61 protein-coding genes and 4 tRNA genes (1 of these 65 only partly in view) are annotated in these 54,132 nt (G+C 70.7%); 18 read left to right on the top strand and 47 right to left on the bottom strand.

Translation table 11 applies throughout. The features are described 5' to 3' along the window. The 3 genes from mfd to KF737_RS18875 form a co-directional block, all read right to left on the bottom strand. A protein-coding gene (mfd, locus tag KF737_RS18885; RefSeq protein ID WP_296458674.1) for a transcription-repair coupling factor crosses the window boundary here: on the bottom strand, nt 1–570 show its beginning. Its footprint begins 2,907 nt before the window's first position; 570 of the gene's 3,477 nt are visible here — the first part of the coding sequence; it begins with the start codon at nt 568–570; the stop codon falls past the left edge of the window. Beyond that, the gene (locus tag KF737_RS18880; RefSeq protein ID WP_296458671.1) at nt 563–859 is read right to left on the bottom strand and encodes a succinate dehydrogenase assembly factor 2; all 297 of its coding nucleotides are present in this window, start codon (nt 857–859) and stop codon (nt 563–565) included. Before KF737_RS18880 ends, mfd begins: the two co-directional genes overlap by 8 nt. Before the next feature lie 106 nt (nt 860–965). Further along, entirely contained in the window at nt 966–1,787 is an 822-nt protein-coding gene (locus KF737_RS18875; protein ID WP_296458664.1) for a peptidyl-prolyl cis-trans isomerase, read from the bottom strand. A 102-nt stretch (nt 1,788–1,889) separates the two neighbouring features. Between KF737_RS18875 and recG the strand changes: the two genes are divergently transcribed. Further along, the gene (gene recG, locus KF737_RS18870) at nt 1,890–3,965 is read left to right on the top strand and encodes an ATP-dependent DNA helicase RecG (protein WP_296458661.1); all 2,076 of its coding nucleotides are present in this window, start codon (nt 1,890–1,892) and stop codon (nt 3,963–3,965) included. A gap of 69 nt (nt 3,966–4,034) precedes the next feature. After that, complete coding sequence (locus KF737_RS18865; RefSeq protein WP_296458658.1) at nt 4,035–4,382, top strand: YciI family protein; 348 nt, start codon at nt 4,035–4,037, stop codon at nt 4,380–4,382. Here KF737_RS18865 and KF737_RS18860 read toward each other — a convergent pair. The 6 genes from KF737_RS18860 to kdsA all read right to left on the bottom strand — a co-directional run bounded on the left by KF737_RS18860 (nt 4,379) and on the right by kdsA (nt 11,101). After that, on the bottom strand, nt 4,379–5,470 hold the full coding sequence (locus KF737_RS18860; RefSeq protein ID WP_296458655.1) for a M14 family metallopeptidase: 1,092 nt from the start codon (nt 5,468–5,470) through the stop codon (nt 4,379–4,381). The two genes, KF737_RS18865 and KF737_RS18860, sit on opposite strands and share 4 nt — an antisense overlap. After that, a complete protein-coding gene (locus KF737_RS18855) occupies nt 5,467–6,462 on the bottom strand; it encodes an NADP-dependent oxidoreductase (protein ID WP_296458652.1) in 996 nt (331 codons plus the stop codon). The genes KF737_RS18860 and KF737_RS18855 overlap by 4 nt, the downstream gene beginning before the upstream one ends. Before the next feature lie 33 nt (nt 6,463–6,495). After that, entirely contained in the window at nt 6,496–7,593 is a 1,098-nt protein-coding gene (locus KF737_RS18850; protein ID WP_296458649.1) for a DUF3089 domain-containing protein, read from the bottom strand. A 2-nt stretch (nt 7,594–7,595) separates the two neighbouring features. Beyond that, nucleotides 7,596–8,597 carry an ADP-glyceromanno-heptose 6-epimerase gene (rfaD, locus tag KF737_RS18845; protein ID WP_296458646.1) on the bottom strand — a complete coding sequence of 334 codons (1,002 nt, stop codon included), beginning with the start codon at nt 8,595–8,597 and terminating at the stop codon, nt 7,596–7,598. Beyond that, nucleotides 8,594–10,054 (bottom strand): D-glycero-beta-D-manno-heptose 1-phosphate adenylyltransferase, encoded by a 1,461-nt coding sequence (gene rfaE2 / locus KF737_RS18840; RefSeq protein WP_296458642.1) that lies wholly within the window; start codon nt 10,052–10,054, stop codon nt 8,594–8,596. The genes rfaD and rfaE2 overlap by 4 nt, the downstream gene beginning before the upstream one ends. 195 nt (nt 10,055–10,249) lie before the next feature. Next, a complete protein-coding gene (gene kdsA, locus KF737_RS18835) occupies nt 10,250–11,101 on the bottom strand; it encodes a 3-deoxy-8-phosphooctulonate synthase (protein WP_296458636.1) in 852 nt (283 codons plus the stop codon). A 162-nt stretch (nt 11,102–11,263) separates the two neighbouring features. Between kdsA and KF737_RS18830 the strand changes: the two genes are divergently transcribed. The 4 genes from KF737_RS18830 (at nt 11,264) to KF737_RS18815 (ending at nt 14,850) form a co-directional block, all read left to right on the top strand. Beyond that, on the top strand, nt 11,264–12,460 hold the full coding sequence (locus KF737_RS18830; RefSeq protein WP_296458634.1) for a cyclopropane-fatty-acyl-phospholipid synthase family protein: 1,197 nt from the start codon (nt 11,264–11,266) through the stop codon (nt 12,458–12,460). A 45-nt stretch (nt 12,461–12,505) separates the two neighbouring features. Beyond that, nucleotides 12,506–13,507: a cysteine synthase A gene (locus tag KF737_RS18825; RefSeq protein ID WP_296458630.1), complete on the top strand. Its 1,002-nt coding sequence runs from the start codon at nt 12,506–12,508 to the stop codon at nt 13,505–13,507. Next, nucleotides 13,495–14,349 carry a 3-mercaptopyruvate sulfurtransferase gene (gene sseA, locus KF737_RS18820; protein ID WP_296458628.1) on the top strand — a complete coding sequence of 285 codons (855 nt, stop codon included), beginning with the start codon at nt 13,495–13,497 and terminating at the stop codon, nt 14,347–14,349. Before KF737_RS18825 ends, sseA begins: the two co-directional genes overlap by 13 nt. Nucleotides 14,350–14,427: 78 nt before the next feature. Continuing rightward, complete coding sequence (locus KF737_RS18815) at nt 14,428–14,850, top strand: GNAT family N-acetyltransferase (RefSeq protein ID WP_296458625.1); 423 nt, start codon at nt 14,428–14,430, stop codon at nt 14,848–14,850. Here the strand turns inward: KF737_RS18815 and KF737_RS18810 are convergent. Continuing rightward, nucleotides 14,847–15,947 carry an amino acid ABC transporter substrate-binding protein gene (locus tag KF737_RS18810; protein ID WP_296458622.1) on the bottom strand — a complete coding sequence of 367 codons (1,101 nt, stop codon included), beginning with the start codon at nt 15,945–15,947 and terminating at the stop codon, nt 14,847–14,849. The two genes, KF737_RS18815 and KF737_RS18810, sit on opposite strands and share 4 nt — an antisense overlap. Before the next feature lie 85 nt (nt 15,948–16,032). On the opposite strand from KF737_RS18810, the gene metC reads away from it, so the two are divergent. Both metC and KF737_RS18800 read left to right on the top strand, forming a co-directional pair. Next, entirely contained in the window at nt 16,033–17,202 is a 1,170-nt protein-coding gene (gene metC, locus KF737_RS18805; protein WP_296458619.1) for a cystathionine beta-lyase, read from the top strand. Next, nucleotides 17,199–18,080: a kinase gene (locus KF737_RS18800; RefSeq protein ID WP_296458617.1), complete on the top strand. Its 882-nt coding sequence runs from the start codon at nt 17,199–17,201 to the stop codon at nt 18,078–18,080. The genes metC and KF737_RS18800 overlap by 4 nt, the downstream gene beginning before the upstream one ends. Here the strand turns inward: KF737_RS18800 and KF737_RS18795 are convergent. The 9 genes from KF737_RS18795 to recJ all read right to left on the bottom strand — a co-directional run bounded on the left by KF737_RS18795 (nt 18,028) and on the right by recJ (nt 23,155). Next, the gene (locus KF737_RS18795; RefSeq protein WP_296458611.1) at nt 18,028–18,819 is read right to left on the bottom strand and encodes a pseudouridine synthase; all 792 of its coding nucleotides are present in this window, start codon (nt 18,817–18,819) and stop codon (nt 18,028–18,030) included. The two genes, KF737_RS18800 and KF737_RS18795, sit on opposite strands and share 53 nt — an antisense overlap. 13 nt (nt 18,820–18,832) lie before the next feature. Next, nucleotides 18,833–18,909: transfer RNA gene (locus KF737_RS18790), tRNA-Arg, on the bottom strand. 154 nt (nt 18,910–19,063) lie between these two features. After that, nucleotides 19,064–19,372, bottom strand: a complete 309-nt coding sequence (locus tag KF737_RS18785; RefSeq protein ID WP_296458609.1) for an ETC complex I subunit — start codon at nt 19,370–19,372, stop codon at nt 19,064–19,066. Between the two features lie 36 nt (nt 19,373–19,408). Further along, a tRNA-Pro gene (locus tag KF737_RS18780) sits at nt 19,409–19,485 on the bottom strand. 48 nt (nt 19,486–19,533) lie between these two features. After that, nucleotides 19,534–19,956 (bottom strand): PaaI family thioesterase, encoded by a 423-nt coding sequence (locus KF737_RS18775; RefSeq protein ID WP_296458606.1) that lies wholly within the window; start codon nt 19,954–19,956, stop codon nt 19,534–19,536. Continuing rightward, the gene (locus KF737_RS18770; protein ID WP_296458601.1) at nt 19,949–20,479 is read right to left on the bottom strand and encodes a DUF192 domain-containing protein; all 531 of its coding nucleotides are present in this window, start codon (nt 20,477–20,479) and stop codon (nt 19,949–19,951) included. Before KF737_RS18770 ends, KF737_RS18775 begins: the two co-directional genes overlap by 8 nt. Before the next feature lie 25 nt (nt 20,480–20,504). Beyond that, on the bottom strand, nt 20,505–21,080 hold the full coding sequence (locus KF737_RS18765; RefSeq protein ID WP_296458598.1) for a cold-shock protein: 576 nt from the start codon (nt 21,078–21,080) through the stop codon (nt 20,505–20,507). Nucleotides 21,081–21,221: 141 nt separating this feature from the next. Further along, a tRNA-Glu gene (locus KF737_RS18760) sits at nt 21,222–21,296 on the bottom strand. Nucleotides 21,297–21,370: 74 nt separating this feature from the next. Next, nucleotides 21,371–23,155 carry a single-stranded-DNA-specific exonuclease RecJ gene (recJ, locus tag KF737_RS18755; RefSeq protein WP_296458595.1) on the bottom strand — a complete coding sequence of 595 codons (1,785 nt, stop codon included), beginning with the start codon at nt 23,153–23,155 and terminating at the stop codon, nt 21,371–21,373. Between the two features lie 323 nt (nt 23,156–23,478). Here recJ and KF737_RS18750 point away from each other — a divergent pair, with 323 nt between their 5' ends. After that, nucleotides 23,479–23,811 carry a hypothetical protein gene (locus KF737_RS18750; RefSeq protein WP_296458592.1) on the top strand — a complete coding sequence of 111 codons (333 nt, stop codon included), beginning with the start codon at nt 23,479–23,481 and terminating at the stop codon, nt 23,809–23,811. Nucleotide 23,812: 1 nt separating this feature from the next. Here KF737_RS18750 and glpX read toward each other — a convergent pair whose 3' ends face one another. The 4 genes from glpX to KF737_RS18730 form a co-directional block, all read right to left on the bottom strand. Then, nucleotides 23,813–24,766, bottom strand: coding sequence for a class II fructose-bisphosphatase (glpX, locus tag KF737_RS18745; protein WP_296458589.1), 954 nt, complete (start codon nt 24,764–24,766; stop codon nt 23,813–23,815). 58 nt (nt 24,767–24,824) lie between these two features. Next, complete coding sequence (locus tag KF737_RS18740) at nt 24,825–26,120, bottom strand: homoserine dehydrogenase (RefSeq protein ID WP_296458586.1); 1,296 nt, start codon at nt 26,118–26,120, stop codon at nt 24,825–24,827. A gap of 142 nt (nt 26,121–26,262) precedes the next feature. Continuing rightward, nucleotides 26,263–27,483, bottom strand: coding sequence for an LL-diaminopimelate aminotransferase (locus KF737_RS18735; protein ID WP_296458583.1), 1,221 nt, complete (start codon nt 27,481–27,483; stop codon nt 26,263–26,265). Nucleotides 27,484–27,639: 156 nt separating this feature from the next. Further along, nucleotides 27,640–28,083, bottom strand: a complete 444-nt coding sequence (locus KF737_RS18730) for a hypothetical protein (RefSeq protein ID WP_296458580.1) — start codon at nt 28,081–28,083, stop codon at nt 27,640–27,642. A gap of 81 nt (nt 28,084–28,164) precedes the next feature. On the opposite strand from KF737_RS18730, the gene phaC reads away from it, so the two are divergent. Next, nucleotides 28,165–30,138, top strand: a complete 1,974-nt coding sequence (phaC, locus tag KF737_RS18725; protein ID WP_296458577.1) for a class I poly(R)-hydroxyalkanoic acid synthase — start codon at nt 28,165–28,167, stop codon at nt 30,136–30,138. A gap of 132 nt (nt 30,139–30,270) precedes the next feature. Here phaC and KF737_RS18720 read toward each other — a convergent pair whose 3' ends face one another. Continuing rightward, nucleotides 30,271–30,945, bottom strand: coding sequence for an isoprenylcysteine carboxylmethyltransferase family protein (locus tag KF737_RS18720; RefSeq protein WP_296458574.1), 675 nt, complete (start codon nt 30,943–30,945; stop codon nt 30,271–30,273). Between the two features lie 140 nt (nt 30,946–31,085). Between KF737_RS18720 and KF737_RS18715 the strand changes: the two genes are divergently transcribed. From KF737_RS18715 to KF737_RS18700, 4 genes are all read left to right on the top strand, one after another. Continuing rightward, nucleotides 31,086–31,688, top strand: coding sequence for a hypothetical protein (locus KF737_RS18715; protein ID WP_296458571.1), 603 nt, complete (start codon nt 31,086–31,088; stop codon nt 31,686–31,688). Nucleotides 31,689–31,941: 253 nt separating this feature from the next. Continuing rightward, nucleotides 31,942–32,268: a PadR family transcriptional regulator gene (locus tag KF737_RS18710; protein WP_296458569.1), complete on the top strand. Its 327-nt coding sequence runs from the start codon at nt 31,942–31,944 to the stop codon at nt 32,266–32,268. Then, nucleotides 32,265–32,828, top strand: coding sequence for a DUF1700 domain-containing protein (locus KF737_RS18705; protein WP_296458565.1), 564 nt, complete (start codon nt 32,265–32,267; stop codon nt 32,826–32,828). The genes KF737_RS18710 and KF737_RS18705 overlap by 4 nt, the downstream gene beginning before the upstream one ends. Before the next feature lie 14 nt (nt 32,829–32,842). Then, nucleotides 32,843–33,685 (top strand): DUF2807 domain-containing protein, encoded by an 843-nt coding sequence (locus KF737_RS18700; protein WP_296458562.1) that lies wholly within the window; start codon nt 32,843–32,845, stop codon nt 33,683–33,685. Nucleotides 33,686–33,748: 63 nt separating this feature from the next. On the opposite strand, the gene msrB is transcribed toward KF737_RS18700, so the two are convergent. The 5 genes from msrB to KF737_RS18675 form a co-directional block, all read right to left on the bottom strand. Next, complete coding sequence (gene msrB, locus KF737_RS18695) at nt 33,749–34,258, bottom strand: peptide-methionine (R)-S-oxide reductase MsrB (RefSeq protein ID WP_296458558.1); 510 nt, start codon at nt 34,256–34,258, stop codon at nt 33,749–33,751. A 54-nt stretch (nt 34,259–34,312) separates the two neighbouring features. Beyond that, complete coding sequence (gene argC, locus KF737_RS18690) at nt 34,313–35,293, bottom strand: N-acetyl-gamma-glutamyl-phosphate reductase (RefSeq protein ID WP_296458555.1); 981 nt, start codon at nt 35,291–35,293, stop codon at nt 34,313–34,315. Nucleotides 35,294–35,383: 90 nt separating this feature from the next. Next, nucleotides 35,384–35,875 carry a 30S ribosomal protein S9 gene (gene rpsI / locus KF737_RS18685; RefSeq protein WP_296458553.1) on the bottom strand — a complete coding sequence of 164 codons (492 nt, stop codon included), beginning with the start codon at nt 35,873–35,875 and terminating at the stop codon, nt 35,384–35,386. After that, a complete protein-coding gene (gene rplM / locus KF737_RS18680) occupies nt 35,875–36,348 on the bottom strand; it encodes a 50S ribosomal protein L13 (protein ID WP_296458692.1) in 474 nt (157 codons plus the stop codon). The genes rpsI and rplM overlap by 1 nt, the downstream gene beginning before the upstream one ends. Before the next feature lie 236 nt (nt 36,349–36,584). Further along, entirely contained in the window at nt 36,585–37,616 is a 1,032-nt protein-coding gene (locus KF737_RS18675; RefSeq protein WP_296458550.1) for a COX15/CtaA family protein, read from the bottom strand. Between the two features lie 96 nt (nt 37,617–37,712). Between KF737_RS18675 and KF737_RS18670 the strand changes: the two genes are divergently transcribed. Both KF737_RS18670 and KF737_RS18665 read left to right on the top strand, forming a co-directional pair. Next, the gene (locus KF737_RS18670) at nt 37,713–37,910 is read left to right on the top strand and encodes a DUF2842 domain-containing protein (protein WP_296458544.1); all 198 of its coding nucleotides are present in this window, start codon (nt 37,713–37,715) and stop codon (nt 37,908–37,910) included. 92 nt (nt 37,911–38,002) lie between these two features. Continuing rightward, nucleotides 38,003–38,079: transfer RNA gene (locus KF737_RS18665), tRNA-Pro, on the top strand. 29 nt (nt 38,080–38,108) lie between these two features. On the opposite strand, the gene KF737_RS18660 is transcribed toward KF737_RS18665, so the two are convergent. The 7 genes from KF737_RS18660 to KF737_RS18630 all read right to left on the bottom strand — a co-directional run bounded on the left by KF737_RS18660 (nt 38,109) and on the right by KF737_RS18630 (nt 43,062). Further along, nucleotides 38,109–38,777 (bottom strand): PEPxxWA-CTERM sorting domain-containing protein, encoded by a 669-nt coding sequence (locus KF737_RS18660; RefSeq protein WP_296458541.1) that lies wholly within the window; start codon nt 38,775–38,777, stop codon nt 38,109–38,111. A 203-nt stretch (nt 38,778–38,980) separates the two neighbouring features. Continuing rightward, complete coding sequence (locus KF737_RS18655) at nt 38,981–39,394, bottom strand: MerR family transcriptional regulator (protein ID WP_296458538.1); 414 nt, start codon at nt 39,392–39,394, stop codon at nt 38,981–38,983. Nucleotides 39,395–39,410: 16 nt separating this feature from the next. Further along, nucleotides 39,411–39,713 (bottom strand): integration host factor subunit alpha, encoded by a 303-nt coding sequence (locus KF737_RS18650; protein ID WP_296458688.1) that lies wholly within the window; start codon nt 39,711–39,713, stop codon nt 39,411–39,413. 115 nt (nt 39,714–39,828) lie between these two features. Continuing rightward, nucleotides 39,829–40,821: a beta-ketoacyl-ACP synthase III gene (locus KF737_RS18645; RefSeq protein ID WP_296458535.1), complete on the bottom strand. Its 993-nt coding sequence runs from the start codon at nt 40,819–40,821 to the stop codon at nt 39,829–39,831. A 1-nt stretch (nt 40,822) separates the two neighbouring features. Then, nucleotides 40,823–41,878 (bottom strand): phosphate acyltransferase PlsX, encoded by a 1,056-nt coding sequence (plsX, locus tag KF737_RS18640; RefSeq protein ID WP_296458531.1) that lies wholly within the window; start codon nt 41,876–41,878, stop codon nt 40,823–40,825. Nucleotides 41,879–42,022: 144 nt separating this feature from the next. Then, nucleotides 42,023–42,538, bottom strand: a complete 516-nt coding sequence (locus KF737_RS18635; RefSeq protein ID WP_296458528.1) for a YceD family protein — start codon at nt 42,536–42,538, stop codon at nt 42,023–42,025. After that, the gene (locus KF737_RS18630; RefSeq protein ID WP_296458525.1) at nt 42,535–43,062 is read right to left on the bottom strand and encodes a ubiquinol-cytochrome C chaperone family protein; all 528 of its coding nucleotides are present in this window, start codon (nt 43,060–43,062) and stop codon (nt 42,535–42,537) included. The genes KF737_RS18635 and KF737_RS18630 overlap by 4 nt, the downstream gene beginning before the upstream one ends. 111 nt (nt 43,063–43,173) lie before the next feature. On the opposite strand from KF737_RS18630, the gene KF737_RS18625 reads away from it, so the two are divergent. Then, entirely contained in the window at nt 43,174–43,680 is a 507-nt protein-coding gene (locus KF737_RS18625; protein WP_296458522.1) for an outer membrane protein assembly factor BamE, read from the top strand. Between the two features lie 170 nt (nt 43,681–43,850). Here the strand turns inward: KF737_RS18625 and KF737_RS18620 are convergent, their stop codons facing one another. The 10 genes from KF737_RS18620 to glyA all read right to left on the bottom strand — a co-directional run bounded on the left by KF737_RS18620 (nt 43,851) and on the right by glyA (nt 52,987). Beyond that, entirely contained in the window at nt 43,851–45,995 is a 2,145-nt protein-coding gene (locus KF737_RS18620) for a sodium-translocating pyrophosphatase (RefSeq protein WP_296458520.1), read from the bottom strand. A gap of 187 nt (nt 45,996–46,182) precedes the next feature. Further along, nucleotides 46,183–46,617 (bottom strand): hypothetical protein, encoded by a 435-nt coding sequence (locus KF737_RS18615; RefSeq protein WP_296458517.1) that lies wholly within the window; start codon nt 46,615–46,617, stop codon nt 46,183–46,185. Between the two features lie 48 nt (nt 46,618–46,665). Continuing rightward, nucleotides 46,666–47,940: a sulfatase gene (locus KF737_RS18610; RefSeq protein WP_296458514.1), complete on the bottom strand. Its 1,275-nt coding sequence runs from the start codon at nt 47,938–47,940 to the stop codon at nt 46,666–46,668. A gap of 36 nt (nt 47,941–47,976) precedes the next feature. Continuing rightward, nucleotides 47,977–48,939 carry a thiamine-phosphate kinase gene (gene thiL, locus KF737_RS18605; protein WP_296458512.1) on the bottom strand — a complete coding sequence of 321 codons (963 nt, stop codon included), beginning with the start codon at nt 48,937–48,939 and terminating at the stop codon, nt 47,977–47,979. Beyond that, nucleotides 48,920–49,387 carry a transcription antitermination factor NusB gene (gene nusB / locus KF737_RS18600; RefSeq protein ID WP_296458509.1) on the bottom strand — a complete coding sequence of 156 codons (468 nt, stop codon included), beginning with the start codon at nt 49,385–49,387 and terminating at the stop codon, nt 48,920–48,922. The genes thiL and nusB overlap by 20 nt, the downstream gene beginning before the upstream one ends. Beyond that, entirely contained in the window at nt 49,384–49,848 is a 465-nt protein-coding gene (gene ribH, locus KF737_RS18595; RefSeq protein ID WP_296458507.1) for a 6,7-dimethyl-8-ribityllumazine synthase, read from the bottom strand. The genes nusB and ribH overlap by 4 nt, the downstream gene beginning before the upstream one ends. A 33-nt stretch (nt 49,849–49,881) precedes the next feature. Beyond that, a complete protein-coding gene (locus tag KF737_RS18590) occupies nt 49,882–50,472 on the bottom strand; it encodes a riboflavin synthase (protein WP_296458504.1) in 591 nt (196 codons plus the stop codon). After that, nucleotides 50,473–51,117: a RibD family protein gene (locus tag KF737_RS18585; protein WP_296458501.1), complete on the bottom strand. Its 645-nt coding sequence runs from the start codon at nt 51,115–51,117 to the stop codon at nt 50,473–50,475. 75 nt (nt 51,118–51,192) lie between these two features. Further along, on the bottom strand, nt 51,193–51,666 hold the full coding sequence (gene nrdR, locus KF737_RS18580; RefSeq protein ID WP_296458498.1) for a transcriptional regulator NrdR: 474 nt from the start codon (nt 51,664–51,666) through the stop codon (nt 51,193–51,195). 31 nt (nt 51,667–51,697) lie between these two features. After that, nucleotides 51,698–52,987, bottom strand: a complete 1,290-nt coding sequence (gene glyA / locus KF737_RS18575; protein ID WP_296458685.1) for a serine hydroxymethyltransferase — start codon at nt 52,985–52,987, stop codon at nt 51,698–51,700. A 204-nt stretch (nt 52,988–53,191) separates the two neighbouring features. On the opposite strand from glyA, the gene KF737_RS18570 reads away from it, so the two are divergent. Then, nucleotides 53,192–53,626 (top strand): MucR family transcriptional regulator, encoded by a 435-nt coding sequence (locus KF737_RS18570; RefSeq protein ID WP_296458495.1) that lies wholly within the window; start codon nt 53,192–53,194, stop codon nt 53,624–53,626. Between the two features lie 244 nt (nt 53,627–53,870). Here KF737_RS18570 and KF737_RS18565 read toward each other — a convergent pair. Further along, a partial coding sequence (locus tag KF737_RS18565) for an aminotransferase class I/II-fold pyridoxal phosphate-dependent enzyme (RefSeq protein ID WP_296458492.1) occupies nt 53,871–54,132 on the bottom strand: 262 nt, incomplete at its 5' end.

Genomic DNA, 54,132 nt, shown 5'->3' with positions numbered 1-54,132 from the left:
GAGGCGCACCGGCTCCTCCGCGCCCGGCGGGAAGACGTCGATGACGCCGCCGCGGATGGCGAACTCGCCCTTCTCCGAGACGGTGGAGGCCCGGCTGTAGCCGTTGACGGCGAAGTACCGCTCGACCTCGGCGAGATCGACGCTGTTGCCGACCCGCGCCGAATAGCTCCCGCGCCGGATGGCGGCCTTGGGCGGAACGCGCTGCAGCAGCGCCGGCACGGTCGTGACCAGCAGGCGCGGCGTGTCGTCGAGGCCGTCCGCCAGCCGGCAGAGCGTGGCCATGCGTTGCGCCGCGACCCCGGCCGAGGGGCCGACGCGGTCGTACGGCAGGCCGTCCCACGCCGGGAAGGTCAGGACCTCGACGCCCTGCCCGAAGAAGGCGAAGGCGTCGACGAAGGCGGACAGCCGTCCCGCATCCCGCGCCACGAAGACCGACAGGCCCTTCCGCGCCTTGACGAGGTCGGCCATGACCAGGGCGTCGAAGCCCTCGGGCGCGCCGACGAGGTCGAGGCGGCCCGGATCGTCGGCCACCCGGCGCATGTTCGCCTGCGGCCGGTTCCCGTCAGCCATGAAGCGTGCCCCCGGGGCCGGAAACCTTGTAAGCTTCGTCCCGGAAAGCCTTGAGAAGGTTCATCAAAGGCCCGTCGAACTCAGGCGGCGTCTCCTGCCGCTCCAGGATCCAGGCGTAGACGTCCTGGTCGGGCTGTTCGAGCAGGCGCTCGAACCAGTCGAGCTCGGCTTCGGTGAAGGCCGCGACGTGCTTGTCCGCGAACGGCCCCAGGATGAGGTCCGCTTCCTTGAAGCCGCGTCGCCAGGCGCGGAGCTTCAGTTTCTTCAGCCGTGCTTCGTCGGTCGCCATTCGGGAGTGCGGCATATAGAGCCCGCGCGGGTCGTGCGCCACCCCGGAACGCACGACCGCGACGTCGTGTTCGACGACGTCCGCCCGGCGCGTTCGCCTGGGCCGCCTATTTCTTCTCGGGCGCGGCGCCCGGCTTGTCCGCGTCGGCGGCGCCGGCGCCGGCGTAGGTGACCTTCTTCGACTTCAGGGCGTCGAGGCGTTCCTTCATCTTCGTCGTCTGGCGTTGGCCGTAGACGATCTCGCTCGCGACCCGGATCGCGGCCGGCCCCACCAGGGGCTGGACCTTGCTGTCGCGGACCCGGCCGACCGTGAAGCCGTTCGGCTCGGGCACCACGAAGGGCTCGCCGGGTTGCAGCCGGCGCAGGGTGGCGGTCAGTTGCGGCGCGGCCTGGAGCGTGTCGATCTGGCTGACCGAGCGCGAATAGGCGATGCCGCGCTGGGTCAGCACCGCCTCGACGGCCTCCAGCGTCTTGGCGGGCTCCAGCGCCTTGACCAGGGCCGGATCGGCCTTCGTGACCACGTTCAGGCGCTCGATCACATAGCCGGTCCGCTCGCCGAACATCTCCGGGTGCGCCTGGATGAAGGTGGTCGCGTCGGCTTCCGTCGGCTTGGGGATCGTGGACATCATCGCGCTGCGCTCGAGGTTCGCCTCGTAGGTCTCGATCGCCGCCACGCGCAGCGCCGCCGCCTCCGGAGATTTGTCGAGCTTCTCGGCGCGCGCCTCCTGGGCCAGCAGCTTGCGCGCCACGATCTGGTCCAGCATCGCCTTGCGGAGGGCCGGATCGCCGGGATTTGCGGCGCCGCTCAGCGCGAGCTCCGCGTCGAGCTGCGCCTTGGTGACCTTCTCGGCGCCCACCTTGGCCACGACATCGCCGCCGCCAGCGCTGTTGCAGCCGGCCACGACCAGGGTCGCTGCGGCGACCGTCATCCACATCCCTGCACGCATTGGTCTCTCCACCCCGATTCGCCGCCGGTCGCCCGACTATGCCCCATGATGCGCAGCCTCGCGCGGGAAGGCTATGGTCGCACGATGCGCCCTGAGATTCTGTTTACGCTCTACGCGCCCGTCACCACCCTGAAGGGGGTGGGGCCGCGCGTCGCGCCGCTGCTGGAGCGCGTGGCGGGGCCGAAGGTGCGCGACGTGCTGTGGCTGAAGCCGCATTCGGTCGTGCGGCGCACGCCGGCGGTGCTGTCGGCCGCGCGGGACGGCGAGATCATGACCTTCGAGGTCACCGTGCAGGACCATCAGAAGCCGCGGGTCCACACCCAGCCGTGGCGGATGCAGGTGGCCGACGAGACCGGCCTGATGATGCTGATCTTCTTCGGCCGCTTCGGCGAGGGGCTCGTCCAGCGCCACCCGGTGGGCGCCAGGCGGATCGTCTCGGGCAAGGTCGACGAGTCGAAGTTCGGCCGCCAGATGGTCCACCCCGACTACATCGTGGCGCCCGACAAGCGCGACGAGATCCCGGAGCTGGAGGCGATCTATCCGGCCACCGAGGGCCTGCCGGCGCGCCGCGTGCGCACCTTCGTGCTGGAAGCGCTCGAGAAGGCGCCGGAGATGCCGGAGTGGCAGGACGCCGCCTGGCTGGCGCGCGAGCGGTTCCCGTCCTGGCGCGAGGCGCTGACGGCGCTGCACAACCCTGAGAGCGAGGCCGACCTCTCGCCCCTCAGCGCGCACCGCCGCCGCCTCGCCTACGACGAACTGCTGGCCCACCAGCTCGCCATGGCCCAGCGCAAGGCCGCCCGCCGCCGCGAGCCGGCCGCGCGGATCGCGGCGGGGGCGCTCGCCGGACGCCTCAAGGCCGATCTCCCGTTCGCCTTCACCGGCGCGCAGGACCGCGCGCTCGCCGGGATCCGCGCCGACCTCGCCTCGGGCGAGCGCATGAGCCGGCTGCTCCAGGGCGACGTGGGCTCGGGCAAGACGGTCGTGGCCATGTGCGCGATCGCCGACGTGGTGGACGCCGGCGGCCAGAGCGCCCTGATGGCGCCCACCGAGATCCTGGCGCGCCAGCACTACGAGACCATCTCCGGGCCGTTGCAGGCGCACGGCGTGGGCGTCGTGCTGCTGACCGGCCGCGACAAGGGTGCGGCGCGGGCCGAGAAGCTGCGGGCGCTGGCGTCGGGTCACGCCAAGGTGGCCGTGGGCACCCACGCGCTGTTCCAGGACGACGTGGCCTTCCACAGGCTCCAACTCGTGGTGATCGACGAGCAGCATCGGTTCGGGGTCGCCGAGCGCCAGCGGTTGCAGGCCAAGGGCGAGGCCACGCACCTCCTCGCCATGTCGGCCACGCCGATCCCCCGGACGCTGGAGCTCACCATGTACGGCGACCTCGACGTCAGCCGCATCGACGAGAAGCCGCCGGGCCGCACACCAGTCGCCACCCGGGCCGTCCCGATGCCGCGGCTGGACGAGATCGTGGCCCGCCTGCGCGACGCCGTTCGCGAGGGCGCCCAGGCGTTCTGGATCTGCCCGCTGGTCTCGGAGTCGGAGGTCAGCGACCTGGCTGCCGCCGAAATGCGCGCCATCGCGCTCCGCAAGGCCCTCGGCCCCGGCGTCGGCCTCGTCCACGGCAGGATGACCGGGCCCGAGAAGGACGCCGTCATGGCCGATTTCGCCGACAACAAGCTCTCGGTGCTCGTCGCGACGACCGTCGTCGAGGTGGGCGTGAACGTGCCCAACGCCACCATCATGGTGATCGAGCAGGCCGAGCGGTTCGGCCTGGCCCAGCTCCACCAGTTGCGCGGCCGGGTCGGGCGGGGCCGGCGCGAGAGCGCCTGCGTGCTGCTCTACGACCCGCCGCTCAGCGAGACGGCCCAACAGCGCCTCGACATCCTGCGCCGCACCGACGACGGCTTCGTCATCGCGGAGAAGGACCTGGAACTCCGGGGCGGCGGCGACGCGCTGGGCCTGCGCCAGTCCGGCCTGCCGGACTACGTCTTCGCCGACCCGTTCGTGCATCGCGACCTGATCCAGGCCGCCGGCGACGACGCCCGCCTGGCGATCCAGCGCGACCCCGATCTGAAGTCCGAGCGCGGCCAGGCGCTGAACGTCCTCTCCGAACTCTTCGACTGGAAGGCCGGCCTCGCGCTCCGCGACGCGGGCTGACAAGAATGTCGGGTCCGGCGGGGCTGTTTCGACCTTGGGGCGGAAAGCCAGGCTGAAAGGAGCCGTCCCGTGAAGTTCATCTGCCTCGTCTACGCCGAACCCGGCGCCGTCTCGAACCTGCCCGCCGGTGAGAAGGACGCCCTCGACCGCGACTCCCTCGCCTACGACCGGGAACTGGAAGCCGCCGGCCACTTCATCGCGGCGTCGGCGCTGCAGGGCGTGCGGACCGCGCGCACGGTCCGGGTGCGCAAGGGCAAGCCGCTGGTCCTCGACGGCCCGTTCGCCGAGACGAAGGAGGTCCTCTGCGGCTTCATCTTCATCGAGGCGGCCGACGCGGACGAGGCGATGCGGATCGCCGAGCGCATCCCCATGGCCCGCTACGGGACGGTCGAGGTGCGGCCCGAGCTCCAGTTCTAGCCGCCCAGCGCCTTCGCGAGCCCCGCCATCGACTGCCGCGCGGCGACGAGGGACTGGCCCAGCACCATGCCGCGCCAGACGTCGTCGTCGCCGTAGAAGGCGGCGCGCACCTGCGCCTTGATCGCCTGGCCCTGCGGGCTCAGCGGGTCGCCATGGGCATGCAGCCAGTTGTCGGCGCGCAGCGCGTCCAGCACCTCGTTGCTCGGCACGACGCCGTACTCCAGCGCCACGCCGGTCGTCCGCGCGTGCGGCGCGAGCCGCGGCACGGCCTCCAGCCAGTCGCCCGCCAGGACCGCCGAGACGGACTCGCCGCCCGACATGCTGGTGACGGCCAGCCCGTGCCACTCGCGCGCACGGCGATATCCGTCGGACGCCGGATGCGCGCTGGCGATCGGTTCGGCATAGCCCCAGGGGCCGAGGCCGGTGTGGTAGTCGATGACGCCCACGTCGGAGGCGGCCGCCAGGCGTTCACGGAAGATCGTCTCCAGCGTCCTGCGCGACCATGTCGGCTCGCGCCCGCCGTAGAAGATGCCGTCCGCGTGGCTGTACTGCCCGCCCGACATGGCCTGCACCAGGGCCGGGAAGCCGTGGGTCCTGGCGTAGTTCAGCAGGGTGGCGCGGCTGGCCGCCTGCGTCGCCTCGCTCCAGTCGGCCGGCTTCACCGCGTGATGCAGCGCGTCGTAGTTCGGGTTCTGCGGCAGCGGCTGGCCGAAATCGACGAAGTTGCGGTTCAGGTCGACGTTCTCGTGCGTCACCCGCCGGCTCCAGGCGAAGCCGTACGGGTTGATGGCGTGGACGATCAGGGCCGCCGCGCCCGCCGGCAGGTGGGCCGCCTCCCCGCGCCGCAGCCAGTCGATCTGGGCGCCCGAGCCGCAATGGCCCTCGACGCCGTGCGTCGCCGACACCATGACGAACACCGCCCGCGCGTCCGTCGGCCCGATCCAGGCGACGTCGGTGGCCAGCTCGCCGCCATCCGGCCCGCGCTCGGGGTGGACGTAGGCCGAGAGCGAGGCCCCTGCCCCGCGCGCGGCCGCCAGGAACTTGTCGCGCGCCTCGGCGTAGGTCGCGCTGAAGGGCGAGCCGCTCAAACCCGCACCATCCGCTTGCCGCGGTTGTCGCCGTGCAGGAGGCCGATCAGGGCGGCGGGCAGGTTCTCGAACCCGTCCACGATATCCTCCGTCACCTTGAGCTGGCCGGAGGCGACCCACCCCTGCAGGTCCGCCAGCGCCTTGTCGTTCCGGTCGGCGAAGTCCATGACCACGAAGCCCCGCAGGGTCAGCCGCTTGGTCACGATCAGGCCGGGGACGCCGCGCGGCCCGTGCGGCGGCGGCGCGCCGTCGTACTGCGAGAGCGCCCCGCAGCAGGCGATGCGCCCGTGGGTCTTCATCGCGAACAGGCAGGCCTCGAACACGTCGCCGCCGGTGTTGTCGAAATAGACGTCGATGCCCTCCGGCACGGCCGCGCGGAGCTGGCGCTTGAACTCGGGACTGCGGTAGTCGACCGCCGCATCGAAGCCGAGCTCCCCGGTCAGCCAGCGCCCCTTCTCCTCGCCGCCGGCGATGCCGACCACGCGGCAACCCTTGATCTTCGCGATCTGCCCCACGATCGAGCCCACCGACCCGGCCGCCGCCGAGATCACCACGGTCTCGCCGGCCTTGGGCTGCCCGCACTCCAGGAGGCCGAAATAGGCGGTGAGGCCCGCGATCCCGTAGACGCTCAGCAGGTGCGTCTCCGGCTTCAGGTCGGGCAGCTTCTGCAGCCGCCTGCCGGGCGCCACGCCATAGTCCTGCCAGCCGATGTCGGCGAAGACGAGGTCGCCGGGCTTCAGGTGGTCGACATTGGACTCCACCACCTCCGACAGCGACCCGCCGGCCATCACCTGGCCGCCTTCCAGCGCCGAACGGTACGTCGCGCCCTGCATCCAGGCGCGGTTGGCCGCGTCGAGGGAGATGTAGCGGGTCTTCAGCAGCACCTCGCCGGCGCCGGGGCTCGGCACGTCGCCGTCCTTCAGCGCGAAGTGCCCGGGCGCGAGCTTCTCAGCCCCCGGCAGCCGGTCCAGCACGATCTGGCGGTTGGCCATCCGATCCTCCCTCTGTTCGTTGGGGCGATCAAATCACCGCGCGCGCCACGCCGCCAGCCGCGCTTTCGCATCGGCCTCCAGGTCGGCGTAGAAGAGGTTGAAGCCCGGGGCCTTGCGCCGGTCGGCCCAGCTCCCCGCCTGTTTCAGCGACGAGGACTTGGGCTTCGTCACGTGCAGCACCCCGCCGCCGCAGTAGGCCGAGACCTGCCGCGCCATGAACGCCGGCCGCGCGCCCCACTCCAGGCCCGTGGCGTTGGCGGCGCCCAGATGCAGGCGCGCCGGCGCGGGTTGGTCGGTGACGGCGCCCAGGATCGGGTTCCAGCAGAGCGCCGGCCGGGGCGCGAGGTTGTCCAGGCGGCCATCGGGGGTCCAGACGAGCGCGCGGTCCAGCAGGCGCTTCGCCGCGTCGAAGTCGCCCTCGTAGACGGGCGCCCAGGCCGCGAGGCAGCCGGCCTGCCGGCGCTCGACGCACGGGCCGATCGGCGGCGCGTCGGCCGGAACCACGGTGTCGACGAGGTACGCGGCCACCAGCCGCCCCTTGAGCAACGGATCGCGCGCGACCTCCTCGGCCAGCAGCCGCGTCGCCAGCGTGCCGCCCTGCTCGACGCCCACGATGAAGAACGGCCGGCCGCCGTTGTCCTGGTCGATGTACCAGCGGAAGGCGTCGCGGACGTCGCCATAGGCGAACTGCCGCGCCTCGCGCGCGTCTTCCCTGAGCGTCGTCAGCGTGTAGAGGCTGGCCTGGCGATAGCGCGGGGCGAACACGCGGCCGACGCTGACGAAAGGCCCGACGTAGTTCGGGGCCATCACGTCCTCGAACTGGCGGTTGGCGCGCTTCGCGTCGAGGCGGGCGTTCCAGTTGCGGCCGCCGTCATAGGTCGTGGGGGCCACGAAGAAGACGTCGGCGTCGCGGGGGCTCGGCGAATGCGGCCGCAGGTACCAGGCCGTGTCCTTTCCGTAGTCCGGCCCGGGCGGCGGCTCGTAGGTCTGGAACGGCACCTTGGGGTCGAGCGCGGTGGACACGAGGTCGCCCCAGAACACCGCGACCCCCGTCGCCAGGAACACCAGCAGGCCCAGGAGGCTCGGCAGCAGCCAGCGCCGGCGTCGCGGAGCGGGCGGTGTCTCCGGCATCGTCAGCGATACGGGTCGGGCTGGCTGAGATAGCGGCCCACGTACTCGCCGATCCCCTCCTCCAGCGGCGTCAGCGGCGCGGAATAGCCGGCGGCGGCCAGGCGCTCCATCCTCGCCTCGGTGAAGTACTGGTACTTGTCACGGATGGCCGGCGGCATCGGCCCGTACTCGATCCGGGCGGTCTTGCCCGCCGCCTCGAAGACCTGGCGCGCCATATCCTCGAACGTCCGCGCCTGGCCCGAGCCCAGGTTGTAGATGCCGTTCACCTGCGGGTTGTCGAACAGCCAGCGGACCACGTCGGCGGCGTCGCGGACGTAGACGAAATCGCGCTTCTGGCCCCCGTCCGGCACGTCCTTGCGGTAGCTCTTGAAGAGCTGGACGCTATGATCGTCGCGGACCTGCGGCCAGATCTGCGAGGCCACCGACTTCATCGAGAGCTTGTGCTCCTCGTTCGGCCCGTAGACGTTGAAGAACTTCAGCCCCACCCACTGCGGCGGCGCATAGTCGCGGGTCGCCTGGCGCGCGGCGAAGAGGTCGAACAGCGCCTTCGACCAGCCGTAGGCGTTCAGCGGCCTCAGCCGCGCCAGCGCCTCGTAGCCGTTGTCGTCGTCGAAGCCATGCTCGCCCGCGCCATAGGTCGCGGCGCTGGAGGCGTAGACCAGCCTGCGCTGGCGGTCGGCGCACCAGCGGAACAGGTCGCGGCTGAGCTGGAAGTTGTTCTGCAGGATCCTGTCGGCGTCGGGCTCGGTCGTCGATGAGACCGCGCCCATGTGGATCACCAGCTCCACATCGCGCCAGCGCCTCTCCAGCCAGTCGAACATGTCGTCGGGATGGACGAAATCGCCGATCGGGTGCTTGGCGACATTCCTCCACTTGCCGGTCTCGACGCCGTGCAGGCGATCGCAGACGACGAGGTCCAGCGCACGGTCCTCGGCGAGCCTGGCCACGATGTTCGACCCGATGAAGCCCGCGCCGCCCGTCACGAACACGATACGCCGGGTCATGCATCAGCTCCCTTTTGGGCCATGCGCGCGATGGCGGCGGTCGTCGAATAGCCGTCGACGATCTCGGCCAGCTTCACCTCGCCGCCCCAGGACTTCACCAGATCGCCGCCGACGACCTCGTCCTCGGAATAGTCCGCGCCCTTGATCAGCACGTCCGGCCGCGCCGCCTCGATCAGCTTCAGGGGCGTGGCCTCGTCGAACGGCGCCACGAGGTCGACGCTGCGCAGGCCCGCCAGCACCAGGGCGCGGCTCTCCAGGTCGTTCACCGGCCGCCCCTCCCCCTTCAGCGCGCGCACCGAGGCGTCGGAGTTCACGCCGACGATCAGGCGGTCGCACCACGTCCGCGCCTGCGCCAGATAGGCCACGTGGCCGCGGTGCAGGATGTCGAAGCAGCCGTTGGTGAAACCCACCTTCAGGCCCTGGCCGCGCCAGCGCGCCACCTCTTCGGCCATCCGCTGCGGCGTGGCGATCTTGCCCTCGACCAGCGCCGAGTGCTGCGACAGCACGGCCTCGACCAGTTCGTCGGCGCTCACGGTGGCGGTGCCGGCCTTGCCGATGGCCACGCCCGAGGCGAGCTGGGCGAAGGCGATGGCGGTCTCGACGCCCGCGCCGGCGGCCAGCGAAAGGCCCAGCGCCGCGATGGCCGTGTCGCCCGCGCCGGACGCGTCGAACACCTCGCGCGAGACCGTCCCGAAGTGCTTCACCGGCCGGCCCCGCAGGCCCAGCGACATGCCCTTGCCGGCCCGCGTCACCAGCACGCCCCTGGCCGACCAGAGTTCGAGCGCGCGCGCGATGGCGGCCTCCACCTCCGCGTCGGTCTCCGTCGGCAGTTCGGTGGCGTAGGCCAGTTCCGAGGCGTTGGGCTTCACCAGGTCCACTTCGCCATAGCGGGCGAACGAGCGGGCCTTGGAGTCGACGACGACGCGGGCGCCGGTCTCGCGGGCCGCGGCGATCACCGCGTCGGTCACCACGCCCTTGCCGTAGTCCGAGATCAGGATCACGCCCGCGCCCCGGGCGGCGTCCTTCAGCGTGCAGACCATGCGCTGCTCGACGTCGCCGGCGATCGGCCGCGCCTCCTCCAGGTCCACGCGCAGCAGTTGCTGGCCGCTGGAGACGAACCGCGTCTTGAGCGTCGTCGGCCGCCCGGCGTCGGTGACGAGGTAGCCCTCGAGGTCGGCCTCGCCCACCAGGCGCGAGGCGTCGTGCCCCTCGGCGTCGCCGCCGACCAGGCCCACCAGGGCCACCGAGCCGCCCAGAGCCGCCACGTTGCGCGCCACATTGCCGGCGGCGCCCAGCATCTTCAGCTCGCGCGAGCGCTTCAGCACCGGGATCGGCGCCTCGGGCGAGACGCGGCTCACCGAGCCGTAGACGAACCGGTCGACCATCAGGTCGCCCACGCAGCAGACGCGCTTGCCGGGAAGGTCCGAGAGCAGGCTCTGAAGGGCGGCCAGATCCATGGCCTGTCCCTTGGGACGCGTTGGCGGGCCGGTCAAGCCGCCCCCTTCACCCTCTCCTCGTCATCCCGCGACTTGTTCGCGGGACCCATGCACTCCGCAGCCCGGGACAGGTCGCAGGCGGCGACGCTGCGGATCACCTCGCTCTCCCGCGTTCATGGGTCCCGGCATTCGCCGGGATGAGCGGATCGGGGTTGGTCACCCCAGGGCTTCCCGCAAAGCTCTCAACTGCGCCAGCAGCGGCCGCGCCGCCGTCAGTGGCAATGCGCTCGGACCATCGCAGAGCGCCTGGTCGGGCTCCGGGTGGAACTCCAGGAACACCGCGTCCGCGCCCGACGCGACCGCGGCCCTGGCGATGACCGGCACGCCGCTGCGCCGGCCGCCGGTCGACGCGCCGCCGTTCGAGCCCACCCGGGCGCCCGGAAGCTGCACGGCATGGGTGGCGTCGATGCTCACCGGCGCGCCCAGCGCCTGCATGATCGGGATGCCCAGCATGTCGACCACGAGGTTGCCGTAGCCGAACGAGACGCCCCGCTCGCACAGGATCGTCATGTCGGTGTCGGTGGCCTCGCGCACCTTGTCGAGGATCGAGCGGCAGTCCTGGGGCGCCAGGAACTGGCCCTTCTTCACGTGCAGCAGCCCGCCGGCCGCCTTCGTCGCCCGCGCCGCGGCGATCACGAGGTCGGTCTGGCGGCAGAGGAAGGCCGGGATCTGCACCAGGTCGGCGACCGCGGCGACCGGCTCGGCCTGGGCGATCTCGTGCAGGTCGGTGCAGATCGGGACGTTGAGTTCGGCCTTCACGGCCTTCAGCATCTCCAGGCCCTTTTCCAGGCCCGGCCCGCGGTAGCTCGTGATCGACGAGCGGTTCGCCTTGTCGAAGCTGGCCTTGAACACGTACGGCAGCCCGAGTTCGCTCGCGATCGCCTTCAGCTCGCGGCCCACCTCCAGCGCCAGGCCGATGTCTTCGAGCACGTTCAGCCCCGCGATGACGACCAGGGGCTGGCCGTCGCCGATCGAAAGGTTCCAGCGGTCGATTGTGAGTTTGGCCATGCGGCTCCAATGGCCCGACGCGGGCCTCATCTCAAGTCCGATGCGGCGCGTCCCTCGGAGCGGCTTGACCGTATCCTGGGCTCGGTCGAAGTAGCTGCGGCTGAACCCTGTGGAATCCTCGGCGTTTGGTTTGGGGGCGTTTTGATGACTAAAGGTTCGACCATGGCGGACCTCAGCGGCACACCCATCGTGTTCCGGACGGCGGCGCGGACCATGATCCAGAACTGGATCGTCGGGACGATGACCTTCGTGCTGCCCGACGGGCGCGAGATCCGCCTGGAAGGCGCCGAGCCCGGCCCCGAGGCGCGCCTCATCGTCCACGACTACGACTTCATCAAGCGCACCATCTCCAACGGCACCATCGGCTTCGGCGAAGGCTACATGGCCGGCGAGTGGGATACTCCGGACCTGTCGGTGCTGCTGGAGGTCCTGGCCTCGAACTACGCGCGCTTCGAGAAGGTCTCGTTCGGCAACCCGGTCATGGCGGCGCTCAACACGCTCGAGCACATCCTCCACCGCAACAACAGCCGCTCGGGCTCCAAGAAGAACATCCACGCCCACTACGACCTGGGGAACGCCTTCTATTCACAGTGGCTCGACCCCACGATGACCTACTCCGCCGCCCGCTTCGAGAATCCGGGCGAGCCGCTGCCGCAGGCCCAGAAGCGCAAGTACCGGACGCTCTGCGAGAGCATGGGCCTCGCGCCCGACCATCACGTGCTGGAGATCGGCTGCGGCTGGGGCGGTTTCGCGGAGTTCGCGGCCAAGGACGTCGGCGCGCGGGTCACCGCCATCACCATCTCCGAGGCGCAGTACAGGTTCGCCAAGGAGCGGATGTTCCGCGAGGGCCTGAACGAGAAGGCCGACATCCGCCTCGTCGACTACCGCGACGTCGCCGGCCAGTTCGACCGCGTGGCCTCCATCGAGATGTTCGAGGCGGTCGGCGAGCGCTACTGGCCCACCTACTTCGACAAGGTGCGCGAGAGCCTGAAGCCCGGCGGCCAGGCCGGCCTGCAGATCATCACCATCCGCGACGAGTACTTCGAGCACTACAAGCGCACCCCCGACTTCATCCAGAAGTACATCTTCCCGGGCGGCATGCTGCCCTCGGAGGAGCGCCTGAAGGCCGTGACCGACAAGGCCGGCCTCTCCTGGGGCCAGATCCACCGTTTCGGCGTCTGCTACGCCGACACGCTCGCCGAATGGGGCCGCAGGTTCGAGGCGGCGTGGGACGAGATCACCCGGCTGGGCTTCGACGAACGCTTCCGCAAGCTCTGGCGCTTCTACCTGAGCTACTGCGAGGCGGGCTTCCGGACCCGGCGGACCGACGTGGTGCAGCTCTCGCTCAGCAAAGCTTGAGCAGCCCCCTGTTCGCCGGCGCCGGCCGCCCTTAAGTAGGCGTCCATGCAGATCGCCAGCTCCGTCCTCGACGCCATCGGCAACACGCCGCTCATCCGGCTGCGCCGCGCCAGCGAGCTGACCGGATGCGAGATCCTGGCCAAGGCCGAGTTCATGAACCCCGGCCAGTCCGTGAAGGACCGCGCCGCGCTGTGGATCGTCCGCGACGCCGAGCAGAGGGGGCTGCTGCGGCCTGGCGGCCGGATCGTGGAAGGCACCGCGGGCAATACCGGCATCGGGCTCGCGATGGTGGGCCAGGCGCTGGGCTACAAGTCGACGATCGTCATCCCGCGCACCCAGAGCCAGGAGAAGAAGGACGCCATCCGGCTCTACGGCGCCGAACTGGTCGAGGTGGACGCGGTCCCATACTCGAACGAGATGAACTACGTGAAGTATTCCGGTCGGTTGGCGGCGGAACTTGACGCGAAGGAGCCGGCCGGCGCGATCTGGGCGAACCAGTTCGACAACGTCGCCAACAAGCAGGCCCACGTCGACGGCACCGGCCCCGAGATCTGGGCCCAGACCGACGGCAAGGTCGACGGCTTCATCAGCGCCATCGGGTCGGGCGGCACGCTCGCCGGCGTCGCCGAGGCGCTGCGGGCGCGGAACCCGGATGTGAAGATCGGCCTCGCCGACCCGCACGGCGCGGCGCTCTACGGCTACTACACCGACGGCGAGCTGAAGGCCGAGGGAACCTCCATCAGCGAGGGCATCGGCCAGGGCCGCATCACCGCCAACATCGCCGACCTCAAGATCGACCACGCCTACCGGATCTCCGATGAGGAGATGCTGCTCGCCATCTACGACCTGCTCGAGCACGAGGGCCTGGTCATGGGCGGCTCGACCGGGATCAACGTCGCCGGCGCCATCCGGATGGCGAAGGACCTGGGTCCCGGCCACACCATCGTCACCGTGCTCTGCGACCACGGTTCGCGCTATCAGTCGAAGATCTTCAACCCGCCGTTCCTGCGGGAGAAGGGCCTGCCCGTCCCGCCATGGCTGGAATAGATTCCCCCAAGGACCCCCTCGTCCCGACCGCCTGGCTGGCCGAACGGCTGGGCGACCCGGACGTCCGCGTCGTGGACGCCACCCTCCCGCTGGTCGGCCAGCCCGGGAAAGGCCGCGATTTCTACGACGCCGGCCACATCCCCGGCGCGGTGTTCTTCGACGTCAACGCCATCGCCGATCCCGACACCGACCTGCCCCACATGCTCCCCTCGCCCGCCGCCTTCGCGCGGGACGTCGGCGCGCTGGGCCTGGGGCGCGAACACACGATCGTCGTCTACGACGCCCACGGGCTCTACTCGGCGGCGCGCGTCTGGTGGTCGCTCCGGGCGATGGGCTATCGCGACGTCTTCGTGCTCGACGGCGGCCTCAGGAAATGGCGCGCCGAGGGGCGGCCGGTCGACACGGCCGGGCCGACTCCCTCGCCCGTCGCGGTCTCTCTGGCCTTCGAGCCGGACCTCGTGGCCGACATCGCCGACATCGAGCAGGCGATCGGCGACGGTTCGGCGCAGATCGTCGACGCCCGCTCGTCCGCCCGCTTCACCGGGGCGGCGCCGGAGCCGCGCGCGACCCTGCGCTCCGGCCACATGCCCGGCGCGAAGAACCTGCCGTTCACGGACCTCGTCGCCGGGGACGGCACGCTGAAGCCCGCAGACGAGCTCCGCGCCGCCTTCGCCCACGTCGACCTCGGCCGCCCGATCATCACCTCCTGCGGGTCGGGCGTGACGGCCGCGGTGCTGGCGCTGGCCCTGGCGCGGCTGGGCCGGTTCGACGTGGCGGTCTATGACGGGTCGTGGACGGAATGGGGCGGCCGCCCCGACACCGACGTCGTCACGGGAGCCTGACCCATCGAGATACGCCTGGCCCGAGAGACGGAACTGCCCGAGATCCCCCGGATCGAGCTCTCCGCCGCCCAGAGGTTCGTGGGCCGGGACATCCCGCCGCAACTGCTCACCGACGCGGCGCCGGCCGACGCCTATCGCCCGCACCTCGACGCCGGCACGCTCTGGGTCGTCGACGACGGCGCCGGGCCGGTCGCCTTCCTGGCCGGCATGGTCCTGGGCGACCGCCTGCACGTCGACGAACTGGACGTGCGCCTGGACCGGCAGGGCAAGGGCTTCGGCCGCCGCCTGCTGGCCCACGCCGCCGCCTGGGCGCGCGAACGGGGGCTCAGGCGGATGAGCCTGACCACCTTCCGCGACATCCCGTGGAACGCGCCCTTCTACGCCTCGGCCGGCTTCCGCGACTGGCCGGAGGACGAGGCTCCGGCGACGATCCGGCAGGCGCTGATGAACGAACGGGGCCGCGGCCTGAAGGGCCGCTGCGCCATGGTCATGGACCTCTAACGCATCGGCGGGGCGTACATCAGGCCGGGCCGCGGCGCGCTCCAGAGCGCATTGAGGCCGCGGTCGAGTTGCAGCGCCGAGTCGGCGCCGAGGTTCTTCCGGAAGATCTCGTGATAGGCGCCCACCTGGCGGAGCACCTGGTAGGCCCAGTCGGCCTTCAGGCCCAGCAGCGGACCCAGGTCGCCCTCCAGGCCCAGCAGGCGGCGCGCCTCCGGATCGGTCACGGTCTCGCGCGCCTGCTCCACCGTGCGCTCCGAGAGGCCCAGCTCCTCGCCCAGGATCGTCGCATAGACCGACCAGCGGACGATTTCGGCCCAAACCGGGTCGCCCTGCCGCACGACCGGCCCCAGCGGCTCCTTGGAGATCACGTCGGGCAGGATCACATAGGCGCCCGGATTGCCCAGCACCGAACGCGCCGCGGCCAGCGCCGAGACGTCGGCGGTGAACACGTCGCACTCGCCGTTCTGGAACTTCGCCCGCGCCTCGGCCTCGGAGCGGACCAGGAGCGGCCGGAACGTCATCCCGCGGACCCGGAAATAGTCCTCGACGTTGCCGGCGCTGGCCGTGCCGTCCTGCACGCAGATCCGCGCGCCCGACAGCTCCTCGGCGCTGGTCAGCCCCAACGCCTTGGCCACCAGGAAGCCCTGGCCGTCGTAGTAGGTCGTCACGGGGAACGTCAGCCCCAGGCCGGCGTCCCGCGCGAAGGTCTCCGAGGTGTTGCGCGACAGGATGTCGACCTGGCCGCCCTGCAGCGGCCCGAACCGGTCGGTGTTCGGGACCGGCGTGAAATCCACCCTGGAGGCGTCGCCCAGCGTCGCGGCGGCGACCGCGCGGCAGATGTCGACGTCGAACCCGCGCCACTCGCCGCGGGCGTCCTTCAGCGCGAAGCCCGGCAGGCCCGGGTGGATGCCGCAGGCGACCCGTCCGCGCTTGCGCACGGCGTCCAGCGTCGCGCTCTTCGCGGCCTTGTAGCCCGGCTGGGTGGCGCTGACCTTGGTCGAAACGGCGGGCGCGGGTCCCGGCTCGGCCGGCTTCGGCGCGCCGCATCCCGCGAGGAACGCCGCCACTGCCGCGACCGCCAGGAGGCGCCGGATCATCCCTGCTCCTTGAAACGAAGATTGGCTTCGGGCTCTAACTGCCCCGAGGCACTTTCGCCAGCGCCGCTTGGACCCGCAACCCCGCATGTCGGACGAGACCCGCCTGATCCACACCGGCAAGGCGCCCGCGGCGCCGCTGGCCCGGACGGTGGGCCCGCCGATCCAGAAGGGCTCGACCGTCCTGCTGCCCAACGCCGAGGCGCTCTACGACGACGAGAACCATCTGACCTACGGTCGATCGGGGCTGGCGGCCCAGGCGGCCTTGCAGGACGCGCTGGCGGCGCTGGAGGGCGCGGTGGGCGTGTCGCTCTACCCCTCCGGGATCGCGGCCATCTCCGGGGCGTTGCTGGCGGTGCTCGAGGCCGGCGACGAGATCCTCGTCGTCGACAGTTGCTACAAGCCCATCCGCCGCTTCTGCGACAACGTCCTGAAACGCTTCGGCGTGGGCGTGCGCTACTACGATCCCGCGGCGGCGCCCGAGGCCGTGGTCGGCGACGCCGGCCCGGCCACGCGCCTGATCCTCATGGAAAGCCCCGGGTCGCTGTCGTTCGAGATGCAGGACGCGCCGCGGATCGCCGCGCTGGCCCGCGAGCGGAGGATCCTGACCGCCATCGACAACACCTGGGGCGCGGGGTTCACCTTCAGGCCGCTGGAGCACGGGATCGACCTCTCGCTCCAGGCGCTGACCAAGTACGTCGGCGGCCACTCCGACGTCTTCATGGGTTCGGCCGCCGCCCGCGATCCCAGGCTCGTCCGCGCGCTGGTCGACGGCGTGAACAACATGGGCTGGGCCGTCTCGGGGGAGGACGCCTACGCCATGCTGCGCGGCCTCCGCACGCTTCCGACCCGCATGGCGCGGCACGGCGCGAGCGCGCTCACGGTGGCCGACTGGCTCAAGGCGCAGCCGGAGGTGGCCTCGGTGCTGCACCCCGCGCTGCCGGGCGCCCCGGGCCACGCGCTCTGGGCCCGCGACTACAAGGGCGCCTGCGGCCTGTTCGGCTTCGTCCTGAAGCCTGCGCCCGAAGCAGCGGTGAACGCCTTCCTCGACACGCTGGATCTGTTCGGCCTCGGCTTCTCCTGGGGTGGCTTCGAGAGCCTGGCGATCTCCTGCGACCCGCAGTTGAGGGCGAGGAGGCGCCGCAAGGACTACGGCGGCCCGCTCATGCGCCTCCACATCGGCCTGGAGGACCCCGCCGACCTCATCGCCGACCTGCGGGCCGGCCTCGACGCCTACGCGCGGCTGGCGCCCGCGTGAGCGCGCCGGAGGACTGGCTGGCCGAATTCATGGCGCAGGAGCGCCTGCCCGAGACGTTCCGCCAGGCCTTCGAGGAGATCTGCGAGCCGCTCGCCGACCGGGCGATCGACTGGCGCGCCGACTTCGGGCGCACGGCGATGGTGGGCCTCTGCGGCGCCCAGGGGTCGGGCAAGTCGACCGTCGCCGCCGCGACGGCGCGGCTCCTCGCCGAGCGCGGCTTCAACGTCGTGGCGATCTCGCTGGACGACTTCTACCTGGGCCGCGAGGCGCGGGGCTGGCTGGCCGGCAAGACGCACCGCCTGCTGCAGGTGCGCGGGCCGCCGGGCACCCATGACGTGGCGCTCGCCTGCGCGGTGCTGGACCATCTGCGCCGGCCCGGGACGACGCCCCTGCCCGCCTTCGACAAGGCCACCGACGAGCGCCGGCCCAAGAGCCGGTGGCGTGAGGTCGAAGGCCCCGTCGACATGGTGATCCTGGAGGGCTGGTGCGTCGGCGCCGTCCCCGAGCCGCCCGAACGGCTCAGGGCGCCGCTGAACGCCCTGGAGCGGCGCGACGACCCCAGCGGCGCCTGGCGTGGCTACGTGAACCGCCAACTCGGCGAGACCTACCAGGCGCTGTTCGGCCGCCTCGACCGGCTGGTGATGCTGGCCGCGCCCGGGTTCGAGGTGGTGCGCGGCTGGCGCGCGGAGCAGGAGGCCAAGCTGCGGGCGCGCACCGGCGCCGGCATGAGCGACGCCCAGGTCGGCCAGTTCGTCCAGCACTACGAACGGCTGACCCGCTGGATCCTGGAGGAGATGCCCGGCCGCGCCGACTGGACGATCCGCCTCAACGCCGACCGGACGCCCCGCCCGGCGGGCCCTGCGACGCCCGGATCATAGCCTCGCGCTCGGCCGCGGTGAGGCGCCGCCACCGCCCCTCGGGCAGGTCGCCCAGTTCGAGCGGCCCGATGCGGACGCGCTCCAGGTCCATGACCCTCAGTTGCACGAGCTCGCACATCCGCCGGATCTGCCGGTTGCGGCCTTCCTTCAGCACGAACCGCAGGACCTGCCCCTGCACCACGCTCACCCTGGCGGGCTTCAGCTTGCGGCCGTCCAGTTCCAGCCCGTGGCGCAGGCGCGCCAGGGTCGGCCCGTCGATGCGGCCGGCCACGCGGACGACGTACTCCTTGTCGAGCTCGGACGCCGGGCCGATCACCGCCTTGGCCAGCACGCCGTCGTCCGAGAGGATCAGCAGGCCATGGCTGTCCAGGTCCAGCCGTCCCAGCGGCGGCAGGCTCGCCCGCGGCTCCGGCGGCGTCCCCTCGCCCACCAGCGCGGCCCTCGTCAGCAGGCGCACGGCGGGCGTGTAGCCGGGCTCGGGCTGGCCCGACACGTAGCCGACCGGCTTGTTCAGCACCGCGGTGAAGCCCTCCAGCCGCCCTTCGGCCCTGTCGGTCAGGGTCAGCGTCTGGCCCGGCAGGATCTTGCGCCCGGCGTCCCCGACCCGCTCGCCGTCGATGTAGACCAGCCCCTCGCCGATCAGCGCCTCGGCCTCGCGCCTGGAGCACACGCCGCTCTGCGCCAGCCATTTGTTGACGCGCTGGGGCTCGGCTTCGTCGTAGGTCTTCGTCCAGGCCAAACGGGCCTCCAGATGGCGCGCCCGGCAGGACTCGAACCTGCAACCGTCCGCTTAGAAGGCGGATGCTCTATCCGGTTGAGCTACGGGCGCTAGCTCTGAGATCGGTACTCTACCCCGCTCATCCCGGCGAATGCCGGGACCCAGATGGAGGAACTTCGCGACGGGCCGCCGGGATCTGGGAATTTATCCGGTCAGCCGCCTGCGCTCGTCACCTGGGTCCCGGCATTCGCCGGGATGAGCGGATTCAATGGGTCCAGGGAATTCGTCTGCCGAAGGCGAAGTTGTCGGCGTAGGCCTTGATGATGCGCTTCGCCGGGGCCGGGTCGATCAGTTGGAAGGCGATGCCGTGCGCATCGGCATAGCGCACCGCCTCGTCCCTGGTGTCGAAGGTCAGCCGCACCTGGCTCGACTCGGTGTCGCCGGTGACCGTCCAGCCCATCAGCGGGTCGGGACGGCGCGCGTCCTTCGGCTCGAACTCCAGCACCCAGGCGGCGGCCTTGGCGCGGCCCGACTGCATGGCGGTCTTCGACGGACGGTAGATGCGCGCGAGCATGTCTCTCTTCGGACCCCAGTGTCTTCGCCGCCGGCGTGGTCGGGGCGGAGAGATTCGAACTCCCGACCCTCTGCTCCCAAAGCAGATGCGCTACCAGGCTGCGCTACGCCCCGAGGGCGCCGGCGGGCTCCCGATATAGGCGTTTCCGCCTTTCCGCAAACCTACGCCCGCCGCTCCATCAGTTTGAAGATGCCCGACGCCCGCAGAACGTCCGCGCCGCGGGCCCTGAGCCAGCCCTCCGCGAAGGCGACGTCCCTGGTGGCGCGGGTCATGCGGGCCTCGCCGATCACCCAGTCGCCCTGTCGCGCCATGTGCAGGAAGTCGAGCGACAGGTGGATGGTCACGCCCACCTTCTGCGTCCCGTGGCCGACGGCCGAGGCCAGCAGGCCGTCTGTGAAGGCCGACAGCATCCCGCCGTGCACCAGGCCGATGCCGTTGGCGTGGCGCGGCAGGGCGAAGAACGCCTGGCTCACCAGCCCCTCGACCGGCGGCTTGTGGAAGTAGGGCCCGTTCAGGGTCGAGAACGCGCCGCGGCCCTGGGAGCGGACGAACCCCTCCGGCGGCTCCGGGATGACCTCATCCACGCGGCATGGCCCGATGCGTGACGCGGTCGCCCGGCAGCAGGCCGATCTCGGCGGCGCGCCCGGCGGCCAGTTCCAGCACGTACTTGGCCGGCCCCGCGGACGGCGCGCCGCTCTCGTCCAGCGGCCGCACGTTGCGGCTGATCGAGACCACGCGGCCGTTCGCCCCGATGTAGACGATGTCGAGCGGGATGAGCGTGTTGCGCATCCAGAAGACCCGCGGCGCCTCGGCGCCGAACAGGAAGAGCATGCCGCGGTCGGGCGCCAGCGCCTTGCGGCACATCAGCCCGTACTGCTGCTCGCGCGGCGTGTCGGCGATCTCGACCTGGAAGCTCTTCACGCCCTTGTCCGTGCGCACCGACAGCGGCTCCAGCGGCCTGATCTCGGCCTGTCCCTTGCAATGCTTCGGGTCCATCCGCGGGATGTCCTGCGCCGCGGCGGGCGCGGCGAAGGCCAGCGCGGCCCCCATGGCGAAAAGGGGGGCGAGCGCGATGAGGCCGCCCCGGGCGGTCGAACCAATGGGCACGAAGAGGAACTCCGAAGCGTCAGCGTCAGTCGAGGTTAGACGCTTCGATCTCGGCCACAACAAGACCCTTCGGGCCTTCGGCGAACCGCACCATGACGCTTTCGCCCGGCTGGAGGTCCTCCATGCCCGAGCGGCGCAGGGTCTCGATGTGGACGAAGATGTCGCCGGGCTGGTTGTCGCGCACCACGAAGCCGTAGCCCTTGGCGCGGTTGAACCACTTCACCTTGGCCTCTTCCAGCGGGCCGGTGGCCGCCAGGGGCCGCCGCGGCGCGCGGGCGGCGAAGTCGGGCCGGCTGCGCGCCATCTCGGGACGGCGCTCGAGCGGCGTGGCGGAGGTCTCGTCGACGAGCACCACCTCCGCCACCTGCCAGCCCTTGGGGCGCCGGACGACGTCGCAGGTGATCAGGCTGCCCTCGAGGCAGCTCTCGCGGCCGGAGTTGCGCAGGCTGGTGACGTGGAGCAGCACGTCCTTCAGGTCGGTCTGACTGGGGTCGTCGGGCACGATGAAGCCATAGCCCTTGCCCGCGTCGAACCACTTCACGCGCCCAGAGATGCGCACAGGTGGCGGCGCATCGATCTGCTCGAATTCGTACCCAGCCATTTGCCCCTCGGCCCGCTACTCCCCCCGTCACTTGGATCAGGGCCTACTATAACACTGTTCTTGTGAACGCGGGCGCGTCAATGGTGATTCGCGCGCGATAACTGCGCACGGACGCGTGAACACCTGAAAGGGGGGATCGCGTGGCAGTCCCTAGGGGAGTCGAACCCCTCTCTCCAGGTTGAAAACCTGGCGTCCTAACCGATAGACGAAGGGACCGCATCGGCGCGAGGCGCGGTCTATAGCGGCCTTCGATTTGGGGCGCAAGCGCCCGAATTCAAGCCGATAGACCTTCAGCGCACACGGGGATCGGCGATGTCCTCGATCTCGAGTTCGACGCCCTCCCGGCCCTGCCAGTCGTCGGGCTTCAGGCGGCCCGCGACATGCACCGCGCCGCCCTCCTGAAGTAGTCGCCGGCCCATCTCCGTGTCTTCGGCGCGCCAGGCGACGGCCTTCAGCTTGCCGCCCGACCCGTCCGTCAGCGTGACCCGCACATGGCCGCCGCGCAACGCCATCGGCCGCTCGATGCGGGCGTCGGCGATCGCGAAGGCGGGTTCGGGGTTGCCGGGACCGAACGGCGCCAGACGCTGGAAGTCGGTCCACAGGCCGCGGTCGGCGCCGCGCGCGGTGACCAGGACGTCGATCTCCAGCGCATCCTCGGCCGCGGCGATCTCGGCCTCGGCGGCCATCTGCTCGCAGAGGAAGGCGCGCAGTTCGGGGATCGTGTCGGGCCGCACCGACAGGCCGGCCGCCATGGCGTGGCCGCCGCCGGAGAGCAGCAGGCCCGCCTCGTAGGCCGCCTGCACGGCCCCGCCCAGGTTCACGCCGGGCTGCGAGCGGCCCGAGCCCTTGCCGACGTCGGCGGCCCGGTCGATGCCGATCACCAGCACCGGCTTGCGGTAGCGCTCCCGAAGGCGGCCGGCGACGATGCCGATGACCCCGGGGTGCCAGCCGTCGTCGGCGACGACCAGGCACGGCGCGTCGGCCTGGTTCGACTCGCGCTCGATATGGCGGACCGCCGCCTCCTGCACCTCGGCCTCCACCTGCTTGCGCGAGGCGTTCAGCGCATCCAGTTCCTCGGCCAGCGCCGCGGCCTCTTCCGGGTCGTCGGTGGAGAGCAGGCGCGCGCCCAGGTCCGACCGCCCGATCCGTCCGCCCGCGTTGATCCGCGGCCCCAGCAGGAAGCCCACGTGGAACACCGAGGCCGGCCCGCTGGCCTTGGCCACTTCCATCAGCGCCTTCAGGCCGGGGTTGGCCCAGCCGGACATGACCTTCAGCCCCTGCGCCGCCAGCGCCCGGTTGAAGCCCGTGAGCCGGGTCACGTCGCAGACGGCCCCCATGGCCGCGAGGTCGAGCCAGGTGCGGATATCCGGCTCTGTTCCGAGCCCGCGCTTGCGGGCCTCGCGGTTGAGCGCCGCGAGCAGCACGAACGCCACGCCGGCCGCCGCCAGATGCCCCTGCCCCGACGTGCAGTCCGGCCGGTTGGGGTTCACCAGCGCCGCGACGCCCGGAACCTCGCCCGGCCGCATCAGGTGGTGGTCGATCACCACGACCGGCAGCCCGATCCCGGCCGCGCAGGCCAGCGCGTCATGCGCCGCCGCGCCACAGTCGACCGTGACCACCAGCTCGGCGCCCTCGGCCTTCAGCCGCCGGAACGCCGCCGGCGACGGCCCGTAGCCCTCGGTCATCCGGTCGGGGACGTAGATCGACAGCTCCAGCCCCATCGCCCGGAACCAGCGCACGATCAGCGCCGCCGACGAGGCGCCGTCGACGTCGTAGTCGGCGAACACCACCACGCGCCGCTTCGCCTCCAGCGCATCGACCAGGATCCCGGCCGCGCGATCCATGTCGGCGAAGCTCGACGGGTCGGGGAACAGCGCCTTCAGCGTCGGATTCAGGAAGTTCTGGCCGTCGCTCACGCCGCGCGAGGCGATCGCGCGGGCCAGCGGCTCCGACAGGCCATGCTCCAACTGGTGGCGCCGCGCGAGGTCCGCGTCGGCCGGCCGCTGCCGCCACAGCCGCCCCGAGAGCGAACGCGTGACCCCGAGATAGCCCAGATGCGCACTGCCGTCGGCCATCCCGTCTTCCGCCTCCATCCGGAGAGCACTATCCGCCCGCCCCGAACGAGTCGCCAGCGCTATCCCTGACGGACGCCTACGTCAGAAATGGTCGTAGATCGCCAACCCACCTCATGGAACGTCATGGCCCGGCTTGTCCGGGCCACCCACTGGGCTGTGAGTTGGGAGCGTTCGCAGGCGCCAACGCTGGGCTCGTCCTGAGCCGCACAGCCCAATGGATCCCCCGGACAAGCCGGGGGATGACGGTCACAGGGTGATGTCCATACAGGTCGACAACCTCCACGGAGTCGCTCAAGGTCCCCGGCGTCGAGTGGGGGCATCCGATGATCGTCTGGGCCATCTTCCTTGCCGGACTCTATCTGCTGCTCCGGGACCTGATCCCGTGGCTGAAGTCCCAGCAGACCGGCGAGACGCGGACGAAGGCCTACAACAGCAAGAAGGTCCTCCGCTCGGAAGAGCCCGAGCGGTTCAGCGCGCTTCAGAAAAACCGCACCGACGGCATCGTCGTCGGCCTGATGGTGATCGGCGTCGGGCTCGCCTTCTTGTTGTTCGGGATATTCAGCCTGGTCCTGCTGCTGCCGATCGGCGCGGTCATGGCCTACACGCGCAACCGCGCGCAGAAGCGCATGAAGGCCGTCGCGAACGAATTCAACTAGGTCAGACCGGCCGCTTCATCCGCACTTCGCGCACGGTGTGCGAGGCGGAGTTCATCACCAGCGTGTGCGTATGCACGAAGCCGTCCGAGACGCGGACGCCGTCCAGCAGCGCGCCCTTGGTCACGCCGGTGGCCGCGAAGATCGCGTCCGCGCGGACCATCTCGTGCAGGTCGTACTTCTTGTCGAGGTCGGTGATGCCCACGCGGGCGGCCCGCGCGCGCTCGTCGGCGTTGCGGAACACCAGGCGGCCCTGGAACTGGCCGCCCACGCACTTCAGCGCCGCGCAGGCCAGCACGCCCTCGGGCGCGCCGCCGGAGCCGACGTACATGTCGATGCCGGTTTCGGGGTCCGCCGTGTTGATCACGCCCGCCACGTCGCCGTCGGTGATCAGATGCACCCGCGCGCCCACCGAGCGCACCGAGGCGATGATCTCGGCGTGGCGCGGCCGGTCCAGGATGCAGACGGTGATCGCGGTGGCGTCCACGCCCTTGGCCTTCGCGAGCGCGGCCACGTTCTCGGCCGGGGTCTTGTCGAGGTCGATCACGCCGGCCGGATAGCCCGGCCCGCAGGCGATCTTGTCCATGTAGGTGTCGGGCGCGTTCAAGAGCGTGCCCTTGGGCGCCCAGGCCATCACGGCCAGCGCGTTGGCCATCGCCTTGGCGGTCAGCGTCGTGCCCTCCAGCGGGTCCAGCGCGATGTCGATCTTCGCGCCTTTGCCCTTCCCGACCTTCTCGCCGATGTAGAGCATCGGGGCCTCGTCGCGCTCGCCCTCGCCGATCACGATCTCGCCGTCGATGTCGAGGTCGTTCAGCGCCGTGCGCATGGCGTCGACGGCGGCCTGGTCGGCGGCCTTCTCGTCGCCGCGGCCCACCAACTGCCAGGCGGCGATGGCGGCGGCTTCGCAGACCCGGACCGCGTCCATGATCAGGTTGCGGTCCAGAACTTGAGAACTCATGTCGTTTCCAACCCTCAGGCGTTCTTGCGGGGCGAGTCTTGTGGACGCGCCTTTGACCCTAGATGCGAGCGATCCGCAACAGTCTGGGACGATCCAGCACCGCCGGCAGGTCGGCGATGCGCTTCACGGCCGCGGTCAGCACCGACTCGGCGACGGCATGGGTCGTCAGCACGATCGGCACGCCCTCGGCCTCCTCGGCGGGCTTCTGCAGGAAGCTTTCGATGGAGACGCCCGCCTCCGCCAGCGTCTCGGAGACCGCCGCGATCACGCCCGGCTCGTCCTTCACCAGGAAGCGCAGGTACGCGCGGCCCATCATCTTCGACGGATCGACCGGATCGAACGGAGCCAGCGTTTCCGCCGGCGCCGAGAAGACCGGCCGGCGCGCGCCCGCGATCACGTCGGCGATGTCCGCGGCCACCGCGGCCGCCGTGGGGCCCGCGCCCGCGCCCGGGCCCTGCAGGAAGATGCGCCCCGTGCGCTCGCCCTCGATGAAGAGCGCGTTCAGCGCCCCGCCCGCCCGCGCCAGCGGATGGTCGAGCGGCGCCAGCGTCGGATGCACCCGCACCAGCGCCCCGTGGATCGAGCGTTCGGCCGAGGCTACCAGCTTGATCCGGTAGCCCAGGTCCCGGGCCATGCGGATGTCGAGCAGGGCCACCTGGTCGATGCCCTCGATCTCGGCCGCGGCGAAGTTGGGCGCGCAGCCGAACGCCAGGGCCGCCAGGATGGTGATCTTGTGCGCCGCGTCGAAGCCGCCGACGTCCATGGTGGGGTCGGCCTCGGCGTAGCCCAGCCGCTGGGCCTCGGCGAGCACGTCCTCGAACGCGCGGCCGCTCGCCTCCATCTCGGTCAGGATGTAGTTGCAGGTGCCGTTGAGGATGCCCGAGATCGAGTGGACATCGTCGCCCACCAGCGCCTCGCGCACCACCTTCACCGCCGGCACGCCGCCCATCACCGCCGCCTCGAACAGCAGCGGGACGCCTCGCGCCTCGGCCAGTTCGGCCAGTTCCTTGCCGTGCTCGGCGATCAGCGCCTTGTTGGCGGTGACGACCGGCTTGCCGGCCTTGAGCGCCGCCTCGACCGCCGCCTTCGCCGGGCCGTCCGAGCCGCCGATCAGCTCGACGAACAGGTCGGTCTCGTCCGACTGCGCCAGCGCCACCGGGTCGTCGAACCAGGGCAGGTTGGAGATGTCGGCCGGCCGCGGCCGCGACCTGGAACGGGCCGACACGCCGCTGACGCAGGCGATGCCGCCCGCCGGCGCGAACGCCGGGTTGTCGGACAGGAAGTTCAGCAGGCCCGCGCCCACGGTGCCGAGGCCCGCGACGCCGATCCCCCAGGGTTTTCGGTCCTCGCTCATACCCGAACTCCAGCATGCGCCGCAGGCGGCCTGGTTCGACCACCAGGGGCGCCAAGGGCGCGAAGCGGGCTTGCCCCGACACCGCCCGCCTGGTGGCCTTCGTGATCTTGGTGGTTGAAGGCGGCTTCGCCGCGGGTGGCGCTCATTGCGCCGCGAGCGCGTTGTGCGCCCGTCCCAGGATCTCGTCCGAGCTGGCCAGGAACTTCTTCACGTTGCGCGCCGCCTGCCGGATGCGGTGTTCGTTCTCGACGAGGCCGATGCGGACGTAGCCCTCGCCGTACTCGCCGAACGCGATGCCCGGGGCCACGGCGACGCCGGCCTCCTCGATCAGGAGCTTGGAGAACAGCATCGAGCCCGCCTCCTCGAACTGCGGCGGCAGCTTCGCCCAGGCGAACATCGACGCCGGCGGCGCGGGGATGTCCCAGCCGGCGCGCTTCATCGATTCCACCAGGGTGTCGCGGCGGCTCTTGTAGGTGGCGCGGATCTCGTCGATGCAGTCGGTCGGGCCGTTCAGCGCCGCCGCCGCCGCCACCTGGATCGGCGTGTAGGCGCCGTAGTCGAGGTAGCTCTTCACCCGCGCCAGCGCCGCGCACATGCGCTCGTTGCCCACGACCATGCCCACGCGCCAGCCCGCCATGGCGAAGGTCTTGGAGAGCGAGTTCACCTCGACGGCGATGTCCTTCGCGCCGTCCACCTGCAGCAGCGACGGCGGCGGGTTGTCGTCGAAGTAGATCTCCGAATAGGCGATGTCGCTCAGCACCAGCATCTCGTGCTTGCGGGCCAGCGCCACGACCTCCTTGTAGAAGTCGAGGTCCACCCACTGCGCCGTCGGGTTCGACGGATAGCTGACGATCAGCACGCTGGGCGGCGGCGCCGAGTGCTTCACCGCCCGGCTGATGCCCGACAGGTACTCCTCGGGGCTGCCCGCCGGCACGTGGCGGATGACGCCGCCCGCCATGATGAAGCCGTAGGCGTGGATCGGGTACGCCGGGTTCGGGCAGATGATCACGTCGCCCGGGGCCGTCAGCGCCTGGGCCAGGTTCGCGAACCCTTCCTTGGACCCCAGCGTCGAGATCACCTCGCGGTCCGGGTCCAGCTTCACGCCGAAGCGGCGGGCGTAGTAGCCGGCCATGGCCTTGCGCAGGCCCGCGATGCCCTTGGAGGCAGAATAGCGTCCGGCCTTCGGGTCGCGCGCCGTCTCGACCAGCTTGTCGACGATGTGCTTCGGCGTCGGCATGTCGGGATTGCCCATGCCGAAGTCGATGATGTCGGTCCCCTGCGCGCGCAGGCGGGCCTTGATGCGGTTCACCTCCTCGAACACGTAGGGCGGGAGGCGGCGGATACGGTGGAATTCGGGTGTCATCTCTATGAGCTCTTGCGCCGCCAACGCCCGGGCGGCCGGTCTGCGAGCTGGAGGTCGCGCTTCGATAGACTCCGGGCGGGAGTCCGCCAAGCCGGTTCGGGGAAATTTATGCCTCGCGCCCCGTTTCTTGCCTCGGTCGGCGACGCCGACCCGGGCTCAACGCGGCGGAGGCGGGGTAGCTCGCTCGCGCAGCTCGCGGGCGAAGGCCTCGGCGTCGCCCGGCTTCGGGGGCTCGAGCTGCGGGCCGGCGTCCCTGCGGCCCTTCTCGGCGAATTCGTCGGTGCCCTGCAATGTCCAGGTCGAGGGCTCGGTCGCGGCGATCAGCGCTTCGCCGGCGGCCAGCACCTGCCGCGCGCTCTGCCCGTACTGAGGCGCGGGGCGCAGGTCGGCGGGCGCCTTCGGGATCGAGGCGAAGGTCGGGAGCCTGGCGTCCTGGCGCGTGACCCGCGCCACCTCCGGCGCGATGGGCGAGCCCGGATCGACCTTGGCGTCGACGAACGGGTTGCCGATGCAGCCGCCCAGCATCAGGCCCGCGCCGGCCGTCAGGGCCAGGACGCGTACCCTGGGGGTGGTCCGAAAAAGCGGGCGCGACGCATTCATTTGCGCCAAGGTCATATGCGATGATCGCGGAAGGCGAAAGAGCGCGCGGCGAACGCGCGCCATGACGGAAGGGACGACCCGATGAGCGAGCAGACCTCGGCGCCGCCGAAGGCGAAGTCGAAGAAGGCCGGCGGCAAGAAGCAGAAGGCGGCCAAGGCGGCGGCCGAGGCCAAGACGTTCGCGCCGGCCCCCGAGGCGGCCCCCGGGGCGGCCGCGGCGGGCGCCGCCTCGACGGCCGGCGCGTCCGGCAGGCCCGCGTTCGACCCGGCGGCCGCCTTCACCGCCGAACAGCGCGCCCAGGTCGAGCAGCTCTCGGTCAACCTGGCCCGCGCGGCGCTCACCGCCCAGGGCGCGATCGCCGAGATGGCGCTGCGCCAGGCCGACCGCCCGGCGGCGCTCTCGCCCGACCCGTTCCACGTGGCCCCGGCGCTCACCCAGGTGATGGGCCGCCTCGCCGCCCAGCCCGACCGCATGATGCGGGCCCAGGGCGACCTCTTCGCCCGCTACCTCGACCTGTGGCAGGCCACGGCGCGGCGGGCCGGCGGCGAAACGCCCGAGCCCGTCGTCTCGCCGGCCAAGGGCGACAAGCGGTTCACCGACCCCGACTGGAGCGAGAACCCGGTCTTCGACGCCATCAAGCAGTCCTACCTGCTCACCGCCAACTTCCTGAACGACATGGTGGCCGAGGTGGACGGCGTCGATCCGCTCGAGAAGCGCCGCGTCGAGTTCTTCATGAAGATGCTCACCGACGCCTTCTCGCCGTCGAACTTCCTGGCCTCGAACCCGACCGCGCTCCGCGAGGTCATGGCCACCGGCGGCGCCAGCCTGGTCAAGGGCATGGAGAACTTCCAGGCCGACCTCCAGCGCGGCGGCGGCCAGCTCTCCATCGCCCAGACCGACTACGACATGTTCAGGATCGGGGAGAACGTCGCCACGGCCCCCGGCAAGGTCGTGTTCCGCAACGAGATCATCGAGCTCCTGCAGTTCTCGCCGTCGACCGAGCAGGTCTACGAGATTCCGCTGCTGATCTTCCCGCCGTGGATCAACAAGTTCTACATCATGGACCTGCGGCCGGAGAATTCGCTGATCCGCTGGCTGGCCTCGCAGGGCATCACGGTGTTCGTGGCCTCGTGGGTGAACCCCGACGCGCGGCTCGCCGCCAAGACCTTCGAAGACTACATGCGCCAGGGCATCTACGAGGGCGTCGGCGCGGTGCTGAAGCAGGCTGGCGTCGATCGCGTGAACACCGTCGGCTACTGCATCGGCGGCACCCTGCTCTCGGCCACCCTGGCCCACATGGCGGCCAAGGGCGACAAGACCATCGGCTCGGCCACCTTCTTCGCCGCCCAGCAGGACTTCTCCGAGGCCGGCGACCTGCTCCTCTTCACCAACGAGGACTGGCTGAAGGACCTGGAGGCCAAGATGGACGAGGGCGGCGGCGTCCTCTCGGGCCAGACCATGGCCGACACATTCAACGCGCTGCGCGGCAACGACCTGATCTGGTCGTTCTTCGTGAACAACTACCTGCTGGGCAAGGAGCCCCGGCCCTTCGACCTGCTGTTCTGGAACTCCGACCAGACGCGGATGCCGAAGACGCTGCACACCTTCTACCTGCGCCGCTTCTATGGCGAGAACGCCATGGCCAAGGGCGAGCTCACCCTCGACGGCGTGAAGATCGACCTCTCCAAGGTGAAGATCCCGGTCTACGTCCAGTCCTCGAAGGAGGACCACATCGCCCCGCTCCGGTCGGTGTTCAAGGGCGCCAGGCTGTTCGGCGGCCCCACCACCTTCACCATGGCGGGCTCGGGCCACATCGCCGGCGTCATCAACCCGCCCGCGGCCCACAAGTACCAGCACTGGACCAACGCCGCCCTCCCCGCCTCGCTCGAGGAATGGCAGGCCGGCGCGGTCGAGCACCCCGGCTCCTGGTGGCCCCACTGGGCCGAATGGCTCCAGGCCCGCTCGGGCAAGCTGATCCCCGCCCGCGACCCGGCCAAGGGCCCGCTCGCGCCCCTGGGCGACGCGCCGGGCGAATACGTGCTGGTGAAAAGCTGACGACGCGGCGGCGCGCCGCTACACTGGAAGGCGTACATGCACACCCACGCCGTCACTTAGGAGCCTCGTTGGGCAGACGGGCGCCACGGAAGCCTCGACGTGGTTGCGCCAACCCACCACTTGCGGCGCGAGCTACCAGATCAGCGGCGCAAGCCGATAGCGCACGTGGCCGAGGTAGTCGCCGTAGCCCGCGAGATTGGCCTTGAGAAACACTTCCTCGTCGATCAGCCGCCACACGAGCACGGGCACGATCAACGCGGCCGGGATCAGCCCCCACCACGAGCCTAGCGCCAGGGGGAGGCCCGCCACCATGACCAGCGCCCCGGCGTACATCGGGTGGCGCACGACGGCGTAGGGGCCGCTATCGATCACATGCTGGCCGTCCTCAACCTCGATGGTGCCGGCGGTGAAGGTGTTCTCCCGGAACGTGAAGAAGATGATCACGAAGCCCAGGGCGATCATCACCGCGCCGGCCAGCGAGACGGCGGGTGGAACAGCCGACCAGCTGAAGCGCCGATCGAGGCCCGGCGTCACGAAGATCGAGAGGAAGGCGACGCTGGTGAGCGCCTGGATGATCTTCTGCGTGACGTCGGGCTCGGCGGTCGGGGCCGCCTTCACCCGCCGCTCCAGCAGCGCCTTGTCGCGGAACCAGAGCCACACGGTCATCAGTGCGGCGCACCCGAAGAACACCGCCAGGGTCGTCCATCCGCGGCTGTCGTTCGGTGTCCCGGCCGCACCGAAGAAGGCCGTCGCCACGAGAGCGAATAGGAAGGTGAACCCGGCGAAGGCCCTGACGACCAGCATCATCCTGTGGATACTTCTGCTTGCGCAGGGGCACGCTACGCCTGGGTGGACCAGGTTTCCAGCGGCAGGATCGCGAACGCGCCAGAACCCGCCCTCCCCACCCACGTCCGCTTCTGACGCACGGGCGTGTTCCACTGCCGCTCATGTCCGAGGCCCTGCCCGACATCGGCGATATCGACGCGGTCCTCGGCCTGGTGCTGCGGGTCGACCTGGCGTTGCTGCAGCACGTGAATGCGCAGGCGCTGGAGACCACCGATCCCGACACCCTGAACGACTACGTCCGCTCGCAGGCGCGGCTGACGCGCTCCGTGCGCACCACGCTCACCACCCGGGCGCGGCTGTTGCGCGAGGAGGCCCCGGAGCCTCGCCGCGCGCACGCGCCTGGCCGTGAAGACCTGGGCCCCGACCTGACCGAACAGCTCGAGATGGAGGACGCGGTCCACGCGCGGGTCTGCCTGGAGTACGACCCCGTGGAGGCCGAAGAGATCGACCCCGAACTGGGCGAACTGGTCGAGTGGGTGCGGAAGGACGCCGCCAACGCCGGCCTGTCCCGCGAAGCCCGCGTCGACGCCGTGATGGCCCTCGTCCACACCCGGCTCGGCCCCCCGAAAGCCGCCCCGGAGCCGGCGCCGCCCGCCGAGCCGCCGCCCCAGCGCGAGCCGCCGCCCGACCCCGACCCCTTCAACGGCCGCCTGGCCCCGCCGATGCATGTCCCCTCCTGGGAATGCGACGACGACACCAGTTGAGGCGCGCCCGGCGCGAAGCGCCCCTCGATTGAACCGCGGAATACGCGGAATGACGCGGAAAGAAGGAAGACGGAAGTTCGTCCCCCGGCCCCACGGCCGCTCGGGCGCCTTTCCGCGTACTTCCGCGTATTCCGCGGTTCATTCTCTTGCGGCTGCGCCGCTACCTTGCACCACCTTACTAAGGTTTAATGCAAGCTACCTTGCATCGCACGCTACCTTGCCTTACCTCAGTGGTCAGCCAGGAGGCGCTGAGGTGCCGGACGCCATCGAGATCCAGTTGAAGAAGGGGGCGCTCGAACTCTGCGTGCTCGCCCTCCTCCATCAGCACGACAGCTACGCCTACGAGATCGCCAGCCGCCTCGCCGACGCGATCGGGATGGGCGAAGGCACCATCTATCCGCTGATGCGCCGGCTGCAGTCGGACGGCCTCGTCGAGACCTACCTCGTCGAGAGCCCGGCCGGCCCGCCGCGCAAGTACTACAGGCTGAGCGAAGCCGGGCGGAAGAGCTTCGAGAGCCAGTCCGCGGCCTGGAGGTCGTTCTCCGGCGCCGTCGAAACCATCCTTGGAGGGGCCAAGTGACACGCCAGGCATTCATGGCGCGGCTTCGGGAAGGCCTGCGCGGCCTGCCCTCGCAGGCCATCGCCGACATCGTCGCCGACTACGAGGCGCATTTCACCGACGGCGAGGCCGCCGGGCGCACCGAGGCCGAGGTGGCCGCGGCCCTGGGCGACCCCGACCGGCTGGCGCGCGAGATCCGCGCCGAGAGCTCGCTGAACCGCTGGCGCGACGAGCGCAGCCCGTCGTCGGCCGCCGCCGCGGTGTTCGCGGTGCTGGGCCTGGGCGCCGTCGACATCCTGATCCTGCTGCCGATCCTGATGGGCGTCGCCGGCGCGATCGTCGGGATCGCGGTGGCGGTGATCGTCTGCTTCTTCGCCGGCGCCTTCGTCTTCGCCGCCGGGCCGTTCATGGACCCGCCGGGCGGGCCGGCCACGGCGCTGCTCGCCGGCCTCGGCGTGATGGCGGGCTCCGCCTCGGGCGGCGCGCTGCTGACCATCGTCTCGATCGGCCTGATGAACGCGCTGGTCTGGTACGGGCGGCTCCACTACCGGCTGCTGAAGCCGGCCCTCGAACCCCAGTAAGGCGGGAGGCCCACATGATCCGCGTACTCGCCATGATCGCCGTCGCCGGCTTCGTGCTCTGCGTGGCCAGCCTGGCCGCGGCCGTCGCCATCGGCGGCCCCGAGGCCCTGGCCCGCGGAAGCTGGAACATCGCCTCCGGCCACTGGGGCGACGACGACTGGAGCTGGAGCCTGCGCAAGCACCGGCTCTCGCACCGCCACGAAGACGGGGGGACCGCCGACGCCGGGCCCGAGGCCACCCGCACCCTGGCCTGGAGCGGCGCCGACAAGCTCGACATCGACCTGCCCGCCGACGTCCGCTACGTGCAGTCGGCCGGGGCGTCGAGCGTCGTGGTGACCGGGCCGCAGCGCGCCATCGACCGCATCGTGGTCCGCGGCGACTCCATCCGCTACGCCAGCGGCCGCCACCGCCACTCTCCGCGCGTCTCGATCGTGCTGACGGCGCCGAACGTCTCCGCCTTCGACGTCTCGGGCCGCAGCCGGCTGACGATCGAGGGCTACCGGCAGCCGCGCCTCAGCCTGGACGTCTCCGGCGACGCGGAGGTCACCGGCAGCGGCGAGACCGACGAGCTCAGCGTCGATCTGTCGGGTTCGGCCGAACTCGAACTCGGCGCCCTCAAGGCCCGCCGCGCCAACATCGACGTCTCGGGCGCCGGTGACGCCACACTGGCGCCGACCGACGAGGCTCGCGTCGAGATCTCCGGCGCGGGCGATGTCCGACTCATCACCCAGCCCAAGACCCTGGAAACCGACATCTCGGGAGCCGGCAAGCTGCGGCAGGTCCAAGCCGCCCCGACACCCTCGCCTTCGCCCTCGCCGTCCCCATCGCCGTCGCCCTCCCCCAAGTCGAAGACTTAGCCGGCCGACGGAACCCTCCTGGCCCGGGTGCGCGTCGTCGCCCCGGGCCTCTTTTTTGGCCCGCTAGGCGGGGATGAACTTCAGGGCCACGCCGTTGTTGCAGTAGCGCAGGCCGGTGGGCCTGGGGCCGTCGTTGAAGATGTGGCCCTGGTGGCCCAGGCACTGGGCGCAGTGGTACTCGGTTCGCGCGACGCCGATCTTGTAGTCGGTCTTCGTCGCGACGGCGCCCGGGATCGCCCGGTAGAAGCTGGGCCAGCCGGTGCCGCTCTCGAACTTGGTGTCGCTGGTGAACAGCGGCAGGTCGCAGCCGAGGCAGGCGAACCTGCCCTTGCGGTGTTCCTTCAGCAGCGGGCTGGTGCCGGGCCGCTCGGTGTCCTCGTGGCGCAGGACGCCGTAGCTGGCGGCGGGCAGCTTCTGGCGCCACTCGGCGTCGGTGAGCTTGCGGAACGGCGAACTGGCGTACGCGTCCTGGGCGGCGAGCGCGTTGGAGGCCGGGACGGCGAAGGCCAGGGCGGAGGCGGCCGCGAGGAAGCCGCGGCGAGCGAGGAGCGGGGTTTCAAGGGACTGGGACATGCCCCGATTACGCGACCTCTCCGCGCCGGGATGCAAGCCCCCGCGGCCGCCGGATCACAGCCCGGCGTCCTCGGGCAGGCCCAGCATCAGGTTGAGGCTCTGCACCGCCGCGCCCGAGGCCCCCTTGCCCAGGTTGTCCAGCAGGGCGACCAGGCGGGCCTGCCTGCCGTCGGCCGAGCCGAAGACGAACAGGCGCATCCTGTTCGTGCCGTTCAGCGCCTGGGGATCGAGCCCGGCCACGTAGTTGGCCGCGCCGGCGCGCGCCTTCTGGAGCTCGGCGCATTCGGCGCCGCTGGCCACCTCGACGAAGGTCTCGCCAGCATAGGCGGCCTCGAGGGCCACGTGCAGGTCGGCGGGCGTCGGCTGGCCCGGCAGCGCCCAGAGCTGGAGCGGAACCTCGACCAGCATGCCCTGGGCGTAGCGGCCAACCGACGGCGCGAAGACCGGCGGATGGGCGAGCCCCGCGTGGATCTGCATCTCCGGCAGGTGCTTGTGGGCCAGGGTGAAGCCATAGGCGCGGAAGGCGTCGTCCGTGCCCTGCGGCGCGGGCTGGCCCTCGAACTCGGCGATCAGGCCCTTGCCGCCGCCCGAGTAGCCGGAGATCGCGTTCACCGTGACCGGGAAGTCGGCCGGGATCAGGCCGGCGGCCACCAGCGGCCTCACCAGTCCGATGAAACCGGTCGGATAGCAGCCGGGGTTCGAGACGCGCGTGGCGTTGCGGACCGCGTCGCGCTGGTCCCTCGACATCTCGGGGAAGCCGTAGGTCCAGCCGGGCGCCGTGCGGTAGGCCGTCGAGGCGTCGACGACCTTCACCGAGTTGGACGAGATCAGCGACACGGCCTCGCGCGAGGCGTCGTCGGGCAGGCACAGGACCACGGCGTCGGCCGCGTTCAGCAGTTCGGCGCGGGCGCCGGCGTCCTTGCGCCGTTCCGGATCGATCGAGAGCAGCTCGATGTCGCGCCGTCCGGCCAGCCGGTCGCGGATCTGGAGGCCGGTCGTGCCGGCTTCGCCGTCGATGAAGATCGTGTGGGCCATGGTCGGTCCCCGCAGTGATAAGGCCAGAAAGAGAAAGGGCGCCTCGGTTGCCCGAAGCGCCCCTTCCAAACGCGAGTGTTCGCGCGCGGCTCAGCGCTTCGAGAACTGGAAGCTGCGGCGGGCCTTGGCCTTGCCGTACTTCTTCCGCTCCACGACGCGCGGGTCGCGGGTGAGGAGGCCGTGCGGCTTCAGCACCGAGCGGAGGCCCGGCTCGTAGTAGGTCAGGGCCTTCGAGATCGCGTGGCGGATCGCGCCCGCCTGACCGGAGAGGCCCGAGCCTTCCACGGTGGCGATGACGTCGAACTGGCCGGCGCGGTCGGTCAGTTGCATCGGCTGGGCGATCATCATCCGCAGCACCGGGCGGGCGAAGTACACCTCCTGGTCGCGATCGTTGATCGTGATCTTGCCGCTGCCCGGCTTGATCCAGACGCGGGCGACCGCGTTCTTGCGCTTGCCGGTCGCATAGCTGCGGCCCTGGGCGTCGACCTTGCGCTCGTGGACGGGGGCTTCCGCCTGCGTCCCCATGCCCTTCAGGGCGTCGAAGCCGGTGGCGGCCTCGGTCGGCGTTTCAGCTTCGGACATCAGGCGCTCCGCACGTTCTTGGCGTTCAGGTCGGCGAACGCGATGGTCTCGGGGTTCTGCGCGGCGTGCGGGTGCTCACCGGTGTTGTAGATGCGCAGGTGCGTCATCTGCTTGCGGGCCAACGGGCTTTCCTTCGGCAGCATGCGCTCGACGGCCTTCTGCAGGACGCGCTCGGGATACTTGCCGCCCAGGATCTGGGCCGGGGTCCGCTGCTTCACGCCGCCCGGGTGGCCGGTGTGCCAGTAGTAGACCTCGTCGGTGGCCTTCTTGCCCGTGAACTTCACCTTGTCGGCGTTCACGACGACGACAAAGTCGCCACAGTCGACGTGCGGGGTGTAATCAGCGCGATGCTTGCCGCGAAGACGCATGGCGATGAACGAAGCGAGGCGGCCGACCACGGCGTTCTCGGCATCGACAACGATCCACTTCTTCTCGACCTCGGCGGGCTTCAGCGAAGCCGTGGTGCTCTTCAGCATGAGGGACGATCCAATGAACCAATGCGGGTCCGCTGGCTGCGCCCCCGACGTGAGGGGCGGCATATGCCGAATGCGCGCCTTGAAGTCAACCGCACGAACGTCGCACGGAAATATCTAGATCGCGGATTTCATTGGATATTTCATGTGAGGTACTATTTTACCGTGACTTTCTCAGCCGCCGGGCGCGATCCTGTCCACCGCGGCGTCGGCCCCGCGCCACGGCCGGCGGACCGTCAGATCCGCCGAACCCGCCAGGCGAAGGCGACACCCAGGCCGAGCACCGCCGCCGCGCTCAGTTGGTGGACGATGGACAGCCCGAGCGGCGCGCGCGTCATCAGCGTCGCGATCCCGAGCCCCGCCTGGAGCACGACCGCGGCGGCCACGCCCAGGCCCAGCAGCTTCGACGTCCGCGCGAGGTACGTCGACCGCCACGCCGTCACGCCCAACGCCACGGCGACGACCGTCAGCAGGTAGGCGACCAGGCGGTGATGCAGTTGCACGGCGCCCTGGCTGTGCGCGAGGGTCGCCCAGAGGCCGCCGTTCCAGTAGTCGTCCGGGACCAGCCGCCCGTTCATCAGCGGCCAGTCGTTGTAGACCAGGCCGGCGTCGTTGCCCGCGACCAGCGCGCCCAGCAGGATCTGCACGAAGATCAGGCCGAGCAGCGCGGCCGCGCGCCGGCCCCAGGGGCTGGGCAGGGTCTGCCGCGCCGCGCCGGCCCAGCAGTCGAAGGCGGTCCACAGCAGCGCCGCGAGCAGCGCGAAGGCCAGTCCGAGGTGCGCCATCAGCCGCTCGGGCGCGACCGATACCCGCTGCGACAGCCCGCTCGCGACCATCCACCAGCCGACCGCCGCTTGGGCCCCGCCGAGCGCGAAGATCACCCCCAGGCGCAGGAACAGCCGTCGCGGGAGCTCGCGCCGGATCGCGAAGACGACGAACGGAACGAAGAAGACGGCGCCGATGATCCGGCCGAGGAAGCGGTGCGACCACTCCCACCAGTAGATCGTCTTGAAGTCGGCGAGGCTCATGCCGGCATTGAGCTGCGCGTACTGCGGAATCTGCTTGTAGCGGGCGAACTCGGCCTGCCAGTCGGCAGGGCTCAGCGGCGGGATCGCGCCGGTCACCGGCTTCCACTGGGTGATCGAGAGGCCGGAATCGGTCAGGCGCGTGGCGCCGCCGAGGACGATCATGCCGATCACCAGGGCGGCCACGACGAACAGCCAGATGGCCACCGGCTTGGAGCGGTCGGAACTCAGGAACGAGATCATGGCGCCTAAGGGTACGCGGACTTTTCTCGGTTGGCTTTGAGCCGGACCCTTTAGCGGGCTTACGCCGCCGCGGCGAGCGCTCTATGACGGCTCCCCATGTCCCCGCGCCTGCGCAAGTTCATCGGCATGATCGCGATCCTCGCGTTCTGCGGCCTCTATGTCGTCGTGGTCGTGAGCGTGGGCGACTACATCCCCGACCACTGGGCCGCCCGCCTCGCCTACTACGGCGTGGCCGGCACGGTCTGGGGCGTGCCGCTGTTCCCGCTGATCAGGTGGATGAACCGGGAGGGTTGAGGCCCTTCCCTTCCCGCGTGTGCGGGAAAGGAAGTTGGGCCTTGCCCTCATCCCTGCTTCCGCTAGAAGACGCCCCTCGCCGCCTGGCCCTTCGGAGCGTGGCGCAGCTTGGTAGCGCACTTGACTGGGGGTCAAGGGGTCGCAGGTTCAAATCCTGTCGCTCCGACCAGCGGCCGGCGGCGAGATTTCCCTTCCTGGCTAGACCGCCGCCGCGCGGCGTCGCGCCCGCAGCACCGCGCCGGCCGCGCCGAAGCCCACGATCATCAGCGCCCAGGCGCCCGGCTCGGGGATCACGCCCGAGATGCGGAAGGCTGAGCCCGGCGCGCCGGCTGCTCTGAAATAGGCGCCGGGCGGACCGATGGCTTCCTGCAGCGGCCGCGGCACGAAGTAGGGCATGAAGCCGAACAGGGTGTCCCCGGGCAGCACCTCGAAGCCGACCCAGTAGGCGCCCGGCCCGACGCGCCAACTGATGTCGCTCGTGCCGATGTAGCCGTTGCCCGGCCCGCCGTCCGACAGGCCGATCGTGTAGAGTTGAGCGCCGGGGGTCCAGTAGCTGGGGCCCGGCCCGTCCTCGTAGAGCGTGATGTGATAGGTGCTCGGCCCGTCGCCGAAACGGCCCACCCAGCCTTCGATGCTGGTGATGGTGAGCTCCGTGTCCACCACGAACCGCGCGGCGATGGACTGCGGGCCAAAGCCCGGGATCGCATTGGCGTTGAGGAGCGAGTAGCCCGCGTTGAGCTGGGTCGGATCGCCGGTGTCGACGATGACGGCCGTCCCGGCGTGGGCCGGTGCGGACGCGACCGCCACGGCGCCGGCGAGGCCCGCGAGCGGCGCGGCGAAGTACGCCCATAGGTTGGTGTTTCGCACCGGGAAGCCCTCCTGATCTGACCAGGAGACGCTGCCACGCGGCGCCCGGCGCGGGTATCGGACGGAAGTCGTAGGACCAAAGTCCTAGGGGTGCGTCCTCGATACCGCCCATCCCGGCGCCCAGATGGAATGGCGCAAAGGGAGGGTTCCAGGACCTGCGAGCTCCTCCGATCAGCCTCCGCGAGCCTGCACCTGGGGCGCCGCTACTTCTTCAGGAGGCCGTCGAGCCGGGCCTTGATCGATTCCAGGTCCTGCAGGGCCTCGAGGAGCCCGCTCCTGTCGCCCGCCGGGGCTTTCGGATCGACGGGAGCCGAGGGTTTGTCCGGGGTCGGGGCCGAGAAGGTGACGCCCTCGCCCGCCGCGACCAGGCGCTTCAGGCCCTGCTCGCGCTGGAGCTTCTGGACCCCCTTGATGGTGTAGCCCTCGTCGTGGAGCAGGCGGCGCACGCCCTTCAGCACGGCGATGTCTGACGGGCGATAGAACCGCCGCCCGCCGGCCCGCTTCATGGGCTTGATGAAGCTGAACCTGGTCTCCCAGAACCGGAGCACATGCTGGGGCACGTCGAGTTCGTCCGCCGCTTCGGAGATCGTCCTGAAGGCGTCGGGCCCCTTGGCCACCGCGGTTACGCGGTCCTCACCGCGACAGGGCCCGGTCGACCCGGGCCTTCATCACCTGGCTCGCGCGGAAGCCGATCACGCGGCGCGGATCGATGGCGGCGGGCTCGCCGGTCTTCGGGTTGCGTCCCATGCGGGCGCGCTTGGCGCGGACCTGGAAGACGCCGAAGCCGCTGAGCTTGACCTGTTCGCCCCGTTCCAGGGCGACGCACATCAGCTCCAGGACCCGCTCGACGAGCTCGGAGCAATCCTGACGCGTGAGGCCGACCTGCTCGTGGACCGCCTCGCAGAGGTCGGCTCGCGTTACCGTCGCCCCCTTCATGATCGCCTGCGTCCCCATAGCCACATCGTTCATGTGTCTTGATTGTCCTATTGCTACAAAGACTTCAAGTCACGCTTTGCGGCCCCGACCTAAGAAGCCGACCCAAGAAGCCGCCCTAAAGGCGCAGGACGCAGGCGCCCCAGGTCAACCCACCGCCCATCGCCTCGAGCAGCAGAAGCTGTCCCGGCTTGATGCGACCGTCCTTCACGCCCTCGTCCAGCGCAAGGGGAATCGACGCCGCCGAGGTGTTCGCGTGCTCGGCGACCGTGGAGATGACCTTGCTCTCGTCGATGCCCAGGCGCCGGGCGACGCCCTCCAGGATCCGCTGGTTGGCCTGGTGGGGGATGAACCAGTCGACCTCGGGCACCGAGACGCCCGCGTCTGCGGCCGCAGCGGTCACCGCCTCGGAGATGTTCACCACGGCATGGCGGAACACCTGGTTGCCCTGCATGCGCAGGTAGCCGGTCTGGCGGTTGGTCGAGACGCCGCCGTCGACGTAGAGGAGTTCCTGCTTGGTCCCGTCGGCGCGCAGCGCGAAGCCCAGCAGGCCGCGGTCGGCCGTGGTCCCCTCGCCTTCGCCCGGCTCCAGCACGACCGCGCCGGCGCCGTCGCCGAACAGCACGCAGGTGCCACGGTCGGTCCAGTCCATCAGCCGCGTCATGGTCTCGGCGCCGATGACCAGCGCGCACCTGCTGCGGTTGCGGGCCACGAAGCCGTCCGCGACCGACAGGGCGTAGACGAAGCCCGAGCAGACGGCCTGCACGTCGAAGGCGATCCCGATCGGGCAGCCCAGCTTGCGCTGTACGATGGTGGCCGTGGCGGGGAAGGTCAGGTCGGGCGTGGTCGTCGCCACGATGATCAGGTCGACGTCCTGCGGCGCGCGGCCGGCGGCGGCCAGGGCGCGGCGGGCGGCTTCCACGGCGAGATCGGAGACGGGCGTGTCGTCGTCGGCCTGCCGGCGCTGCCGGATGCCCGTGCGCTCGCGGATCCACTCGTCCGACGTCTCGACCAGCTTGGAGAGTTCGTCGTTCGTGACGATGCGGTCGGGCAGGAAGCCGCCGACCCCGGTCACGACGCTACGCAGGACACCAGGAGACTTGGGGGGCAATTCAGGCGGCTCCGTCCGCGGATGCGGGACCCGCGTCGGCGAGCGCAGCGGGAAGCCGCCTCATATTCCGTTCGATCTCGGAGGCAAACCCGCTTTGCGAAAGATCGGCCGCGGCCTTCACCGCCTTGGCGAAATCGCGGGTCTCGGCCGAGCCGTGGCACTTGAGGACCAGGCCGTTCAGGCCCAGGAGCGGCGCCGCCGGCGGCGGGCTGATCTTGTCGCGGAACTTCAGCAGCGCAGGTCGGGCCAGGATCGCGCCCAGTCTGGCGACGGCTCCGTTGGTCAGCGCGGCGCGCAGCTCGCCGAACATGAACCTCGCGGCGCCCTCCATGGCCTTCAGGGCCACGTTGCCGGTGAAGCCGTCGGTGACCACCACGTCCACGGCGCCGCCGGTGATGTCGTCGCCCTCGACGAAGCCCTTGTACTCGAGGTCGATCCGGCCCTCGCGGAGGATGCGGTTGGCTTCGCGGACCTCCTCGTGCCCCTTCATCTCCTCGGAGCCGACGTTCAGCAGGCCCACGGTGGGCCTCGCGACGCCGTGGGCCGCGCGGTGATACGCCTCGCCCATGATGGCGAACTCGACCAGGCGCTCGGCGTCGCAGTCGATGTTGGCGCCGGCGTCCAGGAAGGTGGTGACGCCGCGGGCGTGGGGCATCGAGGCGACGAGCGCCGGCCGATCGAGATCGGCCGTCATGCGCAGGATCAGCATGGAGATGGCCATCAGGGCGCCGGTGTTGCCGGCCGAGACGGCGACGTCGGCGTGACCTTCACGGATCGCCTCGACGGCGTTCCACATGGACGAGCCCTTGCCGCGGCGCATGGCCTGGGCGGGCTTCTCGTCCATGGCGATGACCTTGTCGGCATGCCGGATCTCGACGCGGTCCAGCGCCAGCCTGCACTTCTGGGCCTCGGCGCGGATCGCGGCCTCGTCGCCGTGCAGGACCAGGCGCGCATCGCCGGGAAGGCCCGGCAACGCATGGGCGCACGCCGGCACCACCACGGACGGCCCGTGATCGCCGCCCATGGCGTCGATCGAAATCACCAGCAGCTGGGTCAAGTCGGCGCTTTCGTCCCCCGAGCGATCGGCTTCGCCGACCGCGGCTCCTGGCTTGGACCGTTCCGGACGCCGAACCGGTTTCCACTTCGGCTGAGAACGGTCTGCGATTCCGGCGACCATAGCGGCGCCGTGGCAGGCTGGGAACTAACCCTTCGGTTCCTGCAGCTTCTTCAGCGCCGCGAAGGGGGACGTCTCCTCCTCCGGCGGCTTGTAGTCGAAGGTCGCGCCGGGCTTGCGCGGGAACGGATCGATCTCCAGCGCCAGGTGCTCGGCGGCCACGGCGGCCACGTCGATGGCGTCGCCGTCCAGGATGTCGGGGGCGTCCGGGGCGTCGGGGTCCAGTTCCACCGCGCCGGCCGCCGGCTCGGCGGCATGCGGGCTGCCGGCCGGCACGGCGCGGAGGTCGATCTCGCCCGCGACCGGCTGCTCGAACCGATCGAGCGAGATCCCGCAGACCTGCTCGACCACGGCCTTGAAGCGGCCCGTCACCTCGACGCCGTCCAGCCAGGGCTTCACGGTCACGTCGGCGGTGAAGCTGGGCAGGCTAAGCAGACCCAGTTGCTTCGCCAGCGCCGCGCGCTGCGCCTCGTCCGGCGCGAGCTTCAGCGAGACCGGCCCGCGCGCCAGTTCGTGCAGCTTGACCGGACGGGTCCAGCTCAAGGCGCGCCCCACGCGATCTCGCCGGCGAAGAAGCCGTCCACCGGCTGGCTCGCCAGGACGGCGCGCTGGGCCATGATGTAGTCCGCGAGCGGCCCGATGTCGGCGTCCGCGACCCCGGCGTAGACCGTGCGCGCGAGCATCGCCTCCAGCTCCGTCCGGTCCGGCAACGCCGCCAGCGCCTTCTCGTACGACGTGACGCGGCCGAAGAACGCCTCGCCCAGCTTGCGCATCCGCTTGCCCACCGACAGGTCGCCCACGCCCATCTCGCGCAGGGAGTTGTCCAGCGCGCTGACGTAGGTGTCGAACAGCGCCTGCGCCGTCTCGGACGCCTGCGGCCCCTGCCCCTTCAGGCGCTCCAGCACCAGGTAGACGTGCAGGCTGTAGACCTCGAAGCGGCCCTCGGGCGTATCGGGCGCGCCCAGCGTCGCGTAGAGGGCCGGATTGCGGGCCTGCGCCACCGTGCGCGCATAGAGCGCGCGGCCCGCCTCCACGGCGGGTCTCGGCTTGAACAGGCGCTTCAGCATGACGGGCCTCGATTTCGCCCCGAAGGTGGGGCTAAAGGCGGCATTGAACTAAGGGGCGGCCAGCGATAGGTCAAAGCCTCTTGCCGGCTCCGGTTTCAGAAACGAGTCCGAATGTCCCGTCCCGCCGCCTCCTCCGGTCTCCAGGCCGCCCTCGCCGCCGTCACCCTGGCGGCCGCCGGGCTGAGCGCCTGCTCTCCGATCACCAGCTATTCGGGCTTCCAGGCGATCGACTCCGACCCGAAGGACGTGAAGGTCGGGACCGACACCAAGTCGACCGTGCGCGCCAAGCTGGGCTCGCCCTCGGTGCAGTCGACGTTCGACCCGAACGTCTGGTTCTACGTGAACCAGGTGAAGGAGCGCGTGGCGTTCCGCCGCCCGAAGGTCACCGCCCGCAACGTGACCGCCATCGCCTTCAACAAGGAGAGCGAGCTGGTGGAGACGGTGAACGTCTACACGCTGAAGGACGGCAAGGTGATCGCCTACAACACCCGCGAGACCCCCACGCGCGGCCGCGAGATGACGATCCTCGAGCAACTCCTGGGCAGCGTGGGCCGCGGCGGCCTGCTGCCGCAGGACGACGAGGGCGTCCCCGGTTCGCGTCCGGGAGATCGGCGCTAGCCAAAAAAATCCCTCCCCTTCAGGGGAGGGACAGCTCGGCGCAGCCGAGCCGGGTGGGGAAAACCTGGGTCATCCCCACCCCTCGGAGTTTCGCACCACACTTCCCCACCCTGGCCGCTGGCGCGGCCTGTCCCTCCCCTGAAGGGGAGGGATGGTCGGGGGATTGGGCCTCAGCCCACCGCGCCGTGCGCCAGGATCGCCAGCAGCAGCAGGGCCACGATGTTGGTGATCTTGATCATCGGGTTCACGGCGGGGCCCGCCGTGTCCTTGTAGGGGTCGCCGACGGTGTCGCCGGTCACGGCGGCCTTGTGGGCCTCCGAGCCCTTGCCGCCGTGGTGGCCTTCCTCGATCAGCTTCTTGGCGTTGTCCCACGCGCCGCCGCCCGAGGTCATCGAGATGGCGACGAACAGGCCGGTGACGATCACGCCCATCAGCATGGCGCCGAGCGCGGCGAAGCCGTTCACCTTGCCGGCGATGGCGTTGATCACGAAGAACAGCACGACCGGCGAGGCGACCGGCAGCAGCGACGGGACGATCATCTCGCGGATCGCCGCCGTGGTCAGGATGCCGACGGCCTTGCCGTACTCCGGCTTCACCTCGCCCGTCATGATGCCGGGGTTCTCACGGAACTGGCGGCGGACTTCCTCCACCACCGATTCCGCGGCCCGGCCCACGGCGGTCATCGACATGCCGCCGAACAGGAAGGGCAGCAGCCCCCCGAACAGCAGGCCGACCACCACGTAGGGGTTGGAGAGGTCGAAGGCGACCGCGCCCAGGTCGGCGAAGAACGAGCCCGGCTCGGCGTTGGCCGAGAAGAACTTCAGGTCCTCGGTGTAGGCGGCGAAGAGCACCAGGGCGCCCAGGCCGGCCGAACCGATGGCGTAGCCCTTGGTCACGGCCTTGGTGGTGTTGCCCACGGCGTCGAGCGCGTCGGTGGTGACGCGGACTTCCGGGGGCAGGCCCGCCATCTCGGCGATGCCGCCGGCGTTGTCGGTCACCGGGCCGAAGGCGTCGAGGGCCACGATGAAGCCCGCCAGCGACAGCATCGCGGTCACCGCGATGGCGATGCCGAACAGGCCCGCCAGGCTGTAGGTGACGATGATGCCGGCGATGATCACCAGCGCCGGGGCCGCGGTGGACTCCAGGCTCATGGCCAGGCCCTGGATCACGTTCGTGCCGTGGCCCGAGACCGAGGCCTTGGCCACCGACTTCACCGGCCGGAAGCCCGTGCCCGTGTAGTACTCGGTGATCACGACGATCAGCGCCGTGACGACGAGGCCGACGAGGCCGCAGTAGAAGAGCTCGTTCGCCCCGAAGGTCTTCTCGGCGATCGTGCCGGCCGCGACGGTGACGTCGGCGGTGACCAGGGTGTTCACGACCCACCAGATGGCGGGGATCGAGAGCACGCCGGTGACGATCAGGCCCTGGTAGAGCGCGCCCATGATGTTGTTGGACTTGCCCAGCCGGACGCCGAAGGTGCCGAGGATCGAGGTGAAGATGCAGACGCCGCAGATGCCGAGCGGCAGCAGCATCATGCTGGACACCGTGTCGGCCGCGTCGCGGAAGAAGATCGCCGCGAGCACCATGGTGGCGACCGTGGTCACCGCGTAGGTCTCGAAGAGGTCGGCGGCCATGCCGGCGCAGTCGCCGACGTTGTCGCCCACGTTGTCGGCGATGGTCGCGGCGTTCCGCGGGTCGTCTTCCGGGATGCCGGCCTCGACCTTGCCCACCATGTCGCCGCCCACGTCGGCGCCCTTGGTGAAGATGCCGCCGCCGAGACGGGCGAAGATGGAGATCAGCGAGGCGCCGAAGCCCAGGGCCACCAGGCTGTCGACGACTTCACGGCTGGTGTTCTCCAGGCCGAGCGCGCCGGTCAGCACGTAGTAGTAGCCGGCGACGCCCAGGAGGGCGAAGCCCGCCACCAGCATGCCGGTGATGGCGCCCGAGCGGAACGCGAGCGACAGGCCCTTGGCCAGCCCCTCCGACGCGGCCTGCGCGGTGCGCACGTTGGCGCGCACCGAGATCAGCATGCCCGCGAAGCCCGCCAGGCCCGACAGCACCGCGCCGATGGCGAAGCCCACGGCCGGCAGCGCGCCCAGCAGGAAGAAGCCGGCGATCAGGATGACCACACCCACGATCGCGATGGCGGTGTACTGCTTCTGGAGGTAGGCCTGCGCCCCCTCCTGGATAGCGGCGGCGATCTCCTGCATCCGGGCGTTACCCGGAGAGGAGCGCAACAGCGACATCGTCTGGAGCACGCCGTACAGCACGGCGGCCACCCCAGCGACGATCGCCAGCGTCAACATCGAACTCATTTGCAGCGAACCCCTTTGCGCCTGCGCGAGAGGACCCGGATCGCCGCCCTTGCCGACGGCCTCGCCCGAAAAGTCCCGTCCCAGTGTTTCCCCAACCACGAGGGGCGCACGAGCGCGCACCTCGGAAGACGCCGGAAACTACTCAAGTTTGGCGGAACGGCGCAACCGGCCGCAGGGGAAGCTCCGCTCAGGCGCGCGGGACGGTCATGCGCCGGCGCGGCGCCTGCGAGGTCACGACCACATTGCGGATGCGTCCCGGCCCCGCGATCGCGTTCGCCTCGCGGGTCAGGGCGGCGGTCAGCTTCGCGACATCGACCTTGGACAGGTCGCTCGGATGGTTGAACGGCGTGCGGTGGCCGGCGCGGACCAGGGCGTCGCGGAAGAACGGCTCCTTCTCGCGCAGTTGGGCGGCGTTGGCGGCGCTGGTCAGGTTGATGCGCACATAGACGAAGACGTAGTTCACGAGGCGGCCGTTCGCCGTGATCGGCAGGCCGACGGGCTGCAGGTCGACGTACTGGCCGACGTCGCCCTTGCCCTCCTTGCCGCCTTCCTTCTCCGACGCGGCGGCCGGCGACGCCGCGAGCGCGATCAGGGCGGCGGCGAGGGCGAAACGGCGGACCATGCGCGGACCTTCGGCCGAATCCCTTTCCGAAACGTAGCCGGCGCCGCCCTAATCCGGATGGTCGGCGGCGCTCGCGGGCGCCACGTGCGGCGGGAAGGCGTCGGCCATCGGCTCGTAGCGTGCGCGCGCCGCGGCCAGCCGCTCGCGCATGTCGGCCAGCGCCTCGGGGTGGAGCCGGGCGACGCTGTAGTTTTCGCCGGGGTCGGCCTGCATGTCGAAGAGCAGCGGCAGGGCGTCCAGCGGCGCGTCGTAGGTGCGGTAGTAGGACCGTGCGACCAGCTTCCAGCGGTCGGTCCTGAGGCCCGCGACGTGGTTGTTGTTGAAGAGCAGGATCTCCTCGTGCGCAGGCCCCTGCCCGGTCGTCAGTTGCGCGGAGACGTCCAGGCCATCGAGCTCGACGCCGGCGGGCGCCGGCAGGCCGGCGAGGCTCAGCAGCGTCGGCAGGATGTCGAGGTTGCTGGCGAGGCCGCCGGCGACCGTTCCGGCCGGAATGCGGCCCGGCAGGCGCGCGACGAACGGCACGCGGAAGGCCCCGTCCCAGGCCCCGCCGCCCTTGCGGTCGCGGAACGGCCCCGACGAGCCCTCGAACCACGGTCCGTTGTCCGAGGTGAAGGCGACCATCGTGTCCCCGTCGATCCCCAGCGCCTCCAGCTTCTCCAGCAGCCGGCCGACGTTGACGTCGATCTCCTCCACCACTTCGCCGTAGGCGCCGCCCGCCGACCCCGTCAGGTCGTCGGGGTTGGGAACCAGCGGGATGTGCGGCGCGGTCAGCGCCAGCAGGATGAAGAACGGCCGGTCGCGATTGGCCTCGGCAAACGCCATCGCCTGCTCGAAGAACCGCTGCGTCAGCTTCGCCATGTCGACGCGGCCGTCGTGCGCCGTCACCGATTCGCCCTCGGCCTCGTAGACCTGTAGCGGCCGCATGTCGTGGCTGTAGGGCACGCCGTAGAAGCGATCGAAGCCGTAGCTGGTCGGCGGGAAGTGCGGCGCCACGTGGCCCAGGTGCCACTTGCCGAACAGGGCCGTGGCGTAGTCCGGCTTCAGCGCCTTCGGGATCGTGACCTCCGAGAGCGGCAGGCCCTTCGTATCGGCGGGTTGCAGCACCTCGTGCGCCAGGCCCGAGCGGATGGCGTAGCGGCCGGTCAGCAGGCCCGCGCGGCTGGGCGTGCAGACATTGGCCGAGGCGTAGAAGTCGGTGAACCGCGCGCCCTCGGCCGCCAGCCGGTCGATGTTGGGCGTGCGGATGTGGGTCGAGTCGTTGCAGCCGACGTCGCCGTAGCCGAGGTCGTCGGCAAGGATCACGATGAAATTGGGCTGTCGCATCCCCCCACCCTAGCGCGCGGCGAAGCTTCGCCAAGCCTAGGTGTGCCGCCACCCGCCGGGGCCGGGATCGATGAGCGCGCCGGCGGCCCGGACCTCGACACCCTCGCCCTCCTGCACCTCGCCGATGACGGTGAAGCCGGCTGGCCGGCGCACGCCGGACGGCGCGGTGCAGACCACTTCGTAGTCGTCGCCCCCCGAACCGAGGCGCAGCAGCGCGGCGGGGATATCCGCCTGCTGCTCCAGCCAGGTGGCCGCGCCGCGGCTCAGCGGCAGCTTGTCGAGGTCGATGGCGACGCGCACCTCACTGGCCTCGGCCAGGTGGCGCGCATCGGCGATCAGGCCGTCCGAGACATCGGCTGCCGAGGTGGCGATGCGGCGGAGCTGGTCGCGCAGGTCCAGCCGCGGCTCGGGCAGGCGGTAGCGGTAGACGAGCTCGCCCTCGGTGTCGGAGATCTCGCCGCGGACGGCCGCGAGCCCCAAGGTCCCGTCGCCGATCGTGCCCGAGACCAGCAGCCGGTCGCCCGGCCGCGCGCCCGACCGGCGCACCATCCGGCGCTCGGGGACCCAGCCCATGGCCGTCAGGCTCGCCGTGAACGGACCGGGCGTCGAGACGGTGTCGCCGCCCATCAGGCTGACGCCATAGGCCTCCAGGTCGGCCGCAAGCCCCATGGCGAACCGCTCGCGCTCGCGGGCGCCCAGGCCGTTGGGCCAGGCCACGAACAGGAAGGCCGCGAAGGGCTCGGCCGCCTTGGCCGCCAGGTCCGAGAGGTTCACCCGCACCAGCTTGCGCGCGACCAGGTCGGGCGCCTCGCCCACCGGGAAGTGGACGCCCTCCACGATGGCGTCCTTGGTGACCACGACCTCGTGGCCCTTGCGGCTGGGCAGGACGGCGGCGTCGTCCTTCAGGCCGAAAGCGCCCGGCGCGCCGCGGGTGAGCGGGCGGAAGAGGCGCTCGATCTCGCCGAACTCGTCCAGCCGTTCAGGCCCGGGGCCGGACATCGCGGGCCACCGCGTCCAGGGCGCCGTTCACGAAGCCGGGCTCCACCCCCTCGAAGAAGCTCTTGGCGATCTCGACGTACTCGTCGATGGCCACCTCGGTCGGCACGTCGGGGCGGTGCGCCAGTTCGTAGGCGCCGGCCCGCAGGATCGCCCGCACCGTGGCGTCCAGCCGCTCCAGCCGCCAGTTCTCGGCCAGCCGCCGGGCGATCGCGGCGTCGACCCGCGACTGCTCGGCCACCACACCGCGCACCAGTTCGGCGAAGAACGCTTCGTCGGCGCTGGCCAGCGGCGCGGTCTCGTTGTCGCCCACCTCGATATCGCGGTCGAAGCGGTGCTCGGTGAACTCGCGGATCACGTGCTCGACGCCGATGGACGACACCTCCATCTGGTAGAGGGCCTGCACGGCGGCCAGTCGCGCGACCGAGCGCGACGCGTGCGCGCCGCTCATCGCCTGCCGCCCAGCAATTGCTGCTTCAGGGCGATCATCGACAACGCCGCGCGGGCCGCGCCGCCGCCCTTGTCGCCTTCGCTGAGGCGGGCGCGGGCCCAGGCCTGCTCGTCGTCCTCGGTGGTCAGGACGCCGTTGCCGATGCACAGGCGCTTGCCCGTGGTCAGGTCCATGATCCCGCGGGCGCTCTCGTTCGAGACGATCTCGAAGTGGTAGGTCTCGCCGCGGATCACGCAGCCCAGCGCGACGTAGCCGTCGTAGCGGACGCCCGTCGGCTTGTGGCCGGCCTCTTCCGCCAGGGCGATGGCGCCGGGGATCTCCAGGGCGCCCGGAACGGTGACGACATCGTATTCCGCGCCGAACGCGCTCAGCGCCTGCGTCGCGCCCTCCAGCAGCGCGTCGGCCAGGTCGTCATAGAAGCGCGCCTCCACGATCAGGAGGCGGATCGGCTCATCGCTCATCGAAGGTCCCTGGACAGCGGTTGGATGCTGCTCTTAGGCCGTTTCGCGCCAGCGGGCGAGATAGCGCGCCAGCATGTCGATCTCGAGGTTCACCCGCGAGCCGGGCGTCAGCGTCCCCAGCGTCGTCACGTCCCAGGTGTGGGGGATCAGGTTCACGCCGAAGACGTCGTCCTCGACCTCGTTGACGGTCAGCGAGACGCCCTCGACCGTGATCGACCCCTTCGGCGCGATGTAGCGGTGCAGCGGCCGGGGCGCGCGGATGCGCACCCGGTGCGAGCCGCCCTCGCTCTTGATGGAGAGCACCTCGCCCACGCCGTCGACATGCCCCGAGACGATGTGACCGCCGAGCTCGTCGCCCACGCGGGCGGCGCGCTCCAGGTTGACCGGCCGGCCTTCCGCCCAGTCCGACAGCGTCGTGAGGCCCAGCGTCTCGCCTGAGACCTCCACGGCGAACCAGCCCCCGCCCTTCTCCACGACGGTCAGGCAGCAGCCCGCGTGGCTGACCGAGGCGCCGATGTCGATGGTGGCGAGGTCGAAGCGCGTCTCGATCTCGAACCGGCGGTCGCGGTTGGTGTCCCGGACGCTGCGGACGCGTCCCACGTCGGTGACGATGCCGGTGAACATTCAGCCCCTCGAATAGCGTTCCCAGAGGTCGTCGCCGAGTTGGCCCACCTCCACGCGCCGGAAATGGGGCGCCTCGGCGAGCGCCGCAACCGCCAGCGCGCCCACGCCGGGCCGCCCTTCCCCGCCGATGACGATGGGCGCCCGGAACCACTCGATCGTGTCGACCAGCCCGCAACGCAGGAAACTGCCCGCCACCTGCCCGCCGCCCTCGACGAACAGGTCGGAAAGCCCTTCGTCCGCAAGCATTTGTGCGACGACCTTCAGATCGGGGCGATCCTTGCCGATCGCGGGCGCGCGCAGCACGCGGACGCCGGCGCGCGTCAGCGCCGGATCCGGAGCGCCGGTGGCGACCACATAGGTCGGGACCTCGCGCGCCGTCTTCACGAGCACGCTGTCCGCCGGCAGACGCTGGCGGCTGTCCAGCACCACGCGCGCCGGCTGGCGGCCTCCGTACCCCGGCAACCGCACCGTCAGCGACGGGTCGTCCGCCAGCGCCGTCTCGATCCCCACCACGACCGCATCGTGGGCCGCGCGCAGCCGATGCACCTGCTCGCGCGCCTGCGGCCCCGTGATCCAGCGGCTTTCCCCGGACGCCGTCGCGATCCGGCCGTCGAGCGAGGTGGCGAGCTTGAGGGTGACTGACATCGCCCTACCCTTATGGGGCGCGGCGCACGGAGGCCAGCCATCCAGGGGCGTGGCGCGCTCAACCGGCGCCCGAGCCTACCGCCCGTCGACCAGCGCCTCGCTGAGGCCCTCTTCGCTCAGGAACTGGGCGAAGTCGCTGGTCTCGCGGAAGTCGCGGTAGACCGAGGCGTAGCGGACGTAGGCCACGTCATCGAGCTGCTTCAGATGCTTCATGACCAGCTCGCCGACGGTGGACGACGGCAGCTCGGTCTCGCCCATGCTCTCGAGCTGGCGGGCGATGGCCGAGATCATGCGTTCCACCCGCTCGGGCTCGATCGGCCGCTTGCGGATGGCGATGGAGATCGAGCGGGCGAGCTTGTCGCGGTCGAAGGGCGTGCGGCGGCCCGACCGCTTCAGGATGGTGAGCTCGCGAAGCTGCACGCGCTCGAACGTGGTGAAACGGCCCTCGCACGACGGGCACAGCCGGCGCCGGCGAATCGCCGCACCGTCTTCCGACGGGCGGCTGTCCTTCACCTGGGTCTCGTCGTGGCCACAGAATGGGCAGCGCATATTTAGCCCCTCCTTCAGCCACTTAACGCTATTAGCTGTAGATGGGGAAGCGCCTCGTCATCGCCACCACCTCGGCGCGGACCTTCTGCTCCACCGCCGTGGAGTCCTCGCCGGTCGCCACCGCGTCGAGCACTTCGCCGATCCAGCGGCCGACCTGACGGAATTCCTCGGGGCCGAAGCCGCGGGTCGTGCCGGCCGGCGAGCCGACGCGCAGGCCCGACGTCTGCATCGCCGGCAGCGGATCGCCGGGGATCGAATTCTTGTTCGTGGTGATCCCGGCCCGCTCCAGCGCGACTTCGGCCTGGGCCCCCGAGACGCGCTTGGGCGTCAGGTCGACCAGCATGAGGTGGCTGTCGGTGCCGTTGGAGACGATCTTGAAGCCCACGCCCTGCAGGCTGTCGGCCAGCGCCCGGGCGTTCTCGATCACCTGCTTCGCATAGGTCCTGAACTCGGGCTTCAGCGCCTCGCCGAAGGCCACGGCCTTGGCGGCGATCACGTGCATCAGCGGGCCGCCCTGCAGGCCCGGGAAGACCGCCGAGTTGATCCGCGACGCCAGCTTCTTGTCGTTGGTCAGGATCATGCCGCCGCGCGGGCCGCGCAGGGTCTTGTGCGTGGTCGTGGTGACGACGTGGCTGTGCGGGAACGGGTTCGGGTATTCGCCGGCCACGACCAGGCCCGCGTAGTGGGCGACGTCGCTCATCAGGATCGCGCCCACCTCGTCGGCGATCTCGCGGAACTTCGCGAAGTCGATGTGCCGCGAATAGGCCGAGCCGCCGGCGATGATCACTTTCGGCCTGTGCTCGCGGGCCACCGCGGCGGCCTCGTCGTAGTCGATCAGGTGGTCCTGGGTGCGCACGCCATAGGCCACGGGATGGAACCACTTGCCCGACTGGTTGACGCTCTTGCCGTGGGTCAGGTGGCCGCCGTGGTCCAGGTTCATGCCCATGAAGGTGTCGCCCGGCGTCATGGTGGCCATGAACACCGCCTGGTTCGCCTGGCTCCCGGAGTGCGGCTGCACGTTGGCGTACTCGCAGCCGAACAACTGCTTGGCGCGGTCGATCGCGAGCCGCTCGGCCTCGTCGACCACCTCGCAGCCGCCGTAGTAGCGCTTGCCCGGGTAGCCCTCGGCGTACTTGTTGGTCAGCACCGAGCCCTGGGCGTCGAGCACGGCCCTGGAGACGATGTTCTCCGAGGCGATCAGCTCGATCTGGTCCTGCTGGCGCCGCAGCTCACCCGACAGGATCTTCGCGAGGTCCGGATCGGCGCTGTCCACGCCGGCGCGGAAGAAGTCTTCGGTCGAGGGCTTCGATTGCACGTGCAGGTTCAAGGGCAAGGCCTTCGCTGGAGCGCCGACTCCCGGGTCGGCGAGAGGCGCCTCCTTTACCTCCGAACGCCCCCCGCTCCAACCGCGCCCGCGAACAGTATTTCTGGGAACCGTTCGCGGTCGCCGCGCGTTGACGGCCGAAGGCCGGGCGTGGTGGGATGCGCAGAGGGTCCGAACTCGCATGTCAAAAAGGGGTGGTGAATGAGCGCAGGACCCGATTCCGATGGTCCGTCGGAGCTAGAGCTGTTGCGCCTGGGGGCGGGAATCGTCTCTGCGTATGTGGGCCGGCATGAGATCGCCGTAGACGCCTTGCCGGACGTCATCCGCACCGTGCATCAGGCCCTGACCGCGCTGACCGCCGCGTCGGCCGCCGCCCGGGCCGAGGAACGCCCGAAGCCGGCCGTGCCGATCGGCCGGTCCGTGCAGCACGACTACATCGTCTGTCTCGAGGACGGCAAACGGCTGAAGTTGCTGAAGCGCTACCTGCGCTCGCACTACAATCTGAGCCCGGACGAGTATCGCCGCCGCTGGGGCCTGCCGGCCGACTACCCGATGGTCGCGCCGGCCTACGCCGCGCGCCGCTCCGACTTCGCCAAGCAGATCGGTCTCGGACTGGGCGTCCGCCGCAAGACGTAAGAGGGATCGCCCGGCTTCCGACACGTCGAAGTGAAAGAACGCCCCTGGGTCAGCAGGGGCGTCCGGGACCGGCGCCGCGTCGGGTTGTAGGTGGCTCCGGTCCTGATCGAGAGTTGAACATGCTTCGGTAGCGCCGGCACACGCCAGGACGTCGCAGGACCAACTTGTCGCAGCCCGGGCGGGACCAGGCCGCGCGCGACGCCGTATTCCTTCGCCGAGGCCCTCTTCAGCAGAGGGCCGGGCCTCAGGCGGCGACGCCGCCGATGCGCTTGATGTTGCAGTGGGTCCAGAGCTTCTCGAGCACCTCGACGAGTTCGTCCATCATGCGGTCGTCGTGGGCGGGGCTGGGGGTGAAGCGCAGCCGCTCGGTCCCGCGCGGCACGGTGGGGTAGTTGATCGGCTGGACGTAGATGCCGTGGTCTTCCAGCAGCATGTCGGAGATCATCTTGCAGTGGATGGGGTCGCCCACCAGCAGCGGCACGATGTGGCTGACGGATGGCATCACC

It is taken from the genome of Phenylobacterium sp. (assembly GCF_019636135.1).
Classification (GTDB): domain Bacteria; phylum Pseudomonadota; class Alphaproteobacteria; order Caulobacterales; family Caulobacteraceae; genus Phenylobacterium.
The sequence above is the reverse complement of the archived record's forward strand: the minus strand, read 5'-3'. Positions and strand labels throughout refer to the sequence as shown.

Coding starts and splice junctions, on each gene's coding strand:
- KF737_RS18880 (WP_296458671.1), bottom strand. CDS start 859: ATGGCGACCGACGAAGCACGGCTGAAGAAACTGAAGCTCCGCGCCTGG.
- KF737_RS18875 (WP_296458664.1), bottom strand. CDS start 1,787: ATGACGGTCGCCGCAGCGACCCTGGTCGTGGCCGGCTGCAACAGCGCT.
- recG (WP_296458661.1), top strand. CDS start 1,890: ATGCGCCCTGAGATTCTGTTTACGCTCTACGCGCCCGTCACCACCCTG.
- KF737_RS18855 (WP_296458652.1), bottom strand. CDS start 6,462: ATGGCCAACCGCCAGATCGTGCTGGACCGGCTGCCGGGGGCTGAGAAG.
- KF737_RS18850 (WP_296458649.1), bottom strand. CDS start 7,593: ATGCCGGAGACACCGCCCGCTCCGCGACGCCGGCGCTGGCTGCTGCCG.
- rfaD (WP_296458646.1), bottom strand. CDS start 8,597: ATGACCCGGCGTATCGTGTTCGTGACGGGCGGCGCGGGCTTCATCGGG.
- rfaE2 (WP_296458642.1), bottom strand. CDS start 10,054: ATGGATCTGGCCGCCCTTCAGAGCCTGCTCTCGGACCTTCCCGGCAAG.
- kdsA (WP_296458636.1), bottom strand. CDS start 11,101: ATGGCCAAACTCACAATCGACCGCTGGAACCTTTCGATCGGCGACGGC.
- KF737_RS18830 (WP_296458634.1), top strand. CDS start 11,264: ATGGCGGACCTCAGCGGCACACCCATCGTGTTCCGGACGGCGGCGCGG.
- KF737_RS18825 (WP_296458630.1), top strand. CDS start 12,506: ATGCAGATCGCCAGCTCCGTCCTCGACGCCATCGGCAACACGCCGCTC.
- sseA (WP_296458628.1), top strand. CDS start 13,495: ATGGCTGGAATAGATTCCCCCAAGGACCCCCTCGTCCCGACCGCCTGG.
- KF737_RS18810 (WP_296458622.1), bottom strand. CDS start 15,947: ATGATCCGGCGCCTCCTGGCGGTCGCGGCAGTGGCGGCGTTCCTCGCG.
- metC (WP_296458619.1), top strand. CDS start 16,033: ATGTCGGACGAGACCCGCCTGATCCACACCGGCAAGGCGCCCGCGGCG.
- KF737_RS18785 (WP_296458609.1), bottom strand. CDS start 19,372: ATGCTCGCGCGCATCTACCGTCCGTCGAAGACCGCCATGCAGTCGGGC.
- KF737_RS18765 (WP_296458598.1), bottom strand. CDS start 21,080: ATGGCTGGGTACGAATTCGAGCAGATCGATGCGCCGCCACCTGTGCGC.
- recJ (WP_296458595.1), bottom strand. CDS start 23,155: ATGGCCGACGGCAGTGCGCATCTGGGCTATCTCGGGGTCACGCGTTCG.
- KF737_RS18750 (WP_296458592.1), top strand. CDS start 23,479: ATGATCGTCTGGGCCATCTTCCTTGCCGGACTCTATCTGCTGCTCCGG.
- glpX (WP_296458589.1), bottom strand. CDS start 24,766: ATGAGTTCTCAAGTTCTGGACCGCAACCTGATCATGGACGCGGTCCGG.
- KF737_RS18740 (WP_296458586.1), bottom strand. CDS start 26,120: ATGAGCGAGGACCGAAAACCCTGGGGGATCGGCGTCGCGGGCCTCGGC.
- KF737_RS18735 (WP_296458583.1), bottom strand. CDS start 27,483: ATGACACCCGAATTCCACCGTATCCGCCGCCTCCCGCCCTACGTGTTC.
- KF737_RS18730 (WP_296458580.1), bottom strand. CDS start 28,083: ATGAATGCGTCGCGCCCGCTTTTTCGGACCACCCCCAGGGTACGCGTC.
- phaC (WP_296458577.1), top strand. CDS start 28,165: ATGAGCGAGCAGACCTCGGCGCCGCCGAAGGCGAAGTCGAAGAAGGCC.
- KF737_RS18720 (WP_296458574.1), bottom strand. CDS start 30,945: ATGATGCTGGTCGTCAGGGCCTTCGCCGGGTTCACCTTCCTATTCGCT.
- KF737_RS18715 (WP_296458571.1), top strand. CDS start 31,086: ATGTCCGAGGCCCTGCCCGACATCGGCGATATCGACGCGGTCCTCGGC.
- KF737_RS18700 (WP_296458562.1), top strand. CDS start 32,843: ATGATCCGCGTACTCGCCATGATCGCCGTCGCCGGCTTCGTGCTCTGC.
- msrB (WP_296458558.1), bottom strand. CDS start 34,258: ATGTCCCAGTCCCTTGAAACCCCGCTCCTCGCTCGCCGCGGCTTCCTC.
- argC (WP_296458555.1), bottom strand. CDS start 35,293: ATGGCCCACACGATCTTCATCGACGGCGAAGCCGGCACGACCGGCCTC.
- rpsI (WP_296458553.1), bottom strand. CDS start 35,875: ATGTCCGAAGCTGAAACGCCGACCGAGGCCGCCACCGGCTTCGACGCC.
- KF737_RS18675 (WP_296458550.1), bottom strand. CDS start 37,616: ATGATCTCGTTCCTGAGTTCCGACCGCTCCAAGCCGGTGGCCATCTGG.
- KF737_RS18670 (WP_296458544.1), top strand. CDS start 37,713: ATGTCCCCGCGCCTGCGCAAGTTCATCGGCATGATCGCGATCCTCGCG.
- KF737_RS18650 (WP_296458688.1), bottom strand. CDS start 39,713: ATGAAGGGGGCGACGGTAACGCGAGCCGACCTCTGCGAGGCGGTCCAC.
- KF737_RS18630 (WP_296458525.1), bottom strand. CDS start 43,062: ATGCTGAAGCGCCTGTTCAAGCCGAGACCCGCCGTGGAGGCGGGCCGC.
- KF737_RS18625 (WP_296458522.1), top strand. CDS start 43,174: ATGTCCCGTCCCGCCGCCTCCTCCGGTCTCCAGGCCGCCCTCGCCGCC.
- KF737_RS18620 (WP_296458520.1), bottom strand. CDS start 45,995: ATGAGTTCGATGTTGACGCTGGCGATCGTCGCTGGGGTGGCCGCCGTG.
- KF737_RS18615 (WP_296458517.1), bottom strand. CDS start 46,617: ATGGTCCGCCGTTTCGCCCTCGCCGCCGCCCTGATCGCGCTCGCGGCG.
- KF737_RS18610 (WP_296458514.1), bottom strand. CDS start 47,940: ATGCGACAGCCCAATTTCATCGTGATCCTTGCCGACGACCTCGGCTAC.
- thiL (WP_296458512.1), bottom strand. CDS start 48,939: ATGTCCGGCCCCGGGCCTGAACGGCTGGACGAGTTCGGCGAGATCGAG.
- nusB (WP_296458509.1), bottom strand. CDS start 49,387: ATGAGCGGCGCGCACGCGTCGCGCTCGGTCGCGCGACTGGCCGCCGTG.
- ribH (WP_296458507.1), bottom strand. CDS start 49,848: ATGAGCGATGAGCCGATCCGCCTCCTGATCGTGGAGGCGCGCTTCTAT.
- KF737_RS18590 (WP_296458504.1), bottom strand. CDS start 50,472: ATGTTCACCGGCATCGTCACCGACGTGGGACGCGTCCGCAGCGTCCGG.
- KF737_RS18585 (WP_296458501.1), bottom strand. CDS start 51,117: ATGTCAGTCACCCTCAAGCTCGCCACCTCGCTCGACGGCCGGATCGCG.
- nrdR (WP_296458498.1), bottom strand. CDS start 51,666: ATGCGCTGCCCATTCTGTGGCCACGACGAGACCCAGGTGAAGGACAGC.
- KF737_RS18570 (WP_296458495.1), top strand. CDS start 53,192: ATGAGCGCAGGACCCGATTCCGATGGTCCGTCGGAGCTAGAGCTGTTG.